Annotated in this window: 49 protein-coding genes and 8 tRNA genes (1 of these 57 running past the window's edge); 35 read left to right on the top strand and 22 right to left on the bottom strand. The window is 68.8% G+C overall.

All coding sequences use genetic code 11. The features are described from left to right. On the bottom strand, window positions 1–1395 hold the 5' portion of the coding sequence (locus WCE37_RS06555) for an AlkA N-terminal domain-containing protein (RefSeq protein ID WP_343278629.1). 162 nt of this gene lie to the left of the window's left edge; the window shows 1395 of its 1557 coding nt (coding positions 1–1395); its start codon is at window positions 1393–1395; its stop codon lies off the left edge, out of view. 90 nt (window positions 1396–1485) lie between these two features. Next, entirely contained in the window at window positions 1486–2799 is a 1314-nt protein-coding gene (locus tag WCE37_RS06550) for an alkaline phosphatase family protein (protein ID WP_343278628.1), read from the bottom strand. A gap of 335 nt (window positions 2800–3134) precedes the next feature. Between WCE37_RS06550 and WCE37_RS06545 the strand changes: the two genes are divergently transcribed. From WCE37_RS06545 to WCE37_RS06445, 21 genes are all read left to right on the top strand, one after another. After that, a complete protein-coding gene (locus tag WCE37_RS06545) occupies window positions 3135–3491 on the top strand; it encodes a hypothetical protein (RefSeq protein WP_343278627.1) in 357 nt (118 codons plus the stop codon). A gap of 45 nt (window positions 3492–3536) precedes the next feature. After that, entirely contained in the window at window positions 3537–4379 is an 843-nt protein-coding gene (locus WCE37_RS06540) for a type IV secretion system protein (RefSeq protein ID WP_343254951.1), read from the top strand. Then, window positions 4376–5149, top strand: a complete 774-nt coding sequence (locus WCE37_RS06535) for a TrbG/VirB9 family P-type conjugative transfer protein (protein ID WP_343278626.1) — start codon at window positions 4376–4378, stop codon at window positions 5147–5149. The genes WCE37_RS06540 and WCE37_RS06535 overlap by 4 nt, the downstream gene beginning before the upstream one ends. Then, window positions 5146–6288, top strand: a complete 1143-nt coding sequence (locus WCE37_RS06530) for a TrbI/VirB10 family protein (RefSeq protein ID WP_343278625.1) — start codon at window positions 5146–5148, stop codon at window positions 6286–6288. Before WCE37_RS06535 ends, WCE37_RS06530 begins: the two co-directional genes overlap by 4 nt. Before the next feature lie 20 nt (window positions 6289–6308). Then, entirely contained in the window at window positions 6309–7355 is a 1047-nt protein-coding gene (gene virB11 / locus WCE37_RS06525; RefSeq protein WP_343278624.1) for a P-type DNA transfer ATPase VirB11, read from the top strand. Beyond that, on the top strand, window positions 7352–8104 hold the full coding sequence (locus WCE37_RS06520) for a lytic transglycosylase domain-containing protein (RefSeq protein WP_343278623.1): 753 nt from the start codon (window positions 7352–7354) through the stop codon (window positions 8102–8104). Before virB11 ends, WCE37_RS06520 begins: the two co-directional genes overlap by 4 nt. A gap of 48 nt (window positions 8105–8152) precedes the next feature. After that, complete coding sequence (locus tag WCE37_RS06515; RefSeq protein WP_343278622.1) at window positions 8153–8539, top strand: TrbC/VirB2 family protein; 387 nt, start codon at window positions 8153–8155, stop codon at window positions 8537–8539. Next, a complete protein-coding gene (locus WCE37_RS06510) occupies window positions 8532–8837 on the top strand; it encodes a VirB3 family type IV secretion system protein (RefSeq protein ID WP_343278621.1) in 306 nt (101 codons plus the stop codon). Before WCE37_RS06515 ends, WCE37_RS06510 begins: the two co-directional genes overlap by 8 nt. Next, entirely contained in the window at window positions 8834–11260 is a 2427-nt protein-coding gene (locus tag WCE37_RS06505; protein ID WP_343278620.1) for a VirB4 family type IV secretion/conjugal transfer ATPase, read from the top strand. Before WCE37_RS06510 ends, WCE37_RS06505 begins: the two co-directional genes overlap by 4 nt. A 43-nt stretch (window positions 11261–11303) precedes the next feature. Next, window positions 11304–12041, top strand: coding sequence for a hypothetical protein (locus tag WCE37_RS06500; protein ID WP_343278619.1), 738 nt, complete (start codon window positions 11304–11306; stop codon window positions 12039–12041). A gap of 9 nt (window positions 12042–12050) precedes the next feature. Further along, on the top strand, window positions 12051–13058 hold the full coding sequence (locus WCE37_RS06495) for a type IV secretion system protein (RefSeq protein WP_343278617.1): 1008 nt from the start codon (window positions 12051–12053) through the stop codon (window positions 13056–13058). A gap of 228 nt (window positions 13059–13286) precedes the next feature. Then, window positions 13287–15191, top strand: coding sequence for a threonine--tRNA ligase (gene thrS, locus WCE37_RS06490; RefSeq protein ID WP_343278616.1), 1905 nt, complete (start codon window positions 13287–13289; stop codon window positions 15189–15191). Between the two features lie 93 nt (window positions 15192–15284). Next, the gene (gene infC / locus WCE37_RS06485) at window positions 15285–15806 is read left to right on the top strand and encodes a translation initiation factor IF-3 (protein WP_343254984.1); all 522 of its coding nucleotides are present in this window, start codon (window positions 15285–15287) and stop codon (window positions 15804–15806) included. Between the two features lie 241 nt (window positions 15807–16047). Beyond that, the gene (gene rpmI / locus WCE37_RS06480) at window positions 16048–16245 is read left to right on the top strand and encodes a 50S ribosomal protein L35 (RefSeq protein WP_055249161.1); all 198 of its coding nucleotides are present in this window, start codon (window positions 16048–16050) and stop codon (window positions 16243–16245) included. Window positions 16246–16258: 13 nt separating this feature from the next. After that, a complete protein-coding gene (gene rplT, locus WCE37_RS06475; protein WP_343254941.1) occupies window positions 16259–16618 on the top strand; it encodes a 50S ribosomal protein L20 in 360 nt (119 codons plus the stop codon). Between the two features lie 144 nt (window positions 16619–16762). Continuing rightward, window positions 16763–17803, top strand: coding sequence for a phenylalanine--tRNA ligase subunit alpha (gene pheS, locus WCE37_RS06470; RefSeq protein ID WP_343278615.1), 1041 nt, complete (start codon window positions 16763–16765; stop codon window positions 17801–17803). A gap of 49 nt (window positions 17804–17852) precedes the next feature. Then, window positions 17853–20228, top strand: coding sequence for a phenylalanine--tRNA ligase subunit beta (pheT, locus tag WCE37_RS06465; RefSeq protein ID WP_343278614.1), 2376 nt, complete (start codon window positions 17853–17855; stop codon window positions 20226–20228). A 13-nt stretch (window positions 20229–20241) separates the two neighbouring features. Then, the gene (locus WCE37_RS06460) at window positions 20242–20544 is read left to right on the top strand and encodes an integration host factor subunit alpha (RefSeq protein ID WP_343254938.1); all 303 of its coding nucleotides are present in this window, start codon (window positions 20242–20244) and stop codon (window positions 20542–20544) included. Further along, the gene (locus tag WCE37_RS06455; RefSeq protein WP_343254937.1) at window positions 20537–20893 is read left to right on the top strand and encodes a MerR family transcriptional regulator; all 357 of its coding nucleotides are present in this window, start codon (window positions 20537–20539) and stop codon (window positions 20891–20893) included. Before WCE37_RS06460 ends, WCE37_RS06455 begins: the two co-directional genes overlap by 8 nt. Window positions 20894–20959: 66 nt before the next feature. Then, a tRNA-Pro gene (locus tag WCE37_RS06450) sits at window positions 20960–21036 on the top strand. A gap of 107 nt (window positions 21037–21143) precedes the next feature. After that, the gene (locus tag WCE37_RS06445; protein WP_343278613.1) at window positions 21144–22238 is read left to right on the top strand and encodes a TraB/GumN family protein; all 1095 of its coding nucleotides are present in this window, start codon (window positions 21144–21146) and stop codon (window positions 22236–22238) included. A 14-nt stretch (window positions 22239–22252) separates the two neighbouring features. Here WCE37_RS06445 and WCE37_RS06440 read toward each other — a convergent pair whose 3' ends face one another. The 6 genes from WCE37_RS06440 to WCE37_RS06415 all read right to left on the bottom strand — a co-directional run bounded on the left by WCE37_RS06440 (window position 22253) and on the right by WCE37_RS06415 (window position 29832). Beyond that, complete coding sequence (locus WCE37_RS06440; protein WP_343278612.1) at window positions 22253–23356, bottom strand: diguanylate cyclase; 1104 nt, start codon at window positions 23354–23356, stop codon at window positions 22253–22255. 70 nt (window positions 23357–23426) lie between these two features. Beyond that, window positions 23427–25343, bottom strand: coding sequence for a 1-deoxy-D-xylulose-5-phosphate synthase (gene dxs / locus WCE37_RS06435; RefSeq protein ID WP_343278611.1), 1917 nt, complete (start codon window positions 25341–25343; stop codon window positions 23427–23429). Window positions 25344–25412: 69 nt separating this feature from the next. Further along, on the bottom strand, window positions 25413–26645 hold the full coding sequence (locus tag WCE37_RS06430; RefSeq protein WP_343278610.1) for a hypothetical protein: 1233 nt from the start codon (window positions 26643–26645) through the stop codon (window positions 25413–25415). A 167-nt stretch (window positions 26646–26812) separates the two neighbouring features. Next, window positions 26813–27388 (bottom strand): HNH endonuclease, encoded by a 576-nt coding sequence (locus tag WCE37_RS06425; protein ID WP_343254931.1) that lies wholly within the window; start codon window positions 27386–27388, stop codon window positions 26813–26815. A gap of 130 nt (window positions 27389–27518) precedes the next feature. Next, on the bottom strand, window positions 27519–29309 hold the full coding sequence (locus WCE37_RS06420; protein WP_343254930.1) for an acyl-CoA dehydrogenase C-terminal domain-containing protein: 1791 nt from the start codon (window positions 29307–29309) through the stop codon (window positions 27519–27521). A gap of 46 nt (window positions 29310–29355) precedes the next feature. Continuing rightward, entirely contained in the window at window positions 29356–29832 is a 477-nt protein-coding gene (locus tag WCE37_RS06415) for an LEA type 2 family protein (protein WP_343254929.1), read from the bottom strand. Between the two features lie 131 nt (window positions 29833–29963). Here WCE37_RS06415 and WCE37_RS06410 point away from each other — a divergent pair, with 131 nt between their 5' ends. Further along, on the top strand, window positions 29964–30605 hold the full coding sequence (locus WCE37_RS06410) for a hypothetical protein (RefSeq protein ID WP_343254928.1): 642 nt from the start codon (window positions 29964–29966) through the stop codon (window positions 30603–30605). A gap of 177 nt (window positions 30606–30782) precedes the next feature. Here the strand turns inward: WCE37_RS06410 and WCE37_RS06405 are convergent, their stop codons facing one another. The 5 genes from WCE37_RS06405 to WCE37_RS06385 form a co-directional block, all read right to left on the bottom strand. After that, window positions 30783–32336, bottom strand: a complete 1554-nt coding sequence (locus tag WCE37_RS06405; protein ID WP_343254927.1) for a Ppx/GppA phosphatase family protein — start codon at window positions 32334–32336, stop codon at window positions 30783–30785. After that, the gene (gene ppk1 / locus WCE37_RS06400) at window positions 32333–34498 is read right to left on the bottom strand and encodes a polyphosphate kinase 1 (RefSeq protein ID WP_343278609.1); all 2166 of its coding nucleotides are present in this window, start codon (window positions 34496–34498) and stop codon (window positions 32333–32335) included. The genes WCE37_RS06405 and ppk1 overlap by 4 nt, the downstream gene beginning before the upstream one ends. After that, complete coding sequence (gene phoR / locus WCE37_RS06395; RefSeq protein WP_343278608.1) at window positions 34467–35834, bottom strand: phosphate regulon sensor histidine kinase PhoR; 1368 nt, start codon at window positions 35832–35834, stop codon at window positions 34467–34469. The genes ppk1 and phoR overlap by 32 nt, the downstream gene beginning before the upstream one ends. A 9-nt stretch (window positions 35835–35843) precedes the next feature. After that, a complete protein-coding gene (phoB, locus tag WCE37_RS06390) occupies window positions 35844–36533 on the bottom strand; it encodes a phosphate regulon transcriptional regulator PhoB (RefSeq protein ID WP_343254924.1) in 690 nt (229 codons plus the stop codon). A gap of 87 nt (window positions 36534–36620) precedes the next feature. Next, window positions 36621–38195 carry a M48 family metalloprotease gene (locus WCE37_RS06385; RefSeq protein ID WP_343254923.1) on the bottom strand — a complete coding sequence of 525 codons (1575 nt, stop codon included), beginning with the start codon at window positions 38193–38195 and terminating at the stop codon, window positions 36621–36623. 189 nt (window positions 38196–38384) lie between these two features. Between WCE37_RS06385 and grxC the strand changes: the two genes are divergently transcribed. The 3 genes from grxC to WCE37_RS06370 all read left to right on the top strand — a co-directional run bounded on the left by grxC (window position 38385) and on the right by WCE37_RS06370 (window position 41329). Continuing rightward, window positions 38385–38663, top strand: coding sequence for a glutaredoxin 3 (gene grxC, locus WCE37_RS06380; RefSeq protein ID WP_343254922.1), 279 nt, complete (start codon window positions 38385–38387; stop codon window positions 38661–38663). Window positions 38664–38827: 164 nt separating this feature from the next. Further along, window positions 38828–39841 carry an isocitrate dehydrogenase gene (locus tag WCE37_RS06375; RefSeq protein WP_343254921.1) on the top strand — a complete coding sequence of 338 codons (1014 nt, stop codon included), beginning with the start codon at window positions 38828–38830 and terminating at the stop codon, window positions 39839–39841. Window positions 39842–39994: 153 nt separating this feature from the next. After that, window positions 39995–41329, top strand: a complete 1335-nt coding sequence (locus tag WCE37_RS06370; protein ID WP_343278607.1) for a Na+/H+ antiporter NhaC family protein — start codon at window positions 39995–39997, stop codon at window positions 41327–41329. Window positions 41330–41385: 56 nt separating this feature from the next. Here the strand turns inward: WCE37_RS06370 and WCE37_RS06365 are convergent, their stop codons facing one another. The 6 genes from WCE37_RS06365 to WCE37_RS06340 form a co-directional block, all read right to left on the bottom strand. After that, window positions 41386–42150, bottom strand: coding sequence for a Bax inhibitor-1/YccA family protein (locus WCE37_RS06365; RefSeq protein WP_343254919.1), 765 nt, complete (start codon window positions 42148–42150; stop codon window positions 41386–41388). 92 nt (window positions 42151–42242) lie between these two features. Further along, a tRNA-Leu gene (locus WCE37_RS06360) sits at window positions 42243–42327 on the bottom strand. 76 nt (window positions 42328–42403) lie between these two features. Further along, a tRNA-Lys gene (locus tag WCE37_RS06355) sits at window positions 42404–42479 on the bottom strand. A gap of 63 nt (window positions 42480–42542) precedes the next feature. Further along, window positions 42543–42619, bottom strand: a tRNA-His gene (locus tag WCE37_RS06350). Between the two features lie 87 nt (window positions 42620–42706). After that, window positions 42707–42783, bottom strand: a tRNA-Arg gene (locus WCE37_RS06345). Window positions 42784–42790: 7 nt separating this feature from the next. Beyond that, window positions 42791–42867 (bottom strand) — tRNA-Pro (locus WCE37_RS06340). 201 nt (window positions 42868–43068) lie between these two features. Here WCE37_RS06340 and tig point away from each other — a divergent pair. The 8 genes from tig to WCE37_RS06300 all read left to right on the top strand — a co-directional run bounded on the left by tig (window position 43069) and on the right by WCE37_RS06300 (window position 52027). After that, window positions 43069–44370, top strand: coding sequence for a trigger factor (gene tig / locus WCE37_RS06335; protein WP_343278606.1), 1302 nt, complete (start codon window positions 43069–43071; stop codon window positions 44368–44370). A 26-nt stretch (window positions 44371–44396) separates the two neighbouring features. Continuing rightward, the gene (gene clpP / locus WCE37_RS06330; RefSeq protein WP_343254917.1) at window positions 44397–45023 is read left to right on the top strand and encodes an ATP-dependent Clp endopeptidase proteolytic subunit ClpP; all 627 of its coding nucleotides are present in this window, start codon (window positions 44397–44399) and stop codon (window positions 45021–45023) included. A 128-nt stretch (window positions 45024–45151) separates the two neighbouring features. Then, window positions 45152–46441: an ATP-dependent Clp protease ATP-binding subunit ClpX gene (gene clpX, locus WCE37_RS06325; RefSeq protein WP_343254916.1), complete on the top strand. Its 1290-nt coding sequence runs from the start codon at window positions 45152–45154 to the stop codon at window positions 46439–46441. A 392-nt stretch (window positions 46442–46833) separates the two neighbouring features. Next, on the top strand, window positions 46834–49257 hold the full coding sequence (lon, locus tag WCE37_RS06320) for an endopeptidase La (RefSeq protein WP_343278605.1): 2424 nt from the start codon (window positions 46834–46836) through the stop codon (window positions 49255–49257). A 161-nt stretch (window positions 49258–49418) separates the two neighbouring features. Further along, a complete protein-coding gene (locus tag WCE37_RS06315; RefSeq protein ID WP_343255444.1) occupies window positions 49419–49691 on the top strand; it encodes an HU family DNA-binding protein in 273 nt (90 codons plus the stop codon). An 11-nt stretch (window positions 49692–49702) separates the two neighbouring features. Further along, window positions 49703–49777, top strand: a tRNA-Val gene (locus tag WCE37_RS06310). 35 nt (window positions 49778–49812) lie between these two features. Further along, window positions 49813–49889, top strand: a tRNA-Asp gene (locus WCE37_RS06305). Between the two features lie 155 nt (window positions 49890–50044). After that, window positions 50045–52027 (top strand): SurA N-terminal domain-containing protein, encoded by a 1983-nt coding sequence (locus tag WCE37_RS06300; protein WP_343278604.1) that lies wholly within the window; start codon window positions 50045–50047, stop codon window positions 52025–52027. A 79-nt stretch (window positions 52028–52106) separates the two neighbouring features. Here the strand turns inward: WCE37_RS06300 and WCE37_RS06295 are convergent, their stop codons facing one another. The 3 genes from WCE37_RS06295 to gloB are packed head-to-tail and all read right to left on the bottom strand — an operon-like array spanning window position 52107 to window position 54713. Beyond that, on the bottom strand, window positions 52107–52916 hold the full coding sequence (locus WCE37_RS06295) for an enoyl-ACP reductase (RefSeq protein ID WP_343278603.1): 810 nt from the start codon (window positions 52914–52916) through the stop codon (window positions 52107–52109). A gap of 31 nt (window positions 52917–52947) precedes the next feature. After that, window positions 52948–53946, bottom strand: a complete 999-nt coding sequence (locus tag WCE37_RS06290; RefSeq protein ID WP_343278602.1) for a lytic transglycosylase domain-containing protein — start codon at window positions 53944–53946, stop codon at window positions 52948–52950. Next, complete coding sequence (gene gloB / locus WCE37_RS06285) at window positions 53943–54713, bottom strand: hydroxyacylglutathione hydrolase (protein ID WP_343278601.1); 771 nt, start codon at window positions 54711–54713, stop codon at window positions 53943–53945. Before gloB ends, WCE37_RS06290 begins: the two co-directional genes overlap by 4 nt. A 41-nt stretch (window positions 54714–54754) precedes the next feature. On the opposite strand from gloB, the gene WCE37_RS06280 reads away from it, so the two are divergent. Further along, complete coding sequence (locus tag WCE37_RS06280) at window positions 54755–55414, top strand: hypothetical protein (protein WP_343278600.1); 660 nt, start codon at window positions 54755–54757, stop codon at window positions 55412–55414. Next, complete coding sequence (gene rnhA / locus WCE37_RS06275; RefSeq protein ID WP_343278599.1) at window positions 55411–55857, top strand: ribonuclease HI; 447 nt, start codon at window positions 55411–55413, stop codon at window positions 55855–55857. The genes WCE37_RS06280 and rnhA overlap by 4 nt, the downstream gene beginning before the upstream one ends. Window positions 55858–55861: the final 4 nt, after the last annotated feature.

Here is a 55861-nt window from a genome sequence, read left to right as displayed (position 1 = left end):
CGATGCCTTGGCCGTGAGTCGCGAGCCGTCCGTCGGCAGCGCCTTCTGCAGCACCAGGTCTTCGGCCGGGAACGCATCCGGGTGGCCGAGCGCGCGCATCGCGATGTACTGCGCCGTCCACGGGCCAATGCCGGGAAGCGCCAGCCAGCGCGCGGCGAACTCATCAAGCGTGCGCTCCGGGTGGAAGTCGACCCGGCCCTCGAGCAACGCCCGCGCCACGCCGCGCACCGTTTCCGCGCGCGCACGGGTGAGTCCGATGCTGCCGAGGTCGGCCTCGGCAAGCGCGTCGGGCGTCGGGAACAGATGGTCGAGGCCTTCGTCGAACGGTTCCGGCAGCACCTCGCCGAAACGCTGCACCAGGCGCGTGGCCAAGGTGCGCGCCGCGGCCACGCTGACCTGCTGGCCAAGCACCGCGCGCACCGCGACCTCGAAGCCGTCCCAGCCGCTGGGCAGGCGCAGGCCGGGGCGCGCATGCAGCAGCGGTCGCAGCCGGTCGTCTACTGACAACGTGGCGGCGATCACCTGCGGATCGGCATCCAGGTCGAACATGCGCCGCAGCCGCTGCACGATGTCGAGCAGGCGCGCCGCCTGCGCTGCGTGCAGTTCCAGCCGCAGCGCATGCGCGTCACCGGGCCAAGCCGAGACCCGCAGCCACGCGTGAGGCGCGCCATCGATGCCGGCGATCACGCGTGCGTAGTGCGCATCGCCCACCGACTCCACGCCCGGCAGCGCGCGACCGCGCAGGAACGCCAGCATCGCCGCGAAATCGTAGGGCGGGCGGTAGCCCAGACGAAGCACCAGCGCCTCGCCCGGTGCCTGGCGTGCCGCACCCGGCTGCCGGCGCAGGTCGCGCGGCGCCATCCGATACGCATCCTTGAAGCTGGTGTTGAAGCGCCGGAGGCTGCCGAAGCCGGCCGCAAGCGCGACCTCGGTGACGGGCAGCGCGGTCTCGGTCAGCAGCTGCCTGGCAAACAGCAGGCGGCGCGTGCCGTGCACGGCGACCGGCGGCGCGCCGACGCGCTCCACGAACAGGCGACGCAGCTGGCGCTCGCCCATGCCGATGCGCCCGGCCAGCGCCGACAGCGGCGCATCGGCCAGTGCGCCCTGATCGATCAGCACCAGCGCGCGCGCGACCGCCGCGTCACCGCGCCGCCAGGCACCATCCGACGGCGACAGTTCCGGACGGCAGCGCAGGCACGGGCGGAAGCCCGCGCCCTCGGCAGCCGCCGCGCTGGCGTAATAGGTCACCCGCTTCGCGAACGGCGCCGGGCACACAGGGCGGCAGTAGATCCGCGTGCTGTGGACGCCGGTGAAAAACAGGCCGTCGAAGCGCGGATCGCGACTGCGTCGGGCCTGGTCGCAGACCGCGGCGTCGGGGAGCGGGGAGGTGGCCATGGACGCAGGCTAGCACCGCGGCCGCGGCCAGACTCGCCGCTTTCGGACATCAGGGCGGAAGGCCTCCGGGACACTCCCGACAGGCTCCGCTCAGTGCGCGGGGTCGCCCTCCAGCGCCGGCAGCAGCGCCGCGGGATCGCCGTCATGGTCGGCCGCGGGAATGCCCAGCAGTCGCACCAGCAGCGGATAGACATCGACGTTGTCGATCGGTTCGATCACCGCGCCGCTGCGGAACGCGGGGCCGGACGCGATGAACACCGCACGCATCGACGGCAGCGCCGGATCATAGCCGTGCGAGCCGCGCACGCCGGCCGCCGCGCCCGCGCGAAGGTCGAGGATGCGCTGCGGCAGCGCGTCCCAGCCCTCGTCCATCTGGCAGACGATGGCCGGGATGCGCGGATGCGTGCCGTAGTGCCAGCGCGCCGGCAGCTCGTCGCGGCGCCAGCATTCGTACCGGTCCTTGCGGCCGAGCAGGCGCGCTTCCACCGCGGCCTCGTGGCCCGGGTTGGGCTGCACCGTCACCACCTGGCCGATGCTGGGCAGCCGGGCCTGTTCCGGGCTGACCATGTCTTCCACCGCCACTGCGTTGCCGGTTGGCACCGGCGCCATGCCGTGGTCGGACACCAGCACGATATTCGTGCGCTGCAGCCGGCCGCCGCGCTCGAGCGCGGTCAGCAGCTCGCCGATGGCGACGTCGATGCCGGCAAGCGCGTCGCGCGCCTCATCCGAGTCCGGCCCGTGGCCGTGGGCCTGGCTGTCGACCGCCTCGAAATAGAGCGTGGCCAGCGCCGGGCGCGTGGCCGCCGGTTCCAGCAGCCAGCCGGCAACGGTGGCCGCGCGCTGGCTGGCGGGCACGTCGCCGTCGTAGACGTTCCAGCGCGTGGGGCGCACGCCGGCGATCTCGGCCTCGGTCCCTGGCCAGAACATGGTGGCGGTGGCCAGCCCGGCTTTCTCGGCGCCGACCCAGATCGGCTCGCCGCCCCACCATGCGCTGGTGCTGACCGCATCGCGATCGGACAGGCGGAACGCGCCCAGCGCTTCGTCGGACATCGAGTTGTGGACGATGCCGTGGCGGTCGGGCCGCAGGCCGGTGGCGATGGTGTAGTGGTTGGGGAAGGTGAGCGTGGGGTAGGACGGGGTCATCCAGCGCGCCTGCACGCCGCCGGCGGCGAGGCGGGCGATGTTGGGTGAGTCGGTGGCGTTGATGCGGTCGGGGTGCAGGCCGTCGATGGAGATGAGCAGCAGTTGGTTGGCGCTCGCGCCGAAGGCCGTGTCGGTTCTGGCATTGGCGTCAGCTGGCGTGGCCGTCACGGTGGGCACGCCGGGACTGCTGCAGGCACCGAGCATGAACAGGGTGGCGAGGGTGGCGGCGAGCTGCGCCGCAGGTCGGATATGTAATGGCATCCGCGAATGATACGGCGCAAGGATGACGCTGGTAATCGCGACCGGAATCCTTAAAACGCACTCGGAGTTTTCTCTTCTCTGGACGCGGTCACATATCCATTGGCAAACGCTATTGAACCGCGACATGCAGGCAGGTAGCGTTCAGCCATGGCGCGCGGGGAGCAGTGCCGCGGCGGCCGCTACGCAACAAGGCGGCATCCAAAGGAGTTCCACGGCCGAGGACAAGGATCGTTCCGGCCTCTTTCATTCTATATGTCCGAAGTACGGCCAGGGAGGGTGGCATGGACATGCGGTATCGCAGTCTTTCATGCGTCGCAGTCGCCGCAGTAGCGTTCATGGCCACTGCCTGCGCGGGGCGCGATGCGCGTGACTTTGCCGGTCGATGGACACCGGTCAACACGTACGCAGACAGCACCGAGGCGATTCCGCTGCACAGCGCCTATCTGTTCCAGGCATCGCCCATGGACGGCACGCTGCGCAACCTGCTCGTACGCTGGGCGCGCGACAGCGGCAGCGAACTCGACTACCGCCACCCTTCCGACTTCACCCTGTACCAGCCGGTGCAGGAGATACGCGCCCGCTCGCTTGCCGATGCGGTAGCGCAGCTCGGCGCCGCGTTCGATGGCCAGGGCGTCGTGCTGCGCGTTGAAGGCAGCCGGGTCGTGGTCACCGAACGAAGCGGAGGACGTTGAGCCGACTCCTCGCAGCACCCTCACCGACTTTGCATGGATTGCAGAATGTTCGACAAGAAGCGGCCGGGGCCGGCGACCATGGAGACGGTCGTCCGCGCGGTCAACTACGAAACCAGCATCGCCGATCTCGCACGCCGCAGTGAACGCCGGGCGTGGTGGGTGGCGAGCGCCGCGGCGGCCACGGCCCTGCTGCTTGCCGCGGGCTATTTCCGCGTCATGCCGCTCAAGGAGCGCGTGCCGTTCCTTGTCATGGCTGACGCCTACAGCGGCAACGCCACGGTGGCCAGGCTCGACGCCGATTTCCGCCATCGCAGCCTCACTGCCAGCGAGGCGATTGCCCGCGCCAACGTTGCCAGCTTCGTCGGCCTGCGCGAGTCCTACGACGTGGCGATGATGAACCTGCGTGACTGGCGCGCGGTGCACGGCATGTCCGCGCCTGAGGTGGGTCGCGAGTACGCATCGCTGCATGCGGCCAACAATCCGCGCAGTCCGTTCAACACGTACGGACGGAGTCGTGCGATCCGGGTGCGGATCCTGAGCATCCAGCTCATCGACGGCCCCGATGGCAGCCCGAACGGCGCCACCGTGCGTTTCCAGCGCAGCGTCTATGACAAGTCCAGTGGCGCGACGCGACCGCTCGACAGCCGCATCGCGACGCTCGGCTTCTCCTACAACCTTGCGCTGAAGCTTGAGGAGCCGGATCGGCTCGAAAACCCGCTCGGATTCCAGGTCACCAGCTATCGCGCGGACAACGACTACGCGCCCCTGCCGCCGGCCGAGTCGGAGCCGGCGCATTACGAGGACGCGATCGTCGCGGACGCCCGGCAGCCCGGCACCGACGCGGACGCTTTCAATGAAGGCACGGATTTGCAGGAAGCAGCGCCATGAGCAGCATGAGCAGCCTCGCCGTCTGGATCGTTCTTGCCGCCGGATTCGCGTTGACGCCGGTGGCCAACGCCCGGCCGGTCGAGGGCACCCCGCAGATCGAGGTTTACGAGTATGTGCCCGACGGCGTCTATCCGGTGCGCACGGCGCTGGGCATCACCACCCAGCTTGAACTGGACCCGGCCGAGGACATTCTCGACTTCAGCACCGGCTTCAGCACCGGCTGGGACCTCACCCGTCGCGGGAACGTGTTCTACCTGCGGCCGCGTGGCGCCGATGTCGACACCAATATGCTGGTGCGCACGCAGTCGCATTCCTACATCTTCGAACTGAAGGTGGTGGCCAGCGACTGGACCTCGCTGGAACAGGCCCGGCGGGCCGGCGTGCAGTACAGGATCGCCTTCAGCTATCCCGCCGATGCCAGCTTCGCGCCGCCGAAGGAAGAGGTCGCGGACCTCGGCCAGAAGGCCGTGCTCGACAAAGCGCGCAACTACCATTTCGACTATGACGTTTCGGCGCGGCGCGCATCACCCTGGTTGGTGCCGATGAACGTGTATGACGACGGTCGTTTCACCTATCTGCGCATGGGGACACAGGCGTCGCTGCCGACGGGCAGTTTTCCGGCGGTCTTCGCGCGCAGGCAGCGCGACGGCGAAGACTTCGTGGTCAACACCACCGTCGAGGGCGACGTGCTGGTGGTGCACGGCACCTATCCGTACCTGGTCGTGCGACACGGCCGTGACGTGGTCGGGCTGAGGAGGAACGGGCGATGAGCGGAGCAGGAGCGGGTCATGACCAGGGCCAGGGCGGGGGCCAGGGCCACTACGCGGCGCGGCAGGCCGCGCCGGACCTCGATGCCGCGGCGCCGGTACTGCGCGCCGAGGACGTGCAGCGGCTCAATCGCAAGGCGCTGGGCTTCCTGGTGGCGATCGTCGTGCTGCTGGTGCTGGCGATGTTCGGGATGATGCGCGCGCTGGGCGGTGGAGACGACGCTGAGCCGGTGCCGCGCGAGCAGGCCGTGGTCATCCCCGAGTTGCCGCGGATTGCGGCCCCGCCCGGGCACTCCGTGCCGGACCTGCCGTCTGCGCCGGTGGCAGAGCCGTTGCCGGTGCAGCCCACCGCCGTGCCGCTGCGTTCCCCGGCTCGCGACTTCTCCCTGCCGCTGCCCGCGCGGGTTCCGGACCTCGTGGATCGACGCAGCGCCGGTGGCGAGGCTCCGTCGTCGAGTGATCCGTATATGCAGGCCATGCTCGCGGGGCTTCCGGGAACCGAGGCCGCGCCGTCAAACGTCGCCACGCAGGCCACGACGGCGGCGCGGCCGATCACGCGTCCGGAATCGCTGCTGGTCCGTGGCACCTACATCCGCTGCGTGCTGGAAACACGGATCGTCACCGATGTGCCCGGCTATACGTCCTGCATCGTCACCGAGCCGGTGTATTCGATCAACGGACGCCGGCTGCTGCTGCCGAAGGGCTCCAAGGTGCTGGGTCGCTACGATTCCGAGCCGCGCGGCCCGCGCGTGGCCGTGGTCTGGGACCGCATCACCACGCCAACGGGCATCGACATCAGCATGGCCAGCCCGGGCGTGGACGGCCTTGGCGGGGCCGGGCATCCGGGCCATTACAGCGCCCACTGGGGCTCGCGGATCGGCTCCGCATTGCTGGTCAGCCTGATCAGCGACGCCTTCAAGTACGCGGCGGCGGAGGAGGGCCCGGCGGCGGCGATGATTGGTGAGGGTGGGGTGGTCGTGCAGTCGCCGTATGAAAGCGCGACCGCGAGGACCCTTGAGCGACTGGCGAACCAGGCCTTGGATGCACGTCGCCCGCCGACGGTCACCATCCAGCACGGCACCCTGCTGAATGTCTATGTGGCCCGCGACGTGGATTTTTCCGCGGTGGTGGCGCAGCTGTGATGTCCGGGGCCGCGAGCATGATGGATCAGGGCCATTCATTGCCGGTGGGGCAGGACTTCCTGGACTACCAGTACCAGGTGCTCGGGATCCTTGAGCACATGGATTCGCCCGACGTCACCGAAATCTGCATCAATCGCCCGGGCGAGGTCTGGTTGGAGACGCGTGACGGCTGGCGCCGGGAAGAGGTCCCCGGACTGAGCTTCGAGCGCGCGCGGCAGTTCTGCAATGCAGTGGTCAACGGAAGCAATACCGGGCAGCGGATCACCGACGCCGAGCCGGTGGTTTCGCTCACCTTCCCGACCGGGCAGCGGGCGCAGTTCGTCATTCCGCCGGCCTGTGAAGCCGGGACGGTGTCGATCACGATCAGGCTGCCATCGCGCGGGGTGCGTCGCCTGGACGACTATGAGGCCGAGGGGTTTTTCGCCGCCCTCGGCGTCGAACGCCGCGGAGATGACGCAGATCGCGAACTCAAGGCCCTCCGTGCAGAGGGGCGCCACGCCGAGTTCTTCCGGCGTGCGGTGCAGCTGCGGCGCAACATGGTTGTTTCGGGTGCCACCGGAAGCGGCAAGACGACCTTCATGAAGGCGCTGGTGGAACACATCCCGGCGAGCGAGCGCCTGGTGACGATCGAGGATGCGCGCGAGCTGTTCATCAGCCAGCCCAACGTCGTCCACCTGCTGTATTCCAAAGGTGGCCAGGGCTCGGCCAAGGTCAGCGCCAAGTCCTGCATGGAGGCCTGCCTGCGGATGAAGCCGGACCGGATCATCCTCGCCGAGCTCCGTGGCGACGAAGCCTTCTACTTCGTCCGCAACTGCGCCTCCGGCCATCCGGGCTCGATCACCAGCTGCCATGCAGGCAGCACCTCGCAGACCTGGGACCAGCTGGCGTTGATGGTCAAGGCGTCCGAAGAAGGATCCGGCCTTGAATTCGCGACCATCCGCAGGCTCCTGGCCATGACCATCGACATCGTGGTCCATATCAGTGCCGGCGGTGGACGGCGGCACATCAGCGGAATCGAGTTCGGTGGTGCCAGCGCCATCGCCGCTGCGTCGGAGCCGTCGGCATGATCCCGGGCCTGGAGCTGATGGCCTGCCAGGAGCTGGCGGTGCCTTTGCAGGTGATGGAGCACGTGGTGCACGTGGAATCATCCTTCAATCCATATGCCATCGGCGTGGTTGGTGCACGCCTGGCGCGCCAGCCGCGCAGCCTGCATGAAGCGCTCGCCACCGTCGCCCGGCTCGAGCGTGACGGCTACAACTTCTCGGTGGGGCTCGCACAGGTCAATCGCCACAACCTCGCCGCGCAAGGGCTCGTGACCTACGAGGAAGCCTTCGCCACGTGTCCCAACCTGGCAGCCGGCGCACGCATTCTCGCCGATTGCCATGCGCGTTCCGGCGGTGACTGGGACAAGGCGTTCAGCTGCTACTACTCGGGCAATTTCACCCGCGGCTTCCGCGACGGCTACGTCCAGAAAGTGCGCCGCTCGATGGCCGCGGCGGGCCTGGACACGGTCGTCGACGCGCTGGCGGCGATTCCGGTGCTGGTCAACGGCGAAACGCCCGGGCCGGCACGCCCAGCCGCCGACCTCGGTGCCCGGCGATCCGCATCGGCGGCGCCGGCGGCCGCGTCGCCCGTGCCTGGCCGCCTGGGTGGAGCTGGCGCGGTCGATGCACCGTTGTCGGGGATGGCGGTGGACGCAGCCGGGTCCGCCACCACGACGGGGTCGCCGTTCGTGCCACAGGTATCCGGGCCGCGCGGGCCACCTCCCGCAGCCGGGCCGGCGGCTCGCAGCGAAGATTCCGCTTTCGTGTTCTAGGCGCGGCCGGATGCCGCGCACCCAATCAACCCAACGCAAGGACGCACCATGGACGCACGTACCCACAGCATTCGCTTTCTCCGCCACGCCGCACGCGTTCGCACCGCGGGCCCGAAGGCGGTCGCCCTCCTGGCCATTGCCCCGGCCGTCGCGCTGGCACAGGGCTTCGGTGGCGCCGACGCCAAGGTCTGCGGCTTCTTCGACAACGTCAACGGGCTGTTGAACATGGCGTCGATCGCCGTGGTCACGATCGCGATGATTTTCGCCGGCTACCAGATCGCGTTCGCGCACAAACGCATTTCCGACGTGGCCCCGATCCTCGTCGGCGGGCTGTTGATCGGTGCGGCGGCGCAGATTGCGCGGATGCTGCTCGGGCCGGAAGCGGGGGAGTGCACGGCGATGCTGGGCACGGCGCTGCCGGTGTTCCATGCGTAAGGACGCGCTTTTCCGCGGCTGCACGCGACCCGCGATGTTCCTGGGCGTGCCCTACGTCCCGTTCTTCGTGGGTGCCGGCACATGCCTCCTGCTGGCCGTGTACATCAACCTGCTCCTGCTGGTGACGATGCCGCTGGTGATCCTTGCCATGCGCCAGATGGCACGTCGGGACGAGATGGTCTTCCGCCTTCTCGGCTTGCGATGGCAGCTCCGTGCCAAGGTACGCAACCGCGCGCTCCGCGGCGGCGACTGGTCGTTTGCGCCGCTGTCCGGGCGCGCACAGGGGGGCTCGCGGTGAGCGCGGTCGCGGCTGACGCGGCGGTGGGCGGGTTCGTGCCGCTTTCCAGCCACGTTGCCGCGGACGTGGTCAAGACCACGGGCGGTGACTACCTGCTGGCCTGGAGGCTGGGCGGGCTGCCGTTCGTGGGCCGCGAGGAGTGGGACCTCGAACATCGGCACGCCACGTTCAACCGGATGCTGCAGACGCTGCGGGCACCCGACTTCGCGAACGTCGCGTTCTGGACCCACGACATCCGCAGGCGCAAGCGCATCGATGGCGGCGGACGCTTCGCAGGCATGTTCAACCAGACGCTCTCGGATGCCTATTTCGCCTCGCTCTCGGAAAAGGAATCGCTGCAGAACGACCTCTACCTGACCATGCTCTATCGCCCCGTCGTGGCCGGACGGCGGCTGGTCGAGCGCTCGGCCGACCCGCGCCGGCTTGCCGCCGCCGAGCAACAGGCCGTCGATCGCGTCCATGAGCTGGCGGGCAGCGTCGAGGCCGTGCTCAAGGACTATTCGCCCGAGCGCCTGTGCATCTACGAGGGCGACAACGGCGTCGCCTTTTCGCGCCTGTTGGAGTTGTATGCCTATGTGCTCAACCGCGTGTCCGAGCCGGTGCCGGTGCTGTCGGCACCCATCGCCGACTACCTTCCGGTCAGTCGCGTCACGTTCTCGGCCCGGACCGGCGACTTCGTGGTGGCGACGCCATCGGGAAAGCACCACTACGGTGCCATCCTCAACATCAAGGAATACACCGGTGCCACCTGGCCGGGGATCCTCAACGGCCTGAAGTACCTGGGATTCGAGTACGTACTCACGCAGTCCTTCAGTCCGATGGGGCGGCAGGACGCGCTGCGCATACTCGACCGCACCAAGGGCATGATGGTTTCGTCGGGTGACAGGGCCGTCAGCCAGATCGTCGAGCTCGACCAGGCGATGGACGAGCTTGCCTCCGGCAACTTCGTATTGGGCGAGTACCACTTCTCGCTTGCGGTTCACGCCGAGAACCAGGCGCTGCTGTCGCGGCACCTGGCCGACGCCCGCGCCGAGCTGTCGAATGCCGGCTTCGTGTCCGCCAAGGAGGATCTCGCCGTGGCCTCGGCGTTCTATGCCCAGCTGCCGGGCAACTGGCGCTACCGGACGCGGCTGGCGAACGTCAGCTCGCTCAACTTCCTCGGCTTGTCGCCACTGCACAATTTCGCCGCCGGCAAGCAGCATCGCAACCCGTGGGGCGACTGCGTCACCACGCTGCAGGCGAGCAACGGGCAGCCCTACCATTTCAACTTCCACGCCACCCATCCCGTCGAGGACTCCTTCGGCGAAAAGGCGCTGGGCAATACGCTTGTGATCGGAAAGTCGGGCACCGGAAAGACTGCGCTGGTCAACTTCCTGCTGAGCCAGACACAGAAGCTCGATCCTGCCCCGACCGTGTTCTTCTTCGACAAGGACCGCGGTGCCGAGATCTTCGTGCGTGCCTGCGGTGGCAACTACCTTGCGCTCGAGAACGGCCGCCCCACCGGCTTCAACCCGCTCCAGTGCGAGCGCACCGAAGCCAACGTGCAGTTCCTGGGGGAGCTGGTGAAGATGCTCGCGGGGAAGCACGCCTACACCGCACGCGAGGACGAAGACGTGTTCCGGGCAGTGGAAGGCATCCTCGACACGCCCATGCAGCTGCGCAGCATGGCGAACCTGCAGAAAAGCCTGCCGAACATGGGCGACGACGGGCTTTATGCGCGCCTGCGCAAGTGGACGGCGGGCAACAGCCTGGGCTGGGTCTTCGACAATCCCGTGGATACCGTCGATCTTTCACGCGCGAACATCATCGGTTTCGACTACACCGACATCCTCGAGAATCCGGAGGTCCGGATGCCCGTGGTCCGGTACCTGTTGCACCGGCTGGAAGGAATCATCGATGGTCGGCGCCTGGTTTACGTGATGGACGAATTCTGGAAGATCCTGGAGGGCGGCGGCGCGCTCAAGGACTTCGCGCGCAACAAGCAGAAGACCATCCGCAAGCAGAACGGCCTGGGCATCTTTGCCACCCAGAGTCCGGAAGACGCACTGGCGAGCGATATCGCCGCCGCCCTGGTCGAGCAGACCGCAACCCTGGTCCTGCTGCCAAACCCTAATGCCAGCCGCAAGGACTACGTCGACGGCCTCAAGCTGACCGACGCCGAGTACCGGGTCGTGGTTTCGCTGGACGAGCGCTCCCGGTGCTTCCTGGTCAAGCAGGGCCATGCTTCGGCAGTGTGCCGGCTCGATCTCGATGGGCTGGATGACGTGCTGGCGGTGATCTCGGCGTCGACCGACAACATCGAGGTCATGCACACGGTGATCGGGGACAACGCCGCTGCGCTGGGCGTGCGGGAGGACGCACTGCGCCCGGAGCAATGGCTTGCAGGGTTCCAGGCGCGGCGCAAGGGCAGGCGCAGCGGCTGACCCGGCAGGAATCGATACATGCCTTCAACCCAAGGAGTGGGACATGGACGACAGGGAAGTCGCAGGGCCGCGGATGCGGCGCAGATGGGTCAGGGGAGGGGCGCTGCTTCTGGCCGGCCTGCTTTCAACCGGGCCGGCGGCCGCGCAGTGGGCGGTGGTGGACGTGCCGCACACGGTGAAGACGGCACTCGGCTGGGTGGCGCAATACCAGCAGACAGTCGATGACCTGCAGAAGCAGGCGGAGCAGCTGCGGACGCTGGACAAGCAATACGAACAGGCGCTGGTGACCGGCGACGCATACTCGGGCACCACGGGCCACCGCGAAAACTTCCAGGCGCGCGATGACGATGCCGGCCTGGTCGAGCGCTGTGGTGCCAACCCGGCGCGCCACAGCAAGGGATCCGAGCAGCGCGCGTACTGCATCTCGATCGTGCGCACGGAAAACCGACGCTTCAATGCCCTGGTGGCCATGCTTGAAGACGTCGCGGAGCGCGACGCTGAACTCCGCGCTGCCTACGCCGAGCGCGACGGGATCCGTCCGGAGGAGGAAGGAAAGCTTGCCTCCAACACCAATCGGATCCTGTCCATACAGGGCCAGCTCCAGAACGACGTGCAAAGCGGAGAGAGGCTGATGTCCGCCTACGACACTGCGCTGCGCGCGCTGCGTGAGAACCACGTGCGGGTGGCCAACGAGGCGCTCTCGGACTCGGGGCCGGGAACCGTGGTCGCGGGGCTCGCGCTGACGGTTGCCCTGCGGGCCGCGCGCGAGCGCGACCGCTAGGAGCGTCTCATGGCGATCGACGGCGCAGCAGCCCTCGCGATGATGGCCATGGACTGGGCGCAGCCCCAGTCCCTGCCGAACATGATGTTCTTCCGCGAGATCAACAGCTTCCTCGATGACGAGATCAGCGAGTTCGCGGGCAACCTGCTGGGGCGCGTGGTGGCCGTGGCCGGGACCGCGGCGCTCAGCCTGCTCACGCTGTGGATCCTGGTGCAGGGCTACCGGATCGCCACCGGGCTGTCGCGCGAGCCGATGATGGCGCTGGTCGGCGATGCGCTGAAGGCGGTGCTGGTGATCGGCATCCCCACCGGTGCCGCCGCCGGCTCGGGCTCGACCTATCGCATCCTGACCGATGGACTTGGCGAGGTGGTGGCCGAAGTCGTGACCGGCCGCGACGACGGCGGCCCCTATGAGGACATCGACCGCACCCTGGCCATCATGCAGGTCGCGCTTCAGGTCATCGACTCAATCGACGAGGGTGGCGACCTGCTCACCGAGCAGCGCAAGTCGCGGGCGATGTGGTTCACCGGGGTGGGCCTCGGCGGGCCGGCGATCATCGCCTCGAGCATGCTGCTGCTCAACAAGGTGGCGATCGCGCTGTTCGTCGGACTGGGGCCCATCTTCATCCTCTGCCTGCTGTTCCGCGCAACCCGCCAGCTGTTCAGCAAATGGCTGTACCACGGCCTGGGGACCCTGTTCTCGCTGGCGCTGCTGACGGTGATGGTGACCCTGGCGATGGACATGCTGATCGCGGTCGGCCTCGCGTTCTGGGTCGCCGACCTGGTCCCCGGCGGAGGGACTCAGGAAAGCATGTCGTCGATGGCCATGCAGCAGGGCGGCATGGGCCTGATCCTGACCATGCTGATCGTCAGCGCGCCGCCGATGGCGGCGATGTTTTTCAACGGCGTGCTCGGCCAGTTCTCGCCCTACAACGCGGTTGGGGTGGCGACCGGTGGCGGCCAGGCGCCACCGCCGGGCTCGGGCCTTCCCCCCGGCGTGGCAGGGCGGGGCGGTTGACCCGTGCGCGGCGCCGGCGGGCGCGCCGCACGCGGCCGGCAATGGGCTAGAATCGAGGGCGACACCGTTTCCGGACAGGTGGCCCGCGCCAACGCGCCGGCCGAGCGTGTGACATGAGCACTACCATCGCCCACTGCTGATCCTTGCCCGCGGCCGATCCGGAAGGCGCCCGCGTGGCGCCTTTTTCATGCCCGCGGGGCCACCCGCCAGACCAGAACGCCAGCCCACATGATCACGATCACGCTCCCCGACGGCAGCCGCCGCGAGTTCGACGCCCCCGTCACCGTCATGCAGGTCGCCGAGTCCATCGGCCCGGGCCTGGCCAAGGCCACCGTCGCCGGCAAGGTCGACGGTCGCCAGGTCGACGCCTCCGACCTCATCGACCACGACGCCAGCCTGCAGATCCTGACCCCCAAGGACGCCGAGGGCCTCGAGATCATCCGCCACTCCAGCGCACACCTTGTCGGGCACGCGGTGAAGCAGCTCTATCCGGACGCCAAGATGGTGATCGGCCCGGTGATCGACGAGGGCTTCTACTACGACATCTGGCGCGAACAGCCGTTCACCCCCGAAGACATGGCCGCCATCGAGCAGCGCATGCGCCAGCTGATCGACACCGAGTACGACGTCATCAAGCGCATGACCCCGCGCGACGAGGTGATCGAAACCTTCAAGGCCCGCGGCGAGGACTACAAGCTGCGCCTGATCGACGACATGGGGCCCGAGGTCACGGCCATGGGCCTGTACCACCACCAGGAATACGTCGACATGTGCCGCGGCCCGCACGTGCCGAACACGCGCTTCCTGAAGGCCTTCAAGCTGCTGCGCACCTCGGGCGCGTACTGGCGCGGCGACGCGAAGAACGAGCAGCTGCAGCGCATCTACGGCACCGCCTGGGCCGACGCGAAGCAGCTCAAGGCCTACATCCTGCGCATCGAAGAGGCCGAGAAGCGCGACCACCGCCGCATCGGCAAGGCCCAGGAGCTGTTCCACCTGCAGGAAGAAGCCCCGGGCCTGGTGTTCTGGCATCCAAAGGGCTGGGCGCTGTGGCAGGTGGTGGAGCAGTACATGCGCGGCGTGTACCGCACGAGCGGCTACGGCGAGGTGCGCTGCCCGCAGATCCTGGACGTGAGCCTGTGGCAGAAGTCCGGCCACTGGGACAACTACAAGGAAAACATGTTCTTCACCGAGTCCGAGAAGCGGACCTACGCGCTGAAGCCCATGAACTGCCCCGGCCACGTGCAGGTGTTCAACCAGGGCCTGCACAGCTACCGCGACCTGCCGATCCGCTACGGCGAGTTCGGCAGCTGCCATCGCAACGAGCCCTCGGGCGCGCTGCACGGCATCCTGCGCGTGCGTGGCTTCACCCAGGACGACGGCCACGTGTTCTGCACCGAATCGCAGATCGAGTCCGAGGTCACCGACTTCCACGCCCAGGCGATGAAGGTCTACCGGGACTTCGGCTTCACGGAAGTGCAGGTGAAACTGGCCCTGCGGCCCGAGTCGCGCCTGGGCGACGACGCCACCTGGGACAAGGCCGAGGCCGCGCTGCGCAATGCGCTGTCCGCCGCCGGCGTCGAGTGGCAGGAGCTGCCGGGCGAGGGCGCCTTCTACGGCCCCAAGATCGAGTACCACCTGAAGGACGCCATCGGCCGCACCTGGCAGCTGGGCACCATGCAGGTCGACTTCATGATGCCGGGCCGCCTTGGCGCGGAATACGTCGACGAGGCCAGCCAGAAGCGCACGCCGGTCATGCTGCATCGCGCCATCGTGGGCTCGATGGAGCGCTTCATCGGCATCCTGATCGAGAACCACGCCGGGGCCTTCCCGGCCTGGCTGGCCCCGGTGCAGGCGGTGGTGATGAACATTACCGACGCCCAGGGCGACTGGGCTGACGAGGTCCGGAAAACCCTTGCAGATCAAGGCGTCCGGGTGGAATCGGATTTGCGGAACGAGAAGATCGGCTATAAGATCCGCGAGCACACGCTGCAGCGCGTGCCGTACCTGCTCGTGGTGGGGGACCGCGAAAAGGAACAGGGCGCAGTCGCCGTCCGCACGCGTGCAGGGGAGGACCTGGGTTCGATGCCGCTGGCCGATTTCACGGCCAGGATGCACGCGGAGCAGGGTCCCTGAGTATCATGTAGCCCGGTGCCTGCCCATGTGGCGGGCACAGTGGGTCCCGGAGCACGGGGCCTTGCCAGAAGTGCCACCCACGGAGATCGCAATATCAGTACCCCGGACAAGCAGAACCGCAGGAACCTCGACATCCGCGTACCCCGCGTACGCGTGATCGGCTCGGATGGCGAGATGATCGGCGTGCTTTCGCGCGACGAAGCCCTCGCCATGGCCGTTGAAGAGGGCCTGGACCTCGTCGAGATCCAGCCCAACGCCGATCCGCCGGTCTGCAAGATCATGGACTTCGGCAAGTTCAGGTTCGAAGCGCAGAAAAAGGCGAACGAAGCCAAGAAGAAGACCCGCCAGGTCGAGATCAAGGAAGTCAAGTTCCGTCCGGTGACCGACGAGGGCGACTACCAGATCAAGCTGCGCAAGATGCGCGCCTTCCTCGAGGAAGGCGACAAGATCAAGGTCAACATCCGCTTCCGTGGCCGCGAGATGAGCCACCAGGAGCTGGGTCGCGGCATGGCCTCCCGCATCGAGGCCGACCTGGGTGAAGATATCGTCGTCGAGTCCAGGCCCCGCCTTGAGGGCCGGCAGATGGTGATGATGATCGCGCCGAAGAAGAAATGATGTCGCGCGCCGTTGGCGCGTGACCTTCCCGCCCCCGTGTTCGCGGGGAAGGTGATTTGCCACATGGACCCGCCTCCGTGCATAATGCGCGGCTCGGTTCGCCCGCATTGCGGGTGGGCCGGTTGGACCCGCCTCGGCTGCCTTCGGCACCCGGGGCCATCAAGCAGGCAAGGGCAGGACGGAAAGCGTGGCGCCAGCCACCGCCCGGGCCAGTAGAAGAGCTACCAACAAGGACATCGCAATGCCCAAGATCAAGACGCATCGGGGCGCGGCCAAGCGCTTCCGGAAGACTGCTTCCGGCAAGTACAAGGCGGGCCACGCCAACCGCAGCCATATCCTCACGAAGAAGGCGACGAAGCGGAAGCGCAATCTCCGCCAGACGAACCATATCCCGGCGTGCGACAGCGGTCGCCTCGACCGCATGCTGCCGTATCTCTGAGGAGGACTGAACAATGGCACGAGTCAAACGTGGTGTGCAGGCACGCCGCCGTCACAAGAAGGTCCTCAAGCAGGCCAAGGGTTACTACAACGCGCGCCGCAAGGTGTTCCGCGTTGCCAAGCAGGCGGTCACCAAGGCCCTGCAGTACGCCTACATCGGTCGCAAGCAGAAGAAGCGCAATTTCCGCTCGCTGTGGATCACCCGCATCAACGCCGCGGCCCGCATCAATGGCCTGAGCTACAGCCGTTTCATGAACGGCATGCTGAAGGCCGGCATCACCCTCGACCGCAAGGTGCTGGCGGACATCGCCGTGCACGACGCGGCGGGTTTTGCCGCGCTGGCCGAGAAGGCGAAGGGCGCGCTCGCAGCCTGAGTCCGCCCGGCGTCGTCCCGCCCTGCTGCAGGGGCCGCTCCGGCGGCGCACCGGGCATGACGACATCGCCGCTATAGCGGCTCCCACGTGGGGAAGGGCGCAAGTCCTTCCCCATGTTTCGTTTTGGCTTTCGATGGTGCCCCGATGATCCTGATCGAACAGATCCGCGAGCAGGCGCTTGCCGATATCGCCGCCGCAGCCACGCCGGATGCCGTCGAGGCATTGCGCGTCGCCCTGCTTGGCAAGAATGGCAGCGTGACCGCGCAACTGAAGTCGCTGGGCGGACTGCCCGCCGACCAGCGCAAGGCCGCAGGCGAGGCCATCAACCGCGCCCGTGACGCCCTTGGCACGGCCCTGGGTGCGAGGAAGTCCGCGCTCGACGCCGCCGCGCTCGACGCCCGCCTGGCCAACGAGACCATCGACGTGACCCTGCCGGGCCGCGATGCCGCCACCGGCGGCCTGCACCCGGTCAGCCGCACCATGGAGCGCATTGCCGACATCTTCGGCCGCCTGGGCTACGAGCTTGCCGACGGCCCGGAGATCGAGGACGACTGGCACAACTTCGAGGCCCTCAATTTCCCGCCGCACCATCCGGCGCGGGCGATGCACGACACCTTCTACACTGCCCACGACGGCAGCGCCCAGGACGGCAGCGGGGAGCGCCACGTGCTGCGCACCCACACCTCGGGCGTGCAGGTGCGATACATGCAGGACCTGTTGGCTGAGGGCGGCCAGCCGCCGCTGCGCATGATCGCGCTGGGCAAGGTCTACCGCAGCGACTCCGACCAGACCCACACGCCGATGTTCCACCAGTGCGAGGGGCTGCTGGTGGACGAGCACGCGAGCTTCGCCGACCTCAAGGGCACGCTGGCCGAATTCGTGCGCGCGTTCTTCGAGCGCGACTTCGAGATGCGCTTCCGCCCCAGCTATTTCCCTTTCACCGAGCCCTCGGCCGAGGTCGACATCGCCTGGACCCAGGCCGACGGCAGCACGCGCTGGCTCGAGGTGCTGGGCTGCGGCATGGTGCATCCGAAGGTGCTGGCCAACGTCGGCATCGATCCGGAGCGCTACACCGGTTTCGCCTTCGGCATGGGCGTGGAGCGCTTCGCGATGCTGCGCTACGGCGTCGACGACCTGCGCAGCTTCTTCGACAACGACCTCCGCTTCCTGCGCCAGTTCGCGTGAGCGCGCGCGGCGCGCCTCAGGCCCACGACCCTGCCATCCGGGTGCTTCGATGAAATTCTCCGAGAACTGGCTCCGCCAGCATGTCCCCACCGACGCCACGCGCGAGGCGCTGGCCGAGACCCTGACAGCCATCGGCCTTGAGGTCGAAGACGTCACGCCGCTGGGCGAGGCGCTGCAGGGTGTCGTGGTCGCGCGCATCGTGTCGGCGGAAAAGCATCCCGAGGCCGACCGCCTGCAGGTCTGCCAGGTCGATGCGGGCGCGGTGGGCATGCTGCAGATCGTCTGCGGCGCGCCCAACGCGCGCGTGGGCCTGGTCGCGCCGCTGGCGACCGTGGGCACACAGGTCGGCGAGCTGCTGATCAAGCCTGCGAAGCTTCGCGGCGTGGAGTCCAACGGCATGCTGTGTTCGGCGAAGGAACTGGGCCTGGACGCCGACGCCTCGGGCCTGCTCGAGCTTCCGGCCGACGCCCCCGTGGGCACCCCGCTGGCCGGGTTCCTGGGTCTGCCTGACGCCAGTTTCGAACTCAAGCTCACGCCCAACCGCGCCGATTGCTTCAGCGTGCGCGGCATTGCCTATGACGTCGCCGCGGCCTGTGGCGGCACGGTCGTGGAGCTTGATGCCGCGGCGGTGCCGGCCGCCAGCGACGCTGCGGTCGAGCTGAGGCTGGAAGCCGGTGGCGATGCGCCGCGCTACCTCGGCCGGGTCATCGAAGGCATCGACGCCACCCGGGCCACGCCGGTGTGGATGGCCGAACGCCTGCGCCGCAGCGACATCCGACCGGTATCGCTGCTGGTCGACATCACCCAGTACGTGATGCTGGAGCTGGGCCAGCCGATGCACGCCTACGACCGTGCCCTGCTGAAGGGTCCGGTCGGCGTTCGCCGCGCCCGCGCCGGCGAATCGCTGGTCCTGCTCGACGGTCGCGAGGCCGCCCTCGACGACGGCTTCCTGGCGGTCACCGACGCCGACCGCCCCGTGGGCCTGGCCGGCGTGATGGGCGGATTCGACACCCGCGTCACCGACGCCACGCGCACGGTGTTCCTCGAGGCCGCGCACTTCGCGCCGGCCGCGATCATCGGCCGTGGCCGGCGCCTTGGCCTGCACACCGAAGCCGGGCACCGCTTCGAGCGCGGCGTCGATCCGGAGCTGCCGCGCACCGCGATCGAACGCGCAACGCGCCTGGTCCTGGATATCGCCGGTGGCGTGCCAGGGCCGGTCTGCGAAGCCGTGATCGCCGACGCGCTGCCGCGTCCGGGCACGATCACGCTGCGCCGTGCGCGCCTGGCGCGGGTTCTGGGCGTGGCCATCGCCGATGCCGAGGTCGAGCGCATCCTGCGCGCGCTGGGGCTGGGCGTGGCGGCCGCCGGCGAAGGCTGGACGATCACCGCTCCGACCCGCCGCTTCGACCTCGCGATCGAAGAAGACCTGATCGAAGAACTCGCACGGATCCACGGCTACGATGCCGTGCCGACCACGCTTCCCGGCGGCTCGACGCGCCTGGTGGCGGCGTCGGAAGGCCGGGTGCCTGAGCACGACCTGCGCCGGCTGCTCGCGGGCCGGGATTACCTTGAAGCCATCAACTACGCCTTCGTGGATGCCGCGCTGCTTGGGCGCTGGCAGGCCGATGAGCCACTGGTCAGGCTGGCCAACCCACTCAGCGCCGAGCTTGGAGTGATGCGCCCGCGGCTGCTGCCCGGGCTGGTGGATGCCCTGGCGCGGAACGCCGCGCGCCAGCAGGACCGCGTGCGCCTGTTCGAGCTGGGCAAGGTGTTCGTCGCGACCGCCGCCGGCGAGGCGCCGCGCGAGATCCCCCGCATCGCCGCGGTCGCCAGTGGCAACGCCGCCGCCGAGCAGTGGGGCGTACCCGCCCGCCGCGTCGACTTCCATGACATCAAGGGCGACCTGGAAGCGCTGGCGACGCTGTCCGGCACGCGGCTGGAGTTCCGTTCCGCAACGCCGGCATGGGCCCATCCCGGACGCGCGGCAGAAGTGCTGCGCGATGGCGCGGTGGTCGGCGTCATCGCCGAGCTGCATCCGCGCCTGCAGCAGGCGCTGGATCTCGACCACCCGGCGGTGGCGTTTGAACTCGATCTGGGCGCGCTGCTGGCCCGTGAGCTGCCGCGCGCGCGCGCGCTGTCGAAGTTCCCTTCGGTGCGCCGCGACCTTGCATTCATCGTTGCCGACGGCATCGCCTGGAGCGAGCTCCAGGCCACCGCGGTGGCCGCCGCGGGACCCTTCCTGCGTAGCCTGGAACTGTTCGACGTCTATGCCGGCAAGGGCGTGGAAACAGGATTCAGGAGTGTCGGCATGGGCTTGATTCTGCAGGATGATTCGCGCACGCTGACCGACCGCGATGTGGATGCGGTGGTGGCTTCGGTGACCGCTGCGGCTGCCGGGGCGCACGGCGCAAGGATCAGGAATTGACCAGGGGGCTGGCATGGCGTTGACGAAGGCTGAAATGGCTGAGCGGCTCTACGAAGAAGTGGGTTTGAACAAGCGCGAGGCGAAGGAATTCGTCGATGCCTTCTTCACCGCGCTGCGCGAAGCCCTGCAGGGCGGCCGCCAGGTCAAGCTTTCGGGCTTCGGCAACTTCGACCTGCGTCGCAAGAACCAGCGCCCGGGCCGCAACCCCAAGACCGGCGAGGAGATCCCGATCTCCGCGCGCACCGTAGTCACCTTCCGCCCCGGCCAGAAGCTCAAGGAGCGGGTCGAGGCCTACGCTGGAGGCAGCCATGCTTGATCCGGGCAGCAATCGCGAACTGCCGCCGATTCCGGCCAAGCGCTACTTCACCATCGGCGAGGTCAGCGAGCTCTGCGACGTCAAGCCGCACGTGCTGCGCTACTGGGAAACGGAGTTCCCCAGCCTCAGCCCGGTCAAGCGCCGCGGCAACCGCCGCTACTACCAGCGCCACGACGTGCTGATGGTCCGCCAGATCCGCGGCCTGCTGTACGAGCAGGGCTACACCATCGGTGGCGCGCGCCTGCGGCTCGAGGGCGACGATGCAAAGCAGGAGTCCGCGCTCAGCAGCCAGATCATCCGCCAGGTGCGGATGGAGCTGGAGGACGTGCTGCAGCTGCTGCGGCGCTGAGCACATCCGAAGTTTCGATGCCCGGCGGCTCCCATCGCGGCGCCGCGGCGGCTATAATTCTCCGACCGGGGTATAGCGCAGCCTGGTAGCGCACTTGTCTGGGGGACAAGTGGTCGTCGGTTCGAATCCGGCTACCCCGACCATCTCGAATACGAAGCCCGCCTCGCGCGGGCTTCGTGCTTTCCGGATCCGGGAACCTTCCGTGCGCGCCATGTTCCAACCGCGTCAACGCCAAAGGGGAGAGAGCGGCATGCGTGGGAAGCAGACAGGGATCCTGGTCGTCCTGGCGATGTCCATCGCCATGGCCGCGGTGGGTGCACGGGCGCAAGCCCAGGACAGGGAGCCGGTCACCAGCATCGCGCCGCCGCAGGCGATGGACCCCATCGCCACCCCGGCGGGCGTGGATCAGGCCGGGACTGCCGCCGACGACGACGTCGTCGACCTCGACACCATGGTCGTCTCCGGCGCGCAGCCGGGTCCGGGCATGTGGACGGTTCGCAGCGGTGACCACGTGCTGCATATCCTGGGCACGGTGTCGCCGCTGCCACGGCGGATGGAGTGGAGCTCCGGCAAGGTCGAAGCCGTCATTGCCGGCTCGCAGGTGGTCATCGGCGCGCCGTCGATCGCGGTCGATGCCGATGTCGGCCTCTTCCGTGGCATGGCGCTGCTGCCGGCGATGCTGCGCGCCCGCAACAACCCGGGCAAGCGGCCGCTCAGCGAAGTGGTGTCGCCGTCGGAGTACGCGCGCTGGCAGGTGCTGAAGGCGCGCTACATGGGCCGCGACCGCGGCGTCGAGAAGCGCCGCCCGCTGCTGGCGGCGCAGGCGCTGTACGAGGCGGCGCTGGACAAGTCGGGACTGCGCACGGGCGGCATTGTGGCCCCGGTGGTCCGCAGGGCGCGCAAGGCCGGCGATGTTCCGCTGGTCGAGACCACGGTGCAGCTGACGGTGCAGGATCCCAAGGCCGTGCTCAAGGAGTTGAACGAGAGTGACCTTGCCGACCGCGAGTGCTTCGCCGGCACCATGGACCGGATCGAGACCGATCTCGACAACATGCGCGCCCGCGCCAATGCCTGGGCTGTCGGCGACATCGATGGGCTGCGTGCGCTGCCCTACGAGAACCACTATGTGAGCTGTCAGGAAGCGCTGACCGGCAGCGCGCTGGCGCAGCGGCTGGGCGTCGCCGACATGCCGCGGCGAGCCGGCGAGGCCTGGCTGGACAACGTGGACCGGGCGCTGGCCGAGCACGACTCGAGCTTTGCGATGTTGCCGATGCACTACCTGCTCAAGGCCGACGGCATGCTGGAGAAGCTCGCGGCGCGCGGCTACGTCATCGAAGCGCCGTAGCGGCGCGGGCGGGCTCAGCCGTTCGCGTCCTCGGCCTCGCCGGGCGCCAGCACCAGGCGGTTGCGACCGCTGCGCTTGGCCTCGTACAGCGCCGCATCGGCGGCGGCGATCCAGTGCTCGATGCGCGAGTGGTTCGCGCGCGCCTGCGCGATGCCGATGCTCACGGAATACACGTGGCCGGGCGCTTCGGCCAGCGCGATGCGTTCGACGGCGGCGCGGTAGGTCTCTGCCAGCCGCGCGGCCTCGTCCAGAACTGTCGCAGGGCAGACCACCGCGAATTCGTCGCCGCCATAGCGGCCGGCGATGTCGCCGGGGCGCAGCAGCGTGCGCAGCGCGGCGCCGGCCGCGCGCAGCAGGGCATCGCCGGCGACGTGGCCGCTGTCGTCGTTGACGCGCTTGAAGCCGTCGACGTCGATCAGCAGCAGGGCCGCGGGCCGGGCGTGGGCGTGGACGTCATGCAGCGCGGCCGCGGCGTCGCGCTCCCAATGCCCGCGCAGTGCCAGCCCGGTGACCCGGTCGATGCGACCGAGCACGTCGAGTTCCCGGTTCTTCTGCAGGATCTTGCGCACCAGGTGCTGCCGGCCGAGGCTGACCATGCCGGTGTGGATCAGCAACATGGGCAGGCAGGCGAGGATCACCGCGGTGCTGGACGCCGGCTCGAAGGCGAAGCCGGTCGCCAGGCCGCCCAGCAGCAGCGCGGCAAGCGAGATCGGCAGCGTGCGCCGGAAGATGCCGGGCACGTCGGAATTGACCTTGTCCGCCGCCGACAGCGCAACCAGCAGCACGCTTGGCAGCAGGTTGAAATGCATCAGCGGCACCCAGAGTGCGGCGATCGCGGAATCCACCAGCAGGTTGCGCTGCTCGGCCACGAAGGGGTCGGCGCTGCGCTTGGCCAGCAGATAGGCGAGGTGCGGCCAGGCCAGGCCGGTGAGCGCGCACAGCCCCCAGCGTGCCGGTCCTGCCTGGAGTTCCCACAGCACCATCGCCATCGCCACGGCGCCCAGGCCCATGCCCAGCATGCGATAGCGGTAGACGCGCCTGGGCAGCGCCGCGCGTGCGCGAGGCGAGCTGAACACCGATGCGCGCTCGACCTCTCCGCTCGCTGGTCCCGTAACCATTGGCCCTCCCCCGGTCGACCGCCCGCTTCGACGCGTTTGCTGCCCGGAGTATAGGCCTTGGAGCTTGCGTTCAGCCGTTGGCGCTGCGCGCGGCGCCGGCCCCGGCCTGGCCGATTTGCGGCCAGCGCTTCAGCACCGCGGCGCGGATGCCCGCGGCGTCGATGCCGGCTTCGGCCAGCAGGTCATCGCGACTGGCGTGGTGCTGGAAGGCATCCGGCAGGCCCAGGTGCAGCACCGGCTGCAACACGTTTTCGGCGGCCAGCAGCTCGGACACACCCGAGCCGGCGCCGCCCATCACCACGTTGTCCTCGATGGTCACGAAGCCTTCGTGCGTGCGCGCCAGCGCCAGCACGAGCTCGCGGTCCAGCGGCTTCACGAAGCGCATGTTGACCACCGTGAGGCCGAATTCGACACCCACCGCTTCGGCGGCGGGCACCGTTGCGCCGAAGGCGAGCAGGGCGATGGGCCCACCCTCGCGGCGCAGCTGCGCCTTGCCGATCGGCAGCGTGTCCAGGCCCGGTTCGATCGCAACGCCGGGGCCGCTGCCGCGCGGATAGCGCACTGCGGCCGGGCCGTTGAAGCGGAAGCCGGTGGACAGCATCTTCCGGCACTCGTCCTCGTCGGCGGGAGCCATGACCACCATATTGGGCACGCAGCGCAGGTAGCTGAGATCGAGGTTGCCGGCGTGAGTGGCGCCGTCGGGACCGACCACGCCGCCGCGGTCGATCGCGAACAGCACGTCCAGCTCCTGCAGGGCCACGTCGTGCACCAGCTGGTCGTAGCCGCGCTGCAGGAACGTGGAGTAGATCGCCACCACCGGCTTGGCGCCTTCGCAGGCCATGCCGGCGGCAAGCGTGACCGCGTGCTGCTCGGCGATCGCGACGTCGAAATAGCGCTCCGGGAACTCCCGGCTGTAGCGCACCAGGCCGGAGCCTTCGCGCATCGCCGGGGTGATCCCCATGAGCGTGGGATCAGCGGCGGCCATGTCACACAGCCAGTCGCCGAAGATGTCGGTATAGGTCGGCTTCTTCACCGCGCCGGGCCTGGCCACCAGGCCCTGGTCGGGATCGAAGGGCGATACCGCGTGGTAGCCGATCTGGTCGCCTTCGGCGCGCTCGTAGCCCTTGCCCTTGGTAGTGATGACGTGCAGCAGCTGCGGCCCCTTCAGGGTCCGGAGCAGCTTCAGCGCCGAGGCCAGGGCCTTGATGTCGTTGCCGTCGATGGGGCCGGTGTAGTGGAAGCCCATCTCCTCGAACAGCGTGGACGGCACGAACATGCCCTTCCAGTGCTCTTCCCAGCGGCGCACGAAGCGCGCGGGCGGCTTGTTCTTGTCGCCCAGGAGCTTCTTGCCGCCCTCGCGCAGGGCGTTGAGGGTGTGGCTGCCGGTGGCGCGGCCGAGCATCTTGGTCAGGCCGCCGACGTTCTCGCTGATCGACATGCGGTTGTCGTTGAGCACCACCAGGATGTCGGGTTCGGGCTCCATGCCGCCGGCGTGGTTGAGGGCCTCGAAGGCCATGCCGGCGGTCATCGCGCCGTCGCCGATCACCGCGACCACCCTGCGGTCGTCGCCGGCGCGTGCGGCGGCGATGGCCATGCCTAGCGCGGCCGAGATGCTGGTGGAGGAGTGGCCGACGCCGAAGGTGTCGTACTCGCTTTCTTCGCGCTTGGGGAACGGCGCCACGCCGTCCTTCTGCTTCACCGTGTGGATGGTGTCGCGGCGGCCGGTCAGGATCTTGTGCGGGTAGGCCTGGTGGCCGACATCCCAGACAATGCGGTCGCGCGGGGTGTCGTAGAGGTAGTGCAGGGCGGTGGTCAGTTCCACCACGCCCAGGCCGGCGCCGAAATGGCCGCCGCTCTTGCCGACGGATTCAATGAGGTAGGCGCGCAGCTCGTCGGCGATCGCGGGCAGTTCCGCTTCGTCGAACTCACGCAGGCGGGCCGGGCTGTCGATGCGCGCAAGGCGCGGATGGCGGCTGGAGTCGATCATCCACGCATTGTAGGACGCCGTGGCGTACTGCGGCGCATCGAAGGGCCGAGGTCCGCCCCCAGGGCCCGTTCAGCGGTTGCGGAGGCGGCCGAAGAGCCCGCCGCGCGGTTTTGCCGGCTCTTCCACGACCACGGGCTCGTCGCGCACCGGCGCGGCGAAGCCGGTGGCCAGGTTGGCGTTGACGAAGTCGGCGACATCGGCTTCCGGAACGCCGCTGGCGGCGGCGAGCCCGGCCACGGTGGCCGGGCCCTTCATCATCTGGGTGGCAATGCGGAAGTGGCGCGGGTATTCACGTTCGGTCTGCGGCCATTTGTTGAGCTGGAACAGGCCCATCGGGTCCAGGCCCGGCAGCAGCGCACCGCCACCGGCAAGCAGGCCGTCGAACCAGCGCAGCCGCGACAGCGGCTGGGCGGCGCCGGCCGATGCCGTCTCGCGCGCCCACTCCTCCGCGCCCAGGGGCTCGAAGTCCGAAGCCTCGATGCCGCGTTCGAAGCAGGCAGCCAGGGGCTTGAGCTGGGCCGGGCCGAACCAGATGTCGTTCGACGCATCGATCAACAGGACGGGGTGTCCGTCCTGGCGGTAGCGCACTTTGCCCGTGAGGGCGCCGGGCTGCAGCCACGCGGCCAGTGAGTCCGGTACGGGCAGGGCTGCGGCGGCCGCGGGATTGTCGGCGGATGCCGATGCCGGCGGAACGGCTGCAGCAGCCGGGGCGGCCTCCGCCACGGGAGCCGGCTCGGCTTCGGCTTCGGGAGTTGGGCGCAGCAACGTGGAGACGAGGGGCGCAGGTGCCGGTGCTGGAGCCGGAGCCGGAGCCGGAGCTGGAGCCGCAGTTGGTGCTGGAGCCGCAGCCGATGCGTGCGCGGGAGCCGCCGTATCGGCAGCGTCCGAAGCCGGGGCGGCGTCCGCAGCGGCGGCTTTGGCGTCGGGCGACCCTGTGGCGGCGGGAGTTGCCGGGGGCTTCGCGGCGCTTTCACCCGCCTGCGGCAATTCGATGCCCATCCCGCGCGCGACATCGACCAGCAGCTCCACGAGCTGCGCGGTATCGAACGGACGCCCGAGCCGGTAGTCGGTCTGGGTGCGCGGTGCGGAGGTCAGCCCGATCACCTTGCGGCCGGAGGCGTGCAGGCGCAGCCAGCTCATCGGCCCGTACATGCTGTCCATGTCGACGACGATGTGCCCGGCGTCGGCGTCCGGCACCAGCGACCAGCACTCGCCCAGCTGTGTGTTCGCCTCGATGAAGGCGGCCTTGAGTGCGGTTTCGGTGGCGGGGTCCATCCCGGTCAGGCCGAGGGTCAGCGACATTGCGCAGCATTCCTGACGTTGAATTGCCCGAAGTGTTGCGGAGCGGGTGACGGCCGTCAACGCGCACAGGGCGGCACTTGCGGCTGCGGTGCGTCACTTCGTCCCGTGTTTGGTGACGCCGGTCGCGTTGAGCCTGCGACGTGCGGCGCGCGACGGGGCCGGGATCGTCAGCAGCGCCGGCGCTTGGGCAGCTGACTGGAGAGAAAGGCCATCTGGTCGGCGAGGATGTTTCGGTTGGAGAGGATCAGGTGCTCGATCCAGCTTGGCCGGTACGGGATGGCGAGCAGCGGCATCGACGCCTGGGCCGGATTGCGGCCGCCCTTGCGCGAATTGCAGGCGAAGCAAGCGGCGACCACGTTCTCCCAGGTGTCCACCCCGCCGCGCGACACCGGCTGGACGTGGTCGCGGGTGAGCTTCTGGCGCGGGAACGCATGCCCGCAGTACATGCACAGGTGCTGGTCGCGGGCGAAGAGTGCGCTGTTGGTGAGCGCGGGGGTCGGATCCAGCGCCCGCGCGCTGGCATGGCCGCGGGCGGCCACGATGGGGTGGAGTTCGACCACGCTGCGCGCCCCGGTGGCGCGGCTGGTGCCGCCGCGGACCGCAAGGCAGGGCTCGCCCAGGGTCCAGGCGACTGCGCCGCGCACGTACAGGCAGGTAGCCTCCTGCCAGCTCATCCAGTCAAGCGCGCGGCCGTGGGCATCCAGGGCCAGCAGGCGCACGCGACCCAGGGCCGGGACCCCCATGCCCGCGGACTGCGGGGTCGCCGGCGGTGCCGGGGGTTCCATGCCGTTGACAAGGCGAAGTCGCGCTCTGCCGGGTTCCATGGGAACAGCAGTTTATACGCTCCCCATGACGGCTTGTGTAGGGGCCGGCTCAGGCACCGAAGTGATCGGCCTCGAGCGCCATCAGCGACCCGGCGCCGGCGCGGATCGCGGCGGCGTGGGCCAGGGTGCGTGGCAGGATGCGGGCGAAGTAGAAGCGGGCGGTTTCGCGCTTCGCCTCCTTGAACGCGGCCGGCCGCGACGAATCGCGTGCCGCCACGGCCGCGCGCAGCCACCAGTACGCCAGGACCACGTAGCCCGAATAGAACAGGTAGTCCCAGGCGGCCGCGCCGAGCTCGTCGGGGTTGCCGGCCGCACGGCCCAGCACGCCGGTGGTCAGTTCGCCCCATTCCGCGCACCTGGCGCGCAGGGTGGCGATGTCGTCGGCGAGTTCATCGTCGCCGGCCAGGGCCGCGCAGAACGCCTCCACGTCGGCCAGGAACAGCTTCAGCCCCGCGCCCTGCGACGAGGCCGTCTTGCGCCCGATCAGGTCCATGGCCTGGATCCCGGTCGTGCCCTCGTAGAGCGTGGTGATGCGGGCGTCTCGCGCCAGCTGCTCCATGCCGTGTTCGGCGATGTAGCCGTGGCCACCGAAGCACTGCAGCGCGTTGTAGGTGTTCTCGATGCCCCACTCGGTCTGGCAGGCCTTGGAAATCGGGGTCAGGAACCCGACCAGGGTCTCGGCGCGCTCGCGCGCGGCCGGGTCGCTGGCATGGGCGGCTTCGTCAAGCAGGCTGCCGGCGTGCATCGCCAGCATCCGGCTGCCTTCGGTCAGGGCCTTGACCGACAGCAGCATGCGGCGCACGTCGGGGTGCACGATGATGGGGTCGGCCGGCTTTTCGGGGAACTTCGGCCCGGTCAGCGCACGCGACTGCAGGCGCTCGCGCGAGTAGCGCAGCGCGTTCTGGTAGGCGCGCTCCGACAGGCCCAGCCCCTGCAGGCCCACGCCCAGGCGCGCGGAGTTCATCATGGTGAACATCGCCTTGAGCCCACCGTGCTTCTCGCCCACCAGGTAGCCTTGGGCGCCGTCGAAGTTCATCACGCAGGTCGCCGAACCCTTGATGCCCATCTTGTGTTCGATCGAACCGCAGCGCACCGCGTTGCGCTCGCCGACGATGCCGTCGCGGGAAACCTTGAACTTGGGCGCGACGAACAGCGAGATGCCCTTCGCCCCCGGCGGCGCATCCGGCAGCTTGGCCAGGACCAGGTGGATGATGTTGTCGGTGAAGTCGTGCTCGCCGGCGGTGATGAAGATCTTGGTCCCGGTGATCGAATACGCACCGTCCTCGACGGGCTCGGCGCGGGTGCGCAACAGGCCCAGGTCGGTGCCGCAGTGCGGCTCGGTCAGGCACATGGTGCCGGTCCAGCTGCCTTCAAGCAGCGGCTTCAGGAAGACCTCGCGCTGCCAGTCCTCGCCATGCTGGCGCAGCGCTTCGACCGCGCCGTGCGAAAGCAGCGGGAAGTTGCCCCAGGCAAGGTTGGCGGAGTTGATCATCTCGCTCACCAGCGTGCCCACCAGGTGCGGCAGGCCCTGGCCGCCGTGTTCCGGCGCCGCGGTCAGGCCCGGCCAGCCGCCTTCGACGTACTGCGCATAGGCGGCCTTGAATCCGTCGGGCGTGGTCACCTCGCCAGTGGCGGGGTCATGGTGGCAACCCTGCTGGTCGCCAACGGCGTTGAGCGGCGCGAGTACGCTGGCGCTGAAGCGCGCGGCCTCCTCGAGCACCGCATCGATGACGTCGGGCGTGGCATCGGCGTGGCCGAGGCGGGCGAACTGCGTCGGTGCGTCGAGCACCTCGTTGAGGATGAAGCGGATGTCGTCGAGCGGAGCGGTGTACTGGCTCATATCCGGGGACGTGTCCTTGCGATCGGTCGGGATGGAGTGGCGGGATTCAGCGCAGGACGCCCGGCAGGCCCGGTGCGGGGCTGAGCGCGCTGTCGCGTTTCACCTTGTAGCCGCGGGCGGACCCCTTGTCAGCCGGTGCGGCCTGGATGTTGCCTTCGAGGACGTAGTCGACGCTGCGGCCCGCGGCAAGCGCATCGGCCAGCACCATGCGCGCGCTGGACGCCGGCACCATCGCGACCGGGATCACGTCCGCCGACTCGGGGCCGATCTCGAGCGCCGGAGCATGCTGCAGCGTGCCGGCGTCCTGGTTGCCGACGGTGACCTTCAAATCCACCGAGTCGAAGCGCATCGGGATGCTGCTGTAGTTCTGCAGCCGCAGATTGACCGACCAGCTGCCGTCGGCCTGCACGGTCAGCTGCTGGATGCTTGCCGCAGGCTCGGAGATGCGGCGCACCGGGCCGCTGGAACAGGCGGTCGCAAGCAGCACGACCAGCGACGTGAACGCGAGGATTCGACGACCCATTGCTGCCTCCTGAACGGTGGACCCGAGCATAGCATCGCTCGATACGGTGGCGGATGGTCCTGCCCGGTGTCGGGAAACGCCGCCGTTTAGCGTTTACAGTGAGTCGAGGACATAACGGAGCTGCAGCAGAGATGAGTGCCGATCACACCCGCAACGGTTTCAAAGAGCGCCTGCCATGGACCATCGCCGCCATCGCCGTGGTCGCGCTGGTGGCAAGCCTGGTCTGGGACCGTCCGGACAAGGCGGACGCGGACGCGACCCTGGCGCAGCTGACCGAACGCCTGGACGCACTGGAAAACACGCCGTCACCGCCTGCGCGCCGCGCGCCGGCAGGCAGCCGGGCCCAGCCTGTCGATGGCATCGATGGCATTGCAGGCGACGGTGACTCCAGGTTTGGAGCAGGGGAGCCGCAGACGCCGGAAGAGATCGCCGCGGCCCGCGACCGGCAGCTGAAGGCGCTTGAAGCCGGTTTCGCCAGCGATGTCGCCGACCCCGTCACCGGCCCCGCGACCGAGAACATCCTGGTCGAGACCATCTCGGGCGAAACCATGGCCGGCACCGGGCTGCGCCCGAGCAACGTCGACATCGCCTGCAAGCAGTCGAGCTGCCGCATCGTGGGCAGCTTCGACAAAATGGGCGACGCGCAGGACTGGGGCCTGTTCTACATCACCGCAGCCGGTGGCAACGTGCTGTCGCAGACGCAGATGGTGTTCGTGCCCAAGCCCGGTGGCAAGACCGAAGTGCGCATCTATTCTGAGCGCGCGAAGGGCTGAGCGGATTGCCCGCCAGCTCGTCTCCCACGCGGCCGGTGCGTGCCAGGTTGCTCTGCCCGCCTTTCGTCACCTGCTCATTCATCTCGCACGGTACGGCGGCGGGATCGGATTCGACGGATCCGAAGAGCGTGCGCTCTTCAGAAAGAGGTCGGCGCGCCCTGACGCCCGGGCCGGTGGTCATACCGTCCCGGTCGCGCGCTGGCTGAAGCGGAGCGCGATGCCCAGGGCGGCGGTTTCCGCAGGCTCGCCCGCAAGGTCGGCCTGCAGCAACGGCCGCTCTTCGAGGTAGCGCGCTGGCAGCTGCAGTTCCAGCGCGTCGTCGCGGGCCGCGGCGTCCAGCCCCGGGATGTCCGGGCTCTCATGGCCGCGGTGCAGGAGCACCGCGAGCCGGAGCAGGGCCGACAGCCTGCGCGCAGCCGGCAGCAGGCGGTCGGGCACGGCTTCGAACACGGCCTTCGGCACCTTGCGCCGGTGCGCGCGCACCAGGGCCGCGAGGAACTGCTGCTCCTGGCGCGAGAATCCGGCGATGTCGGACTGCGCCAGGATGTAGGCGCCGTGCACCTGGTAGTGGCTGTGCGCGATGGTCAGTCCCAGTTCGTGCAGCTGCGCCGCCCAGGACAGCATGACCCGGTCGTCGGGCGTGAGTGCCCACGCGGTCGCGACCTGGTCGAACAGCCTGCCCGCGGTGGCTTCGACCCGGAGCGCCTGCGCGCGGTCCATGCCATAGCGCTGCACCAGTGCATCGACCGAAGCGTCGCGCGGGTCCTGGTCGCCGGCACGGCCGAGCATGTCGTAGAGCACGCCTTCGCGCAGTGCGGCCTTGCTCACTGCCATCCGCTCAAGGTCCAGGCTGCCGAAGGCCGCCTCGAGCACCAGCAGTCCGCCGGCGATGATCGGCCGGCGGTCGGCGGACAGTCCGGGCAGCTTGATGTCATCGATATGGCCGGCGCGCAGCAGTTGGTCACGGACCACGGGCAGCGCGGCGGCGGTGACCGCGCCCTTGGTGAGCTTCATCGCCGCGCAGATCTCGCCGATGGCCTTGTTGGTGCCCGACGCACCGATGGCCTCCTGCCAACCGAGGCTGCGGTAGGTGGCCGCGAACTGCTGGAACTCCACCGAGGCTTCGATCAGCGCATCGCGCCACTTCCGCCGCGACAGCCGGCCGCTGCCGAAGTAGCGCATCGTGCTGGCCACCGCGCCAAGCTGCATGCTTTCGCGCTCCAGCGATTCAAAGCCGCGGCCGATGATGCACTCCGTCGAGCCGCCGCCGATGTCGATCACCAAGCGGCGGTGCCCCGCCTTGGGCGGCTGCGCGTGCGCGACCCCCAGGTACACCAGGCGCGCCTCCTCGCGTCCGGCCACGACCTCGATGGCGTGGCCGAGTGCGGTTTCAGCGGGCATCAGGAAGGCCTGCGGCGCGGCCAGCCTGCGCACGCTGTTGGTGGCGACCGCGCGCACGCGATGCGGCGGGATGTCGCGGATGCGCTGGCCGAAGCGCGCCAGGCACTGCAGTGCACGCTGGCGGACCTCGGTGACGAGGCCGCCGCGGGCGTCCAGGCCTTCGGCCATGCGCACGGTTTCGCGCAGGCGGTCGACGATGCGCAGCTGGCCCAGCGTGTAGCGGGCCACGACCATGTGGTAGCTGTTGGAGCCCAAGTCGATTGCGGCGAGCATGTCGCCGTCGACCAGCGGCTGGCTCTGCGAAGCCGGAGGCGCCGTCACCGGGCTCATCCGCAGATGTCCGCAAGCAGCGACGCCTGGGCGGAATGCGCGGCTTCGCCCTCGGCGGGCGCGAGCTCGCGATAAGTGCCGTCCGGCTGCAGCTCCCAGGCGTTGGTGTTGTCGGCTAGATAGGTTTCGAGCGTCTCGCGGCGAACGCGCGCGGCGACCACCGGATCCAGGATAGGGAAGCAGGTCTCGACCCTGCGCAGCAGGTTTCGCTCCAGCCAGTCGGCGCTGGCGCACCAGGTTTCCGGCGCGCCATCGTTGCCGAACCAGTACACCCGGCTGTGTTCCAGGAAGCGGCCGACGATGGAGCGCACGCGGATGTTGTCGGAGACGCCGGGCACGCCCGGGCGCAGGGTGCAGGCACCGCGCACGATGAGGTCGATCTGCACCCCCGCCTGCGAGGCGGCGTACAGGGCGCGCACCACCTGCGGCTCGTTGAGTGCGTTCATCTTGGCGACGATCCGCGCCGGGCGGCCGGCGGCGGCGAACCTGGCCTCGCGCCTGATCGAGGCCAGCACCGCCGCGTGCAGGGTGAACGGCGATTGCAGCAGGCGCTTGAGCTGGATTGCCGGCGCCAGCCCCGAGATCTGCTGGAAGATCTGGTGCACGTCGCTGCCGATATCGACATCGGCGGTCAGCAGGCCGATGTCGGTGTACGCGCGCGCGGTTCCGCTGTGGTAGTTGCCGGTGCCCATGTGCACGTAGCGGCGCAGGCGGCGGCCCTCGCGTCGCACCACCAGAAGCATTTTGGCGTGGGTCTTGTAGCCGACCACGCCGTAGACGACCTGCACGCCGGCATCCTGAAGCCGGTCGGCAAGGCCGAGGTTGGCTTCTTCGTCGAAGCGCGCGCGCAGCTCGACCACCACGGTCACGTCCTTGCCGTTGCGCGCGGCCTGCACCAGGTGCTCGACGATCGGCGAGTCGCGCCCGGTGCGGTACAGCGTCTGCTTGATCGCCAGCACGCCGGGATCGGTAGCCGCCTGCTTGAGCAGCTCGAGCACCGGGCTGAAGGCGTCGAAGGGATGGTGGAGCAGAATGTCGCCCTCGGCGATGCGTTCGAACATCGCGTCGCCGCCGGGGAGGTGGCGTGGCTGGAAGGGCGGGAACTTGAGCTCGGGGCGATCGACGTCGTTGTAGACGTGGATCACCCGGTTGAGGTTCACCGGCCCGTTGATGCGATAGACGGCGTTGTCGGGCAGGTCGAAGTTCCGCAGCAGGTCCTGGACGATCGTCGCCGGGCAGTCGGCGGCGATCTCCAGCCGCATCGCGCGCAGGTAGCCGCGCCCCAGCAGTTCGTCGCGCAGCGCCAGCGCCAGGTTCTCGACTTCGTCCTCGTCGAGGATCAGTTCGGAATTGCGGGTGACCCGGAACTGGTACGCGCCCTGGACCTTCATGCCCGGGAACAGGTCTTCGACGAATTCCGACAGCATCGCCGAGAGGAACACGAAGTCATGGTCGCCGCCGGACACGCGCGGCGGCAGGCGGATGATCCGCGCCAGCGAACGCGGTGCGCGGACGATGGCGAGGTGCCCGCTGCGGCCGAACGCGTCCTTGCCCTTGAGCACCACCACCAGGTTGAGCGACTTGTTGAGGATCTTCGGGAAGGGGTGCGACGGGTCCAGGCCCAGCGGCGACAGGACGGGCAGGATCTCCTCGCGGAAATACGCGCGCAGCCAGCGGCGCTGGCGCATGTTCCAGGTTTCGCGAGCGAGCACGCGTACGCCGGCATCGGCGAGCGCCGGGCGTAGCACGTCGTTCCAGCACGCGTACTGTGCGGCCACCAGTTCGGCGGTGCGTTCGTGGATCCTGCGCAGCACGGTGCCGGGTGAAAGCCCGTCGGCCGGCAGCGGCACGTCGAAATCCTGCGCGTGGCGCACGGTGGCCGCGCGGATCTCGAAGAACTCGTCGAGGTTGGTGCAGGAAATGCACAGGAAGCGCAGCCGCTCGAGCAGCGGCATGGTGGCGTCCTGCGCCTGCGCGAGCACGCGGAAGTTGAAGTCGAGCTGCGACAGCTCGCGGTTGAGGTACAGCGAGGGGTCGCGGAGTGAATCCGCGGCGGGATCCGCGGCCGCGGCATTTGCCCTGGCCGTGGCTGCCTGCGCGTGCGCGGCAAGGGTGCGCGCGGCGCGGGCGTCAGGCGGGCTGGCCGGTGCTGGTCTGGTCATGGGGTTCTTCATGGTGGTCCGGCGTTCGCGCCAGGACGCGCTCGGCGCCGAAATGGCAGGAGAAGGTGCTGCCGCGCCCGACTTCGCTGCTGATCTCCAGCCCCGCCTGGTGGAGCTGCAGCACGTGCTTGACGATCGCCAGGCCCAGACCGGTGCCGCCGGTTTCGCGGGTGCGGCTGCTGGAAACGCGGTAGAAGCGCTCGGTCAGGCGCGGCAGGTGTGCCTCGGGGATGCCGTAGCCGCTGTCCTCCACGGACAGCGAAACGCCGCCGTGCGTGGCGGGCTGCAGGCGGACCGATATCGTGCCGCCGCTGGGCGTGTAGCGCACCGCGTTGGCGACGAGGTTGGAGAACGCGCTGTGCAGCTGGCGCGTGGAGCCGCGCAGATCGACGCCGGCGAAGTCGTCGACGTTGACCTGGTGGCGGCCCTGGCTGATCGCTTCCGCCTCGCGGTGCAGGGTGGCGAGCATCGGCGCCATCGCGACTTCGTCGTCATCGGTGGTCTCCTGTGCCTCCAGCCTGGACAGCATCAGCAGGTCTTCCACCAGCTGGGTCATGCGCTGCGACTGGCGCCGCATCTCGCCGATGATCGGCTCCCACTCGGCGGTTTCGGTGGCCTCGGCCGGATCCAGCATGTCCAGGTAGCCGTGGATCACCGTCAGCGGCGTGCGCAGCTCGTGGGAGACGTTGGCCACGAAGTCGCGGCGCATCTTCTCCAGGCGCATCAGCTTGCCGACGTCGCGGGCGACCAGCAGCCACAGCGCATCGGAATAGGGGATCAGGCGCAGGCTGATGCGGATTGCCGGATCCGCGGGCGACGCGGCGTCGACGATCGGCTCGGCGTGGCGGCCGGCGCTCAGCCAGTGCGCGATCGGCAGCGGCTGCAGCCGTTCGCAGAGGCTGGCGCCGCGGTCCTGCGGGTAGCCCAGGCCCAGCAGCCTGCCGGAGGCGGCGTTGCACCAGATCACCCGCTGGGTATTGCGGTCGACGACCACCAGCGCATCGGGCAGGGCGGTGGCGACCGCGCGATAGGCGCGCATCATCTCCACCAGCCGGCGCTCGCGGGCGCGGACCTCATGGCGGGCGCGATGCAGCAGCCGTTCCACGGCCGACCAGGCACCCCCGCGCGCGCTGGGGGGCGGCAGGCGCATGCGTGCGTCCAGGTGGCCCATGATCCGGTGCAGGCGCAACAGGTGCGCGGCCAGCAGCGCGAGCGCAGCCAGCGCCACGGCGGGCCACGGCTGGCCCACCGCCAGTCCGATCAGCAGGGCGGCAACCAGGACCCCTGCCAGCGTCGCCAGGGTCCGCTGCCACGAAGTCTTGAGGGTCGGCGGCATGCCGCCAGTCTAGACCGAGGCGGAGAATCGGTAACCCGCGCCCCGCACCGTCTGCACCATGCCGTCGAGCGCGAAGGGCTCCAGGGTCTTGCGCAGGCGGCGGATATGCACGTCGACCGTGCGTTCCTCGACGTATACGCTGCCGCCCCAGACGTGGTCCAGCAGCTGCGAACGCGAGTACACCCGGTCGGGATGGGTCATGAAGAAATGCAGCAGGCGGTATTCGGTGGGTCCGATCGACACCGGTTCCTCGCCCGCGAACACCCGGTGCGCGGCGCCGTCGATGCGCAGGCCGCCAACGACCACGCTGCCGTCCTCGTCGTCCTCGCGGGAGCGGCGCATGACCGCGCGGATGCGGGCCAGGAGCTCGCGCGACGAGAAGGGCTTGACCACGTAGTCGTCGACTCCGGCCTCGAGGCCGCCGACGCGGTCGTTTTCCTCGCCGCGGGCGGTCAGCATGATGATCGGGATCTCGCGGGTCAGCGCTTCGCGGCGCCAGCGCCGTGCGAGTTCGATGCCGCTGGTGCCGGGCAGCATCCAGTCCAGCAGGATCAGGTCGGGCACGCGGTCGGCGATTGCCTCCTGCGCCTGCTGGGCATCGCCCGCGTGGACCGGCTCGTAGTCGCCCTTGCGCACGGCGAAAGCCACCATGTCGCGGATGGCGGGTTCATCGTCGACGATCAGGATGCGCTTCTGCACGCTGCTACCGCTCGCTTCTGGTCATGACGGCCATTAGACGACGGTTTGGTGACTGTTTGGTGACAGCGCCGCGCGCTGACGCACGTCTCAGCGGCGGTGCAGGTCGGGGTCGCGGATGCCCTGGCGGCGCAGCTCAAGCACGGTCGGCGTGATCGCAGCGATGCGCGCATCGATCCGGGCGCGTGCGTAATAGTCGAGGTCGTCGCGCTTGCGCAGGGTGTTGAGCTGGAGCAGGGCCTGCTCGGCGCGGCCGTTGAGGAAGGCGTGTTCCGCCCAGGCCTCGCCGGCGCGGATCGGGTCGCCGGCGCTGTCGCTGGCACGGGCGAAGATGTGGTGGAAGACGGGATCTTCGCCGGAGGCGGCCATCAGCGGCCGCAGGATGTCCTGGGCACGGCGTCCGGACTCGGCGTTGTTGCGCTCGACCAGGGTCTCGGCATAGCCCAGCACCACCGCGCGGTTGCGCGGCATGCGCCGCACCAGGTCTTCGTAGCGGGCATCGGCGGCGGCGTGCAGGCCCTGGCGGGACTCGGCCCGGGCCAGGCCCAACAGCAGCCAGGTGTCGCCGGGACTCGAGGCCAGCAGCGCTTCGAAGCCGCGTGCGGCTTCGGCCCCTTGGCCCGCCAGCAGCTGCGCCACGGCCAATCCGTAGCGCTGGGGGGCGGTGAGCTCGCCGCTGCGCGAAAGCCGGCCGTACTCGGCGATGGCGCGTGCCGGAGTCTCCGCGCTCAGCGCACGAAGGCGCTCACGGGCCCAGCCGAACTGGTTGCCGCTGGCGGCGCCGGGTGCGCCCGGGCGCAACAGCGGCGGCAGCAGAGGATTGTTGCCGGCGAGGCCGACGGTTGAAAAGTTGCCTCTGTGCTCGTCGGCGTGCTGCTCGGCCAACTGCCGGGCCTCGCTGATCCGGACGGTGGTGACGGGGTGGGTGCGGAGGTAATCCGGCATGCGCTCGCGCTCGCCGCCCTGGTTGGTGCGTGACAGCGCCTGCATGTGTTCGAACATTCTTGCCATTGCAGTGGTGTCGTAGCCGCTGCGGGCAAGCGTGCGCATGCCCACGCGGTCGGCTTCGGACTCGTTGGAGCGGGTGTAGTCGATCCGGCGCTGGAGCATCAGGCCCTGGGCACCGGCAACCGCCGCGACCGCGGCGTTTCCCGCCGAGTCGCTGCTGGTCTGGGACGCCACGGCCATGGCACCCAGCATCGCCAGCAGGATCGGAATGCTGTCGCGCTGGGCGCGCTCGGCGCCGCGCAGGACATGGGCCTGGGTCACGTGCGCGACTTCGTGGGCGAGCACGCCGGCGACCTCGTCCTCGCTGTCGGCGATCAGGACCAGGCCGGCGTTGGTGCCGATGTACCCGCCCAGTGTGGCGAACGCGTTGACCGACCGGTCCTTGATCATGAAGAAAGTGAACGGCTGCCCGGGCTGGTCGCTGGCCTCGGCCAGCCGGTTGCCCATGTGGCGCAGCCACGAATCGATCAAGGGGTCATCGAGGATGTAGTCGTAGTGGCGCAGCTGGGCCAGCAGCATCTGCCCGTACTCGCGCTGCTGTGCGGGCCCGAGCATGGTGTCCGCGGACGAACCGATGTCGGGCAGCCGCTGCTGCGCGGGTGCCGCGGAGACAGCCACTGCGAGGACGAGGGCGATGGTGGCGGGAAGCAGGCGCATGCGGGATCGGATGGGCGGGGACCGGGGCAGGGTGTCTGACAGGATGGGGGCGACGCGGACGGCAGGCGTGAACACCCCGTTAATCCGCGCCGTCGTCGCGGGTCGTTGCGGCGCGTGCACGACGCGCCGTGCAGGATCGGCGAAAATGGCAATCGACCGCTGCGGCGCCACGAGCTTCCGGAGATCATCTTGAACCAAAACGCTTCCACCGAAATCACCCTCTACACCAGCGCGGTGTGCGCCTACTGCGTGGCCGCCAAGAACTTCCTGCGCAGCAAGGGCCTGGAATGGACCGAGGTGCGGATCGACCTCGACCCCGCCGAGCGTGCGCGGATGGTGTCGCGCGCCGGCCGGACATCGGTGCCGCAGATCTTCGTCGGCGACGCCCACGTCGGCGGCTATGACGACATGATGGCGCTGCACCGGTCTGGCGGCTTCGAGCCCCTGGTGACGGGCAAGGGCGCCTAGGGCCCAGGACGGCTGGCCCACGGCAGCCGCCCCGCGGGCATCACTGCGTTCAGCGGCCGCCGCGGGCAGTGTCGGGCGGCTTGCGGCATAATCGGGAACTGCATTTCGCTCCCCCGGACGCCTGCGCACGCGCGCGGCGTCCCCCTGCATGGACCCCCCACACAATGACCCAGACAATCACGGTCATCCGCGGCGATGGCATCGGCCCGGAGATCATGGACGCCACCCTGCACGTGCTCGACGCCATGGGCCTCGACCTTGCGTATGAAGAAGCCGACGCCGGCCTGGTGGCGCTCGAGAAGCATGGCGAGCTGCTTCCCCAGGCCACGCTGGACTCGATCAGCCGCAACAGGGTCGCGCTCAAGAGCCCCCTGACCACGCCGGTCGGCGACGGGTTCTCGTCGATCAACGTCCAGCTGCGCCGCCATTTCGACCTCTACGCGAACGTGCGTCCGGCGACTTCGTTCCCGAACACCCGCTCGCGCTTCAGCGAGGGCGTGGACATCATCACCGTGCGCGAGAACACCGAGGGCGCCTACAGCGCCGAAGGCCAGGAAACCGCGCCCGACGGCAGCTGGGCGGTGTCGGTCACCCGCAACACCCGCAAGGGCTCGGAGCGCATCGTGCGCTATGCCTTCGAGCTTGCGCGGCGCGTCGGCCGCAAGAAGGTCACGGTGGTGCACAAGGCCAACATCCTGAAATCGACCTCGGGCATCTTCCTCAACGCCGCGCGCGACGTGGCCAGGGAGTACCCGGACATCGAGTGCAACGAGATGATCGTCGACAACACCTGCATGCAGCTGGTGATGCGCCCGGAGCAGTTCGACGTCATCGTGACCACCAATCTGTTCGGCGACATCATCTCCGACCTCTGCGCCGGCCTGATCGGTGGCCTGGGCCTGATCCCGGGGGCGAACATCGGCAAGGACGCGGCGATTTTCGAGGCCGTGCACGGCTCCGCACCGGACATTGCCGGCAAGGGCGTCGCCAACCCCTGCGCGCTGCTGCTGGGCGCGGTGCAGATGCTCGAGCACATCGGCATGGTCGAGCAGGCCGGCAGGCTGCGCGCGGCGATCGTGGCCACGCTGGAAGCCAAGGACTCGCTCACCCCCGACCTGGGTGGCACCGGCACCACCATGGGCTTCGCCCGGGCGATCGCCGCTCGCGCCGCGGCCTGAGGCAAGCCCGCTGCCGCGGGGGCGGGACGGATGGCAACGCAGACGGGCGCTTCGGCGCCCGTTTCGTTTCTGGAACACCGTTGTTCCGACGCTTGCCTCGACAGTGCGGGTCGTGCGCCCCACAATCGCAAATCCTTTCATGCGGATAAAGCGATGGATACCCGTCCCAGCGCCCTGGCGCTGACCCCGCTGCTGCTGTTCCTGGCGCTGTTCTTTGGATCCGGGCTTTATTTCACGCTGCAGGGCGAAGCGATGGGCTTCTACCAGCTGCGGGCCCCGGTTGCGATCCTTCCGGCGCTCGCACTGGCCGCCTGGATCGCCCACCGCCGCGGAGTGAAGGCGGGCGAGGTGCTGCTGCGCGGCATGGGCGACCCGAACATCATGACCATGTGCCTGATCTTCCTGCTCGCAGGCGCCTTCGCCTACGTCTCGCAGGCGATCGGGGCGGTCGATGCGGTGGTTGCCCTGGGGGTCGGCGCGGTGCCGTCGGCGCTGCTGCTGCCCGGGCTGTTTGTGGTCGCGGCCCTGATCTCCCTGGCCATCGGCACGTCGATGGGCACGATCGCGGCCGTGGTGCCGATAGCGCTCGGCGTGGCGGACGCGTCGGGCCTGGATCGCGCGCTGGTCGTGGGCGCGGTGATCAGCGGCGCGATGTTCGGCGACAACCTGTCGGTGATCTCGGACACCACCATCGTCGCCACCCGCAGCCAGGGCGCGGAGATGCGCGACAAGTTCCGCGAGAATTTCAGGATCGCGCTGCCGGCGGCACTGGTGACCATGGCGCTGCTCGCCTTCCTCGGCGATCCGGCGCCGGTGACCACCGAACAGCCGGCGTCGGCCTGGCTGGTGCTGCCCTATGTGCTGGTGCTGGCCCTGGCGCTCAGCGGCCTGGACGTGATCCTGGTGCTCGGTATCGGTCTTGCGCTGGCCGGCGCGTTCGGGCTGGCACTGGGCCCGGACTACGACCTGGTGCAGTACGCCGGTGATATCTGGACCGGCTTCGAGGGCATGACGGAGATCCTGCTGCTGTCGCTGCTGATCGGCGGAGTGGGCGCGCTCATGAAGGCCGCCGGCGGCCTGGATTGGCTGGCGCGTGCGATCGCCCGCTTCGCGCGCGGCCACCAGGGGCGGCGCACGGGCGAGTTCAGCATCGCCGCGCTCTCGGCGACGGCTGACGTGTTCACCGCCAACAACACGGTGGCGATCCTCGTCAGCGGTGAGGTCGCGCGCGACATCGCCCGGCGCCACGGCATCAGCGCCCGCCGCGCTGCCAGCCTTCTTGATGTCTTCGCCTGCGTGCCCCAGGGCCTGCTGCCCTATGGCGCCCAGATCCTGCTTGCCGCGGGCCTGGCCTCGGTGTCGCCGCTGTCGCTCGCGGCCAACGTTTTCTACTGCTGGCTCCTGGCCCTGGCGGCGATCGGCTTCATGGCCTGGCCGCGGCGCGAACCCGCGCTTGCGGCGGGTGCGCCGGGGCCAGGTGCTACCTAGCCGGGAAGAGCCAAGGGCTCTTTTGCCACGGAGTTACGCCAACGCGGATGGAACGGTCAGTTGCGCGACTGCAGCTTCGACAGCAGGCGCAGGAACTCGATGTACAGCCACACCAGGGTGACCATCAGGCCGAAGGCGCCGTACCACTCCATATACTTCGGCGCGCCCTGCTCGGCGCCGGTTTCGATGAAGTCGAAGTCCAGCACGAGGTTCAGCGCGGCGATCACGATCACGACCAGGCTGAAGCCGATGCCGACGATGCCGTTGCCGTGGATCATCGGGATGTTCACGCCGAAGAAGCCCAGCACGATCGTTGCCAGGTACACGAGGAAGATGCCGCCGGTGGCCGCGACCACGCCGAGCTTGAAGTTTTCGGTGGCCTTGATGAGGCCGGAGCGGTAGGCGAACAGCAGCGCGAACAGGGTGCCGAAGGTCAGCATCACCGCCTGGATCACGATGCCTTCGTACATGTGGCTGTACAGCGCCGAGATCGCGCCGAGGAAAAAGCCCTCGACCAGCGCATACAGCGGCGCGGTGACCGGTGCCCATGTCTTCTTGAACACAGTGACCATGGCCAGGATGAAGCCGCCGATCAGGCCACCCCACATGTACACGGAGAAGCCCGGTGCGATCTCGCCGCCCGGCGTGAACGCCTGGCTCCACGCGAACGCTGCGGTCAGGACGGTCAGCAACAGCAGGAACGCGGTCTTGTTGACCGTGCCGTTGATGGTCATCGTGCCGGCGCCATCGCGGGTGACGACGGTACCGCTGCCAAGATCGAGGAAGGTGGAGTCGGAAAGGACAGGGTTGCCGCTGCGCATGGATTCCCCCAGGGGTTCAGTGTGCGTTTGCCTGCGCGGAAGGATACACGGGCGGGCCGGGAGGCCGCCCGCGCGCGGCGCGGCCACCGGGGTGGTGCGAAAGGGGGGACTCGAACCCCCACGCCTTGCGGCACTGGTACCTAAAACCAGGGCGTCTACCAATTCCGCCACTTTCGCATCGTGCTGGGCCGGCCACTCCGCCGGAGCGCCCCGCAAACAAAAAACGCCCGGCGGGGCCGGGCGCTTCGGGTCTTGGTGGGCCGTCAAGGATTCGAACCTTGGACCTATTGATTAAGAGTCAACTGCTCTACCAACTGAGCTAACGGCCCCGATCGGGAAATCTTAGCAAAACGATGGCCGGCAGATCAACACTGCAGGCCATCGGCGAAAGCTGGGGTGGAAGACGGGATTTGAACCCGCGACCCCCGGAATCACAATCCGGTGCTCTAACCAACTGAGCTACATCCACCATCGGGCCCCGCGTCGAACCGGCGGGGCCGCGCATTGTAGCGCGGTCGGAACTGAAGTGCGACGGGTCGCAGGCATCGGAAGGATCTGGCGCGCCCGGCAGGACTCGAACCTGCAACCCCCGGCTTAGAAGGCCGGTGCTCTATCCGGTTGAGCTACGGGCGCAGAAGAATGGTCGGGGTAGAGGGATTCGAACCCCCGACATCCTGCTCCCAAAGCAGGCGCGCTACCAGACTGCGCTATACCCCGACGAATACGGACAGCCGGTGCCGCCGCGGCTGGTCCGGGGCATTGTCGGGAGGCCTCCAGGCGGTGTCAACGCGTGGTGCTGGCGGCAGCGCCCGGATTCCGCCAAAATGTTCCGTTCCGTCGCCGGATCCGGGCCAGCCCGCGAATCGGCCAACCAGACTATCAACGCCCGCGGCCCTGGTCGCGGTGGCAGGAGTGGGTATGCAAGTTTCAGTCGAGACCGTCGGCAACCTCGGGCGCAGGATGACCTTCAGCCTGCCGGCCGAGCGCCTGCAGGACCAGGTGGGTGGCCGCCTGCGCGAGATCGCGCGCACGGCGCGCATCAAGGGTTTCCGCCCCGGCAAGGTGCCGGCGAAGGTGATCGAGCAGCGCTTCGGCGCGCAGGTCCGCAGCGAGGTCCTGGACGGCCTGCTGCGCGAGGGTTTCGACAGCGCCGTGCGTGACAACGCGCTGCGCATCGCCGGCCAGCCCAGCATCGAACGCGAAGACGACGCCAACGACCTGTCCTACGTGGCCACCTTCGAAGTAGTGCCGGACTTCGGCGAGATCGACGTCTCCGGCCTGAAGGTCGATCGCGCGGTGGCCGAGGTCACCGAGGAAGACATCGACCGCATGATCGGCAACCTGCGCCAGCAGCGCCGCAGTTGGACCGCCGTGACCCGCCCCGCGAAGCAGGGCGATGCGGTCGACGTGGAGACCTGGTCCGAGGTCGACGGCGAGCGCATGCCCGCCGAAGGCGTCGAGCGCGGCGTGTCGGTGATCGGTTCGGGCGCGATGCTCCCCGAGATCGAAGCGGCGCTGGTGGGCATGTCCACCGGTGACGAGAAGGACATCGAAGTGACCTTCCCCGAGGGCTGGAGGGTGCCGCAGCTGGCTGGCAAGTCCGCCAGCGTCCACCTGCGCGCCGAGCAGGTCTCCGAAGAGGTCCTGCCGGAAGCCGACGCCGCGTTCATCCGCAGCTTCGGCGTCAAGAGTGGCGAGATGGACCAGTTCCGCCTGGACATCCGCACCAATCTCGAGCGCGAGCTCAAGCACGCGCTGATGAACCGCCTGCGCCGCGCCGTCGGTGAACAGCTGGTCGCCGCCTATGCCGACGTCGAGCTGCCGCCGAACCTGATCGAGCGGGAGGCGCGTGCGCTGGTCGCCCAGGTGGCCGATCAGGCCCGCCGCGAGGGCCGTCCCTCCGAGCCGCCGGCCAATGCCCACGAGAACTTCATGGAGCCCGCGCGCAAGCGCGTGCTGGTGGGCCTGCTGGTGGGCGAGGTCGCCCGCAAGCACCAGCTGATCCTGGACCGCAAGCGCCTGGACGAAAGCCTGCGCCTGATCGCCTCGACCTACGAGGAGCCGCAGCAGGTCATTGACTTGTACCGCAACGATCCCCAGCTTATGGGTGGACTGCAGAACCGGGTGATGGAGGAGCAGGTGATCGACTGGATCGCCGAGCGCGCCGAGCACACCGACACGCAGCTGACCTTCCAGGAAGCGATCGCGCCGCAGGCGTGAGCGCCTCCGCCTGACACGGGAATTTCATGAGCATCCAGACCAAGGCACTCAACCTCGTACCGATGGTGGTCGAACAGACCAGCCGCGGCGAGCGCGCGTACGACATCTATTCGCGCCTGCTGAAGGAGCGGGTGATCTTCCTGGTCGGCGGCATCGACGACCACGTCGCCAACGTGATCGTGGCGCAGATGCTGTTCCTCGAGGCCGAGAACCCCGAGAAGGACATCAACCTGTACATCAACTCGCCCGGCGGCATCGTCACCGCCGGCATGGCGATCTACGACACCATGCAGTTCATCAAGCCCGACGTCAGCACGATCTGCGTCGGCCAGGCGGCCAGCATGGGCGCGCTGCTGCTGGCGTCCGGCGCGGCGGGCAAGCGCTATGCGCTGCCGAACTCGCGGGTGATGATCCACCAGCCCCTGGGCGGCTTCCAGGGCCAGGCGACCGACATCGAGATCCATGCGCGCGAAATCCTCTCGATGAAGCAGAACCTGAACGCCATCCTGGCGCGCCACACCGGACAGTCGATCGAGACCGTCGCCCACGACACCGAGCGCGACAACTTCAAGAGTGCCGAAGCCGCGCGCGAGTACGGCCTTGTGGACGAAGTGCTCGAGCGGCGTCCCGAAGAGTCCATCCAGCCCGCCTGAACAGGCAGGCCAGCCACTGACCCACGCGATGGCCCCGGCCATTGCAGCCCGGGCCCCGCCGCGCTTGCGGCCCGGGGCCCGGGTGCTATTCTCGACCCCGACCCCCCGAAACACCGATTGGCGAACGCATGACCGAAGATAGACAAGGCCGTTCCGGCGACAGCAGCAAGATCCTCTACTGCTCGTTCTGCGGGAAGAGCCAGCATGAGGTCCGCAAGCTGATCGCGGGCCCGAGCGTGTTCATCTGCGATGAATGCGTCGAGCTGTGCAACGACATCATCCGCGAAGAACTCGAGGAGAAGGCCCAGAGCGCGCGCAGTTCGCTGCCCAAGCCGAAGGAGATCCTCGAGGTTCTCGACCAGTATGTGATCGGCCAGCAGAGGGCGAAGAAGACGCTCGCGGTGGCGGTCTACAACCATTACAAGCGCATCGAGAGCCGGCAGAAAAACGACGAGGTCGAGCTGGCCAAGTCGAACATCCTGCTCGTGGGTCCGACAGGCTCCGGCAAGACCCTGCTGGCCGAGACCCTTGCGCGCATGTTGAACGTGCCGTTCACCATGGCCGATGCCACGACGCTGACCGAGGCCGGCTATGTCGGCGAGGACGTCGAGAACATCATCCAGAAGCTGCTGCAGAAGTGCGACTACGACGTCGAGAAGGCGCAGCAGGGCATCGTCTACATCGACGAGATCGACAAGATCTCGCGCAAGAGCGAGAACCCGTCGATCACCCGCGACGTGTCCGGCGAGGGCGTGCAGCAGGCGCTGCTGAAGCTGATCGAAGGCACGGTCGCCAGCGTGCCGCCGCAGGGCGGGCGCAAGCATCCGCAGCAGGAATTCCTCCAGGTCGATACCCGCAACATCCTGTTCATCGTCGGCGGCGCGTTTGCGGGGCTGGACAAGGTCATCCAGCAGCGCAGCACCGATGCCAGCGGCATCGGCTTCGGCGCCAAGCTCAAGAGCTCCGAGCGCAAGGCCGAAGTCGGCAAAGTGCTGGCCGCGGTCGAGCCCGAGGACCTGATCAAGTTCGGCCTGATCCCCGAGTTCGTTGGCCGCCTGCCGGTGGTCGCGACGCTCGAGGAGCTGGACGAGGCCGCCCTGGTCAGGATCCTGTCGGAGCCGAAGAACGCCATCACCAAGCAGTTCAGGAAACTGTTCGAGATGGAGGGCGTCGAACTGGAGTTCCGTCCCGATGCGCTGGCGGCCATCGCCCGCAAGGCGCTCAAGCGCAAGACCGGTGCCCGCGGCCTGCGGACCATCGTCGAATCGGTGCTTCTGGACACGATGTACGACCTGCCCTCGCAGGAAAACGTGAGCAAGGTCGTGGTGGACGAATCGGTGATCGAACACAAGTCCGAGCCCTACCTGATTTACGAAACCCCCGCCGCGCCGCCGGCGAAGGCCGCCTCGGGCGACTGAACGCGGCCTCCGGGTGGGGCCGCCCCGTGGCGGCAGCCGGGACTGGCGTCCGCCTTTGTCGAGTCCAGCTCTTTGCGGGAGCGGCCATGGCCGCGATATCGCCCGCGCCCGCATCGCGGCCATGGTCGCTCACACGCCCGCACGACCGCCCGTCTTGCGGCCGTGGTCGTTTCCACACAGCCGGGGATCGCGTCACGGCCGCTCCCGGAAGCGTCGCTTCGTCGCCCCGCCTGCGGCTCCCTGTCCGCCGCTGCCTGCTGGTCCAAGAGCGGGTTCCGCGCCGTGCGCCAGGGCGTTCAGCGCGGACCGGCTCGCAGCGCTTGCATCCACTTCCGCCGGGCCCCATAACCAGAACCATGCGGCAGCCGGCCGCCCGTATTCCAGGAGTCCAGATGAGCACCCAGGCCACCACTTTTGACCTGCCGGTCCTGCCGCTGCGCGACGTGGTGGTGTTCCCGCACATGGTCATCCCGCTGTTCGTCGGCCGCGACAAGTCCATTCGCGCGCTTGACGTGGCAATGGAGGGCGACAAGCAGGTATTGCTGGTCGCGCAGAAGTCCGCCGAGACCGACGATCCGGGCGCCGACGACCTGCACCCGGTCGGTACGCTGGCGCAGGTGCTGCAGCTGTTGAAGCTTCCTGATGGCACGATCAAGGTGCTTGTCGAGGGTGTCCAGCGCGTTTCGGTCGCCGCAGTGCGCGAGGTCGACGGCGCGCTGGTCGGCACCGGCACCGCGATGGATCCGGTCGAGGACCGCGAACCGCGCGAGATCGAAGCCATCGCACGCTCGCTGATGGGACTGTTCGAGCAATACGTCAAGACCAACCGCAAGCTGCCGCCGGAGCTGCTGCAGACCCTGGCCGGCATCGACGAGCCTTCGCGCCTGGCCGACACGGTCGCGGCACACCTGGGCGTGCGCCTGGGCGAGAAGCAGCGCCTGCTTGAAACCTTCGGCACCGCCGAGAGGCTCGAAATGCTGGTCGGCCTGGTCGACGGTGAAATCGACGTCCAGCAGATGGAGAAGCGCATCCGCGGCCGGGTGAAGGGCCAGATGGAGAAGTCGCAGCGCGAGTACTACCTCAACGAGCAGATGAAGGCGATCCAGAAAGAGCTGGGCGACATGGACGACGCGCCCAACGACCTGGAGGAGCTGGCGCGCAAGATCGCCGCCGCCGGCATGCCCAAGCCCGTGGAAACCAAGGCGAAGTCCGAGCTCAACAAGCTCAAGCAGATGTCGCCTATGGCGGCGGAAGCCGCGGTGGTGCGCAACTACCTGGAGTGGCTGCTCGGGGTGCCTTGGAAGAAGCGCAGCAAGGTGCGCAAGGACCTCAACGCGGCGCAGGAAGTGCTTGACGCGGACCATTACGGACTGGAGAAGGTCAAGGAACGCATCCTCGAGTACCTCGCGGTGCAGACCCGCGTGAAGCAGATGAAGGGCGCGATCCTGTGCCTGGTCGGCCCGCCCGGCGTGGGCAAGACCTCGCTTGGACAGTCGATCGCGAAGGCCACCAACCGCAAGTTCGTGCGCATGTCGCTGGGCGGCGTGCGCGACGAGGCCGAGATCCGCGGCCATCGCCGCACCTACGTCGGCTCGATGCCGGGACGCATCGTCCAGAACCTCAACAAGGCCGGCGTCAAGAACCCGCTCTTCATGCTCGACGAAATCGACAAGATGTCGATGGACTTCCGTGGCGATCCGTCCTCGGCGCTGCTGGAAGTGCTGGATCCCGAGCAGAACAATGCATTCAACGACCACTATCTCGAAGTCGACCTCGACCTGTCGGAAGTGATGTTCGTCGCGACCTCGAACTCGCTCAACATCCCCGGCCCGCTGCTGGACCGCATGGAGGTGATCCGCCTTCCCGGCTACACCGAGGAGGAGAAGATCCACATCGCCATGCGCTACCTGCTGCCCAAGCAGATCAAGGCCAACGGCCTGCGCGATGACGAGATCAGGATCGCAGAGGGCGCGGTGCAGGACATCGTGCGCTACTACACGCGCGAGTCCGGCGTGCGCAACCTGGAGCGCGAGATCGCCAAGATCTGCCGGAAGGTGGTGAAGGAGATCGCGCTTGCCGGGCCGCAGAAGAAGAAGCCGCGCGCGCTGAGCATCACTCCGAAGAACCTCGACAAGTACCTGGGCGTGCGCCGGCATGATTTCGGCCGCGCCGAGCAGGACAACGAAATCGGCCTGGTCACCGGCCTCGCCTGGACCGAGGTCGGCGGCGACCTGCTGCAGATCGAGTCCACCCTGGTCCCGGGCAAGGGTGGCCAGCTCACGCTGACCGGCCAGCTGGGCGACGTGATGAAGGAGTCGGCTTCGGCGGCGCTGTCGGTGGTGCGCGCGCGCGCCGAACGATTCGGCCTCGAGCCCGACTTCCTGCAAAAGCGTGACATCCACGTGCACGTGCCCGATGGCGCCACGCCCAAGGACGGCCCGAGCGCGGGCATCGCGATGGCGACCTCGCTGGTGTCGACGCTGACCCGGATCCCGGTGCGCGCCGACGTGGCGATGACCGGCGAGATCACGCTGCGCGGCAAGGTCACCGCCATCGGCGGACTGAAGGAGAAGCTGCTGGCGGCGCTGCGCGGCGGCATCACCACGGTGATCATCCCGGAAGAGAACCGCAAGGATCTCGCCGACATCCCGAAGAACGTCACCCAGGGCATGAAGATCGTGCCGGTGAAGTGGATCGACGAGGTGCTCGACCTTGCGCTGGAACGGCCGCTGCCCGCGTTGCCGTCCCCCGCGCCGGTCGGACCGGTGGCGCGCGCGCCGCGCAAAACGTCGCCCAGGGCTGATGTCAAGCATTGAGCAGGCCGTCTTTTTGTTGCGCGGCACAAGGCGCACTGGTATAAATTCCCGCTCGCTGCGCGACTTGTAGCCGCCAGCGATTCCGGAGCCGCGGCGGCCAGGCCGCCCGCAGGCCCGTCACCAATTCGAGCGACCCTTGGTCGCGCAGGAGCACCGAATACATGAACAAGAACGATCTGGTCCAGGCCGTTGCCGACGAGGCCAACCTGTCCAAGGCCGATGCCGCGCGTGCTGTCGACGCCGTGCTGTCCTCGGTGGGCGAGGCCCTGAAGCAGGGTGACACCGTTGCCCTGATCGGCTTTGGCACCTTCCAGGTCAAGGATCGCGCTGCCCGCACCGGCCGCAATCCGCGCACCGGCGAAGAGATCGCGATCGCTGCGTCGAAAAATCCGGTCTTCAAGGCTGGCAAGGCGCTGAAGGATGCTGTAAACTAAGCGGCCCGCTTGGGTGCTTAGCTCAGCGGTAGAGCGTCTCCTTTACACGGAGAGGGTCGGGGGTTCGATCCCCTCAGCACCCACCAGTCAGGGCTGACGTTCGCAAGAGGTTCGACAACGCGGAGTGGTAGTTCAGTTGGTTAGAATGCTGGCCTGTCACGCCGGAGGTCGCGGGTTCGAGTCCCGTCCACTCCGCCAGTCACACCAGGAAGGCGCCCGCAAGGGCGCCTTTCTTTTTTCTTGCAACGCCGGACCTGGCGTTGCCCGCGTTTCAAGGTCGCCCGGCCGGGCGGAGCCGCTGCGGCAAGCCATGCGCTAAACTGCGCGGCTACGTCCAACGCGCGACCCCCGACATGCTGCAAGCACTTCGAGAAAAAACCTCCGGCTGGATCGCCCTCGTGATCGTGATGCTGCTGGCAATCCCGTTCGCGTTCTTCGGCATGGAGCAGTACCTGTTCCAGAACTCCGCGAACTACGCGGCGAAGGTCGAGGCGCCGCCGTCCTGGTGGCGTTCGGCGCCGGATATCTGGCCCGTGCGCAAGGCGTTCTGGGTGTCGCGCGAGGTGTCCCCGGACGAGTTCCGCAACGAATTCGAGGCTGCCCGCCAGCAGGCGCGCGCCACCGAGGGCGAAGCCTACGATGCGCGCGCGTTCGAGCAGATGGACAACAAGCTGCGCGTGCTCGACCAGCTGGTCGACCGCGCCGTGCTGGCGCTGACGGCGCAGAAGGCAGGGGTCGCGGTCGGCAACGCCCGCGTCGCCGAAGTCGTGTCGACGATGCCCGAGTTCCAGGTGGAAGGCCGCTTCGATCCACAGCGCTACCAGATGCTGCTGCAGTCGCGCGTCCCCGCGCAGACGCCGCGCCAGCACCAGGAAGAGATCCGGGAGCGCCTGCAGATGGTGCTGCTGCCTGCTGGAGTTGCCAGCACGGCCTTCGTGAGCCCGGGGCAGGTCGACCGTACGATGCAGCTGCTCGGCCAGCAGCGCGATGTCGCCATGGCGGTGATTCCCGCGCCTGCGCCGGACACCGGTGCGATTGCCGCCACCGACATCCAGGCCTGGTATGACGGCCACCGCGGCGACTACCGTGCGCCGGAACAGGTGTCGATCGAATACGTCGAGATCACCGCCGACACCGTGCCGGAACCCGAGCCGGCCGACGAGGCCACGCTGCGCTCGCGCTACGAACTTGAAAAGAGCCGCTTCGTCGAGCCCGAACAGCGCCTTGTATCGCACATCCTGGTGCGCGTGCCCGAGGGCGCCGACGCTGCGGCGCGCGAAGCCGCTCGGGCGGAGGCGAACGAGCTCGCTGCCAAGGCACGGGCGGAAGGCGCCGACTTCGCCGCCATTGCGCGCGCGGAATCCGATGACGAAGGCTCGAAGGGCGCAGGCGGCGACCTCGGCTGGCTCGAGCGCGGTATCATGGGCGAGAGTTTCGACAATGCCGTGCATGCGGCCGCGCCCGGCGTCGCCACCGAGCCGGTGCTGACCGACTTCGGCTGGCACGTGCTGCTGGTGCGCGAGGTGCGTGAAGGCAAGGAAGTCCCCTTCGAGGTCGCGCGTGTCGAACTCGCCGCGGCGCAGGCCATCTCCGACCGGGAGCGTGCGTTCAACGACCTGATCGGCCGCCTGGTGGACCAGATCTATCGCAACCCGAGCTCGCTGGCCCCCGCCGCGCGCGAGGCCGGCCTGCCGGTGCTGAAGACCGGGCCGTTCGTCCGCGGTGGCGGCGAAGGCATCGCCGCCAACCCGGCCGTGCAGCGCGCCGCGTTTTCCGATGCCCTGGTCCAGGATGGCACCGTCAGTGATCCGATCGAACTCGGCAGCAACCACAGCGTGCTGATCCGTGTGACCGGGCACGAGCCCGAGCGCGAGCGTGCGCTGGCCGAGGTGCGGGACCAGGTGGTGACGGCCATCCGCGCCGATCGCGCGCGCCTGGCCGTGCTCGCCGAGGCGGATGCCGCAGTGGCCGAGGTGACGGCAGGCAAGGCGCTGGCCGACGTCGCCGACGCCAAGGGCTGGCAGCATCTTGCGCTGCCGGACATGCGTCGCGGCATGCCGATGCCATCGGCCGAGGCCAACAAGGCCATCTTTGCCGCTCCGCAGCCGGTCGAAGGCGGCGTGTCCGCCGGGCGCGTGCTGCAGGACGACGGCAGCATCGTGGTGTATGCGGTCAACAAGGTCGTGCCCGGCGATACCGCGGCAGCCGCCAATGCAGAAGAGCGCGGGATGATCGTGAGCCAGCTCACGCGCATGGCGGGCGATGAAGACGCCATGTCGCTGCTGCGAGCCCTGCGCGAAGGGGTGCGGGTGACCACGGTCGAGGCGCGCCTCTAGGTCCACGAAAAAGCCCGGCATTGCCGGGCTTTTTCCATTGCGCGCTGCTCGCGGCCTTGCCGCCGCGCCGGCGGATCGCTCAGTCAGCGTCGGCCGCGGGCTCTTCCAGGCCGGTCATGCTGACGATGTTGTAGCCGGCGTCGACATAGGTCACTTCGCCGGTGATGCCCGCGGCCAGGTCCGAACACAGGAACGCCGCCACGTTGCCGACATCGTCGATGCTCACCGTGCGCCGCAGCGGCGCATGTGTCTCGACGTGGCCGAGGATCTTGCGGAAGCCGCCGATGCCCGCTGCCGCCAGGGTCTTGATGGGGCCGGCCGAAATCGCATTGACGCGCGTGCCTTCGGGCCCGAGGTTGTAGGCCAGGTAGCGCATCGTGGCTTCAAGGCTGGCCTTGGCCACGCCCATCACGTTGTAGCTGGGCAGGGTGCGCACGGCGCCGAGGTAGCTCAGCGTCAGCACCGCGCCGTTGCGCCCCTTCATCAGCGGGCGCGCGCCCTTGGCCAGCGCCGCCAGCGAATAGGCCGAGATGTCCTGCGCGACCGAGAATGCGTCGCGGGTCAGGCCATCCAGGAACTGGCCGGCGATCGCTTCGCGCGGGGCAAAGGCGATTGCGTGGATGAGGATGTCGAAACCATCGTCCCAGTGCTTGCCAAGGTCGGCGAACAGGGCTTCGATCTGCGCGTCGTCGCTGACGTCGAGGGGGAACACCGGCCCGCCGCCCAGGCGCGAGGCAACGTCCTCGACCCGCGACTTGAGCTTTTCGTTCTGATAGGTGAAGGCCAGTTCTGCGCCTTCGCGGTGCATCGCCTCGGCGATGCCGTTGGCGATGGAGCGCTGGCTGGCGATGCCGGTGATCAACGCGCGCTTGCCCTGCAGGAATCCCATGGTGGTGTTCGACTCGATGGACGGGAGCTGGCTAGTTTGCCATGGGCGCCGCCGGTGGGGTCGACCCGGCAGCGGCCACCGGCACGAGAATCTGGCGGCCGGCGGGCCGTGCACCGGCCTGCGCGGGGTTGAGGCGGCGCAGGCGGGCGGCATCCAGGCCGTTGCGCCGGGCGTAGCCGTCCAACCCCCCGGGCTCGCCGGCCAGGTCGATCGCGACCAGCCGTGGCACCGGCCGCTCCAGCGATGTGCGCCACGCCTGGTCGGCGCCCGCTTCGACCATCAGGCATGACAGCGCGTGCAGCTTGCGCACATAGGCGCGGGTGATCCCAGAGAGACTGTCCAGGGACTGCGGGTCGGCGGTGGCGGCGCGCTGGTCGTGGCGCCGCAGCGCGCCAAGCACGCGGTATTCGCCGGCGTTGAAGGCCATCACCGCCAGCCGCCAGTCGCCGGCGAACATGCCGTGCAGGGTCTTGAGGTAGCGGACCGCCGCGCGGGTGGCGTCGACCGGAGAGAGGCGGCCGTCATAACCGCCGCGGATCGGGATGTCGTGGTTGCGCGCGGTGACCGCGACGAATTGCCACAGGCCGGCCGGGCCGCTGCTGCTGCGCGCACCGGGGCGGTAGCCGCTTTCGACGAACGGGATCAGCGCGTATTCGGTGGGGAGGTGGGCGTTGCGCAATGCTTCGACCACATAGCCGAACAGCGGCAGGAGCTCGCCTTCTGCAGATGCCAGTTGCCCCGGCACGTGCGCGTAGTGCGCGCGCCAGCGCGGGCTGGCGTCGTCGCAGCCGGGCTGCGCCAGGCCATCGACGAAGCGCTGGTAGATGCCTGCGCCATTTGCCATCCGATCCTGCCCGGCGGGGGCGAGCACCGGCGACGCGGGCTCGGCGGCGGGCGCGTCCGCGGCGGCTGGCGCCACCTCGTTGCCCGCGTTTTCGGCGCCGGTTGGCGCGGCGCCGACAGCGGCATGCGCCGGCCCGGCGGCGAATGCCAGCAGCAGCGCCAGCGTCGCACCCGCGCCAACCGTCATGCGCGAAACCCGTCCTTCCAGCGCCGCATGGCGGCGAACGTGTCGACGCGCGACAGGCCGTCGGTGCCGGACCATGCAGCTACCGACGCCCGCACGCCGGGCGTGTCCACGCGCAGGAACGGATTGCAGGCGAGCTCATCGGCCAGCGTGGATGGAAGCGTGGGCAGGGAGTTCTCGCGCATGGTGGTCACCTCTTCGCTGCGGCGGGCAAGCGCCGGATTGTCCGGGTCGACCGCCCGTGCAAAGGCGGCATTCGACTGCGTGTATTCGTGCCCGCAGCACACCAGGGTGTCGCCAGGCAGGGCCGCCAGCCGGTCCAGGGAGCCCAGCATCCGCGCCGGCGTATCTTCGAACATGCGACCGCAGCCGAGACTGAACAGGGTATCGCCGCAAAACAAGAGGCCGTGGCCGTGGAATGCGATGTGGCTCACGGTATGGCCGGGTACGGCGATGACCTCGAAGGCGTAGCCGGCGGCTTCGATCCGGGCACCGTCGCCGACCCGGCGGGTGGCGAACGGGATCCGGCGGTCGTCTGGTGCGAACACCTCGAGGTCCGGCCAGTGCGCGAGAAGCGCGCCGACGCCGCCGATATGGTCGTCGTGGTGGTGGGTGAGCAACACCGCGTCGGGGCGCCGGCCACCGACAGCGGCGGCGGCCAGCACCGGTGCGGCGTCGCCCGGATCGACCAGCAGCGTGCCGCGGCCGTCGCCGGCCGGCAGCATCCAGATGTAGTTGTCGGCGAAGGCCGGGAGCGCAACAGCGTGCATGGGCAGGGACGTAGCGGGGCGGGCCGTCTAGAATGGCGACCATGCCCCTCCGTTCCCGCCCCGGTCAACCCGACGCAGTCCAGGCCTGGTTCGCGTCCAGCGAGGGCGCGGCGCTGCTGGCCAGCGAACACGATGTGATCGAAGACGCCCTTGCCGAGCGACCGGCGCAGCCCTGGCTGTGGCTGGCGCCTTTGCCGCAACCGCGCCGCCCCGCCGATGGCCGCGGGCTGGCCCTGTACCAGCGCGGCAGCCGGTTCGCCGGCGACGTGGCCTGCGGGCTGCCGCTGCCGCTGCCCAGCGAGGCCTTCGGCACCGTGGTGCTGCAGCACGCGGTGGTGTCGGATTCGCGCGGCGTCGCGCTGCTGGATGAAGTCGTGCGCCTGCTGGTCCCAGGCGGGCGGGTGCTGCTGTTCGGGCTCAATCCGCTGTCTCCATATCGCTGGCGCTGGCGCGGGCAGGGGCTGCGCGCGGTCGAGCCGCTGTCCTGCCGCCGGATGCTGCGCAGGGCGGGTCTCGAGCCCGATGTGGTCTCTGAAGGACTGGGCCCGCGCTGGGAGCCGGAGGTCGATGCCCGCCGCCAGCGTGGCGTGGGCCTGCGCGCCGCCTACCTGGTGCGTGCGGACCGGCGCAGCCTGCCGATGACGCCGATGCCGATGCGCCCGCGCCGCCTGCTGGTGCCGCAAGGGGCCGCCACGGCATGAAGGCGATCGAAGTGCACACCGACGGGGCCTGTCTCGGCAACCCCGGCCCCGGCGGCTGGGCGGCACTGCTGCGCTACGGCGCGCAGGAACGCGAACTGGTCGGCGGCGAGCTGCTCTCGACCAACAACCGCATGGAGCTGATGGCGGCCATCGTCGCCCTGGAAACGCTGACCGAGGCCTGCGAGGTCACCCTGCACACCGACTCGCAGTACGTCCGCCAGGGCATCACCCTGTGGATGCCCAACTGGGTCCGGCGCGGCTGGAAAACCTCCGGCGGCGATGCCGTCAAGAACCGCGACCTCTGGGAGCGCCTGCACGCCGCGGCCGGCCGCCACGTGATCGACTGGCGCTGGGTGAAGGGGCACTCGGGCGATCCCGACAACGAGCGCGTCGATGACCTTGCGCGCAACGAGGCCATGCGGTTCAAAGCCGCCGCGCGCTGAGCGC

The sequence above is a fragment of the Luteimonas sp. MJ250 genome, from assembly GCF_039548455.1.
In the GTDB taxonomy this organism is placed as follows: domain Bacteria; phylum Pseudomonadota; class Gammaproteobacteria; order Xanthomonadales; family Xanthomonadaceae; genus Luteimonas.
The sequence above is the reverse complement of the archived record's forward strand: the minus strand, read 5'-3'. Positions and strand labels throughout refer to the sequence as shown.

What these genes read in the sequence shown, in the direction of transcription:
- thrS (WP_343278616.1), top strand. Translation starts at nt 13,287, where the DNA reads ATGATCACGATCACGCTCCCCGACGGCAGCCGCCGCGAGTTCGACGCC.
- WCE37_RS06415 (WP_343254929.1), bottom strand. Translation starts at nt 29,832, where the DNA reads ATGGGTCGTCGAATCCTCGCGTTCACGTCGCTGGTCGTGCTGCTTGCG.
- WCE37_RS06385 (WP_343254923.1), bottom strand. Translation starts at nt 38,195, where the DNA reads ATGCGCCTGCTTCCCGCCACCATCGCCCTCGTCCTCGCAGTGGCTGTC.
- WCE37_RS06375 (WP_343254921.1), top strand. Translation starts at nt 38,828, where the DNA reads ATGACCCAGACAATCACGGTCATCCGCGGCGATGGCATCGGCCCGGAG.
- gloB (WP_343278601.1), bottom strand. Translation starts at nt 54,713, where the DNA reads ATGCACGCTGTTGCGCTCCCGGCCTTCGCCGACAACTACATCTGGATG.
- WCE37_RS06280 (WP_343278600.1), top strand. Translation starts at nt 54,755, where the DNA reads ATGCCCCTCCGTTCCCGCCCCGGTCAACCCGACGCAGTCCAGGCCTGG.
- pheS (WP_343278615.1), top strand. Translation starts at nt 16,763, where the DNA reads ATGATCCTGATCGAACAGATCCGCGAGCAGGCGCTTGCCGATATCGCC.
- clpP (WP_343254917.1), top strand. Translation starts at nt 44,397, where the DNA reads ATGAGCATCCAGACCAAGGCACTCAACCTCGTACCGATGGTGGTCGAA.
- WCE37_RS06315 (WP_343255444.1), top strand. Translation starts at nt 49,419, where the DNA reads ATGAACAAGAACGATCTGGTCCAGGCCGTTGCCGACGAGGCCAACCTG.
- WCE37_RS06495 (WP_343278617.1), top strand. Translation starts at nt 12,051, where the DNA reads ATGGCGATCGACGGCGCAGCAGCCCTCGCGATGATGGCCATGGACTGG.
- WCE37_RS06405 (WP_343254927.1), bottom strand. Translation starts at nt 32,336, where the DNA reads ATGAGCCCGGTGACGGCGCCTCCGGCTTCGCAGAGCCAGCCGCTGGTC.
- WCE37_RS06500 (WP_343278619.1), top strand. Translation starts at nt 11,304, where the DNA reads ATGGACGACAGGGAAGTCGCAGGGCCGCGGATGCGGCGCAGATGGGTC.
- WCE37_RS06540 (WP_343254951.1), top strand. Translation starts at nt 3,537, where the DNA reads ATGTTCGACAAGAAGCGGCCGGGGCCGGCGACCATGGAGACGGTCGTC.
- WCE37_RS06545 (WP_343278627.1), top strand. Translation starts at nt 3,135, where the DNA reads ATGGCCACTGCCTGCGCGGGGCGCGATGCGCGTGACTTTGCCGGTCGA.
- WCE37_RS06410 (WP_343254928.1), top strand. Translation starts at nt 29,964, where the DNA reads ATGAGTGCCGATCACACCCGCAACGGTTTCAAAGAGCGCCTGCCATGG.
- WCE37_RS06440 (WP_343278612.1), bottom strand. Translation starts at nt 23,356, where the DNA reads ATGGTTACGGGACCAGCGAGCGGAGAGGTCGAGCGCGCATCGGTGTTC.
- WCE37_RS06300 (WP_343278604.1), top strand. Translation starts at nt 50,045, where the DNA reads ATGCTGCAAGCACTTCGAGAAAAAACCTCCGGCTGGATCGCCCTCGTG.
- lon (WP_343278605.1), top strand. Translation starts at nt 46,834, where the DNA reads ATGAGCACCCAGGCCACCACTTTTGACCTGCCGGTCCTGCCGCTGCGC.
- WCE37_RS06420 (WP_343254930.1), bottom strand. Translation starts at nt 29,309, where the DNA reads ATGAGCCAGTACACCGCTCCGCTCGACGACATCCGCTTCATCCTCAAC.
- WCE37_RS06430 (WP_343278610.1), bottom strand. Translation starts at nt 26,645, where the DNA reads ATGTCGCTGACCCTCGGCCTGACCGGGATGGACCCCGCCACCGAAACC.
- phoR (WP_343278608.1), bottom strand. Translation starts at nt 35,834, where the DNA reads ATGCCGCCGACCCTCAAGACTTCGTGGCAGCGGACCCTGGCGACGCTG.
- WCE37_RS06425 (WP_343254931.1), bottom strand. Translation starts at nt 27,388, where the DNA reads ATGGGGGTCCCGGCCCTGGGTCGCGTGCGCCTGCTGGCCCTGGATGCC.
- WCE37_RS06530 (WP_343278625.1), top strand. Translation starts at nt 5,146, where the DNA reads ATGAGCGGAGCAGGAGCGGGTCATGACCAGGGCCAGGGCGGGGGCCAG.
- tig (WP_343278606.1), top strand. Translation starts at nt 43,069, where the DNA reads ATGCAAGTTTCAGTCGAGACCGTCGGCAACCTCGGGCGCAGGATGACC.
- dxs (WP_343278611.1), bottom strand. Translation starts at nt 25,343, where the DNA reads ATGATCGACTCCAGCCGCCATCCGCGCCTTGCGCGCATCGACAGCCCG.
- WCE37_RS06455 (WP_343254937.1), top strand. Translation starts at nt 20,537, where the DNA reads ATGCTTGATCCGGGCAGCAATCGCGAACTGCCGCCGATTCCGGCCAAG.
- WCE37_RS06295 (WP_343278603.1), bottom strand. Translation starts at nt 52,916, where the DNA reads ATGGGATTCCTGCAGGGCAAGCGCGCGTTGATCACCGGCATCGCCAGC.
- WCE37_RS06510 (WP_343278621.1), top strand. Translation starts at nt 8,532, where the DNA reads ATGCGTAAGGACGCGCTTTTCCGCGGCTGCACGCGACCCGCGATGTTC.
- WCE37_RS06445 (WP_343278613.1), top strand. Translation starts at nt 21,144, where the DNA reads ATGCGTGGGAAGCAGACAGGGATCCTGGTCGTCCTGGCGATGTCCATC.
- WCE37_RS06290 (WP_343278602.1), bottom strand. Translation starts at nt 53,946, where the DNA reads ATGACGGTTGGCGCGGGTGCGACGCTGGCGCTGCTGCTGGCATTCGCC.
- WCE37_RS06370 (WP_343278607.1), top strand. Translation starts at nt 39,995, where the DNA reads ATGGATACCCGTCCCAGCGCCCTGGCGCTGACCCCGCTGCTGCTGTTC.
- WCE37_RS06550 (WP_343278628.1), bottom strand. Translation starts at nt 2,799, where the DNA reads ATGCCATTACATATCCGACCTGCGGCGCAGCTCGCCGCCACCCTCGCC.
- WCE37_RS06365 (WP_343254919.1), bottom strand. Translation starts at nt 42,150, where the DNA reads ATGCGCAGCGGCAACCCTGTCCTTTCCGACTCCACCTTCCTCGATCTT.
- clpX (WP_343254916.1), top strand. Translation starts at nt 45,152, where the DNA reads ATGACCGAAGATAGACAAGGCCGTTCCGGCGACAGCAGCAAGATCCTC.
- pheT (WP_343278614.1), top strand. Translation starts at nt 17,853, where the DNA reads ATGAAATTCTCCGAGAACTGGCTCCGCCAGCATGTCCCCACCGACGCC.
- WCE37_RS06520 (WP_343278623.1), top strand. Translation starts at nt 7,352, where the DNA reads ATGATCCCGGGCCTGGAGCTGATGGCCTGCCAGGAGCTGGCGGTGCCT.
- rpmI (WP_055249161.1), top strand. Translation starts at nt 16,048, where the DNA reads ATGCCCAAGATCAAGACGCATCGGGGCGCGGCCAAGCGCTTCCGGAAG.
- ppk1 (WP_343278609.1), bottom strand. Translation starts at nt 34,498, where the DNA reads ATGACCAGACCAGCACCGGCCAGCCCGCCTGACGCCCGCGCCGCGCGC.
- WCE37_RS06460 (WP_343254938.1), top strand. Translation starts at nt 20,242, where the DNA reads ATGGCGTTGACGAAGGCTGAAATGGCTGAGCGGCTCTACGAAGAAGTG.
- virB11 (WP_343278624.1), top strand. Translation starts at nt 6,309, where the DNA reads ATGGATCAGGGCCATTCATTGCCGGTGGGGCAGGACTTCCTGGACTAC.
- rplT (WP_343254941.1), top strand. Translation starts at nt 16,259, where the DNA reads ATGGCACGAGTCAAACGTGGTGTGCAGGCACGCCGCCGTCACAAGAAG.
- WCE37_RS06535 (WP_343278626.1), top strand. Translation starts at nt 4,376, where the DNA reads ATGAGCAGCATGAGCAGCCTCGCCGTCTGGATCGTTCTTGCCGCCGGA.
- WCE37_RS06515 (WP_343278622.1), top strand. Translation starts at nt 8,153, where the DNA reads ATGGACGCACGTACCCACAGCATTCGCTTTCTCCGCCACGCCGCACGC.
- rnhA (WP_343278599.1), top strand. Translation starts at nt 55,411, where the DNA reads ATGAAGGCGATCGAAGTGCACACCGACGGGGCCTGTCTCGGCAACCCC.